The 52,562-nt window shown below is 74.8% G+C and carries 62 protein-coding genes, 2 tRNA genes and 1 riboswitch (2 of these 65 cut by a window edge); of the genes, 27 read left to right on the forward strand and 37 right to left on the reverse strand.

The features are described 5' to 3' along the window. Nucleotides 1-449 carry the 5' end (the start) of a PAS domain-containing protein gene (locus EAH89_RS10980; RefSeq protein ID WP_206667512.1) on the reverse strand. It extends 1,255 nt beyond the left edge of the window, so 449 of the gene's 1,704 nt are visible here — the first part of the coding sequence; its start codon is at nt 447-449; its stop codon lies off the left edge, out of view. Between the two features lie 196 nt (nt 450-645). Here EAH89_RS10980 and EAH89_RS10985 point away from each other — a divergent pair, with 196 nt between their 5' ends. The 3 genes from EAH89_RS10985 (at nt 646) to EAH89_RS10995 (ending at nt 3,991) form a co-directional block, all read left to right on the forward strand. Continuing rightward, nucleotides 646-1,452: an IclR family transcriptional regulator gene (locus tag EAH89_RS10985; protein ID WP_140882899.1), complete on the forward strand. Its 807-nt coding sequence runs from the start codon at nt 646-648 to the stop codon at nt 1,450-1,452. Between the two features lie 87 nt (nt 1,453-1,539). After that, nucleotides 1,540-2,370 (forward strand): VOC family protein, encoded by an 831-nt coding sequence (locus EAH89_RS10990; RefSeq protein ID WP_140882901.1) that lies wholly within the window; start codon nt 1,540-1,542, stop codon nt 2,368-2,370. Between the two features lie 13 nt (nt 2,371-2,383). Beyond that, nucleotides 2,384-3,991 (forward strand): bifunctional 3-(3-hydroxy-phenyl)propionate/3-hydroxycinnamic acid hydroxylase, encoded by a 1,608-nt coding sequence (locus EAH89_RS10995; protein WP_140882903.1) that lies wholly within the window; start codon nt 2,384-2,386, stop codon nt 3,989-3,991. Between the two features lie 3 nt (nt 3,992-3,994). Here EAH89_RS10995 and EAH89_RS11000 read toward each other — a convergent pair whose 3' ends face one another. Continuing rightward, entirely contained in the window at nt 3,995-4,987 is a 993-nt protein-coding gene (locus EAH89_RS11000; RefSeq protein WP_140882905.1) for a tripartite tricarboxylate transporter substrate binding protein, read from the reverse strand. Then, entirely contained in the window at nt 4,987-5,520 is a 534-nt protein-coding gene (locus EAH89_RS11005) for a hypothetical protein (protein WP_140882907.1), read from the reverse strand. Before EAH89_RS11005 ends, EAH89_RS11000 begins: the two co-directional genes overlap by 1 nt. Before the next feature lie 186 nt (nt 5,521-5,706). Here EAH89_RS11005 and EAH89_RS11010 point away from each other — a divergent pair, with 186 nt between their 5' ends. Together EAH89_RS11010 and EAH89_RS11015 are read left to right on the forward strand one after the other, a co-directional pair. After that, nucleotides 5,707-6,600 (forward strand): YihY/virulence factor BrkB family protein, encoded by an 894-nt coding sequence (locus EAH89_RS11010; protein WP_140882909.1) that lies wholly within the window; start codon nt 5,707-5,709, stop codon nt 6,598-6,600. 46 nt (nt 6,601-6,646) lie between these two features. Further along, nucleotides 6,647-7,030 (forward strand): thioredoxin family protein, encoded by a 384-nt coding sequence (locus EAH89_RS11015; protein WP_140882911.1) that lies wholly within the window; start codon nt 6,647-6,649, stop codon nt 7,028-7,030. 13 nt (nt 7,031-7,043) lie between these two features. Here the strand turns inward: EAH89_RS11015 and EAH89_RS11020 are convergent, their stop codons facing one another. From EAH89_RS11020 to EAH89_RS11035, 4 genes are all read right to left on the reverse strand, one after another. Continuing rightward, nucleotides 7,044-7,958 (reverse strand): NAD(P)-dependent oxidoreductase, encoded by a 915-nt coding sequence (locus EAH89_RS11020; RefSeq protein WP_140882912.1) that lies wholly within the window; start codon nt 7,956-7,958, stop codon nt 7,044-7,046. Between the two features lie 90 nt (nt 7,959-8,048). After that, complete coding sequence (locus tag EAH89_RS11025) at nt 8,049-8,522, reverse strand: EF-hand domain-containing protein (RefSeq protein ID WP_140882913.1); 474 nt, start codon at nt 8,520-8,522, stop codon at nt 8,049-8,051. Between the two features lie 98 nt (nt 8,523-8,620). Next, nucleotides 8,621-9,559, reverse strand: coding sequence for an SAM-dependent methyltransferase (locus EAH89_RS11030; protein WP_140882915.1), 939 nt, complete (start codon nt 9,557-9,559; stop codon nt 8,621-8,623). 3 nt (nt 9,560-9,562) lie between these two features. Beyond that, on the reverse strand, nt 9,563-9,925 hold the full coding sequence (locus EAH89_RS11035) for a DUF423 domain-containing protein (RefSeq protein ID WP_140882917.1): 363 nt from the start codon (nt 9,923-9,925) through the stop codon (nt 9,563-9,565). A 97-nt stretch (nt 9,926-10,022) separates the two neighbouring features. On the opposite strand from EAH89_RS11035, the gene EAH89_RS11040 reads away from it, so the two are divergent. Both EAH89_RS11040 and EAH89_RS11045 read left to right on the forward strand, forming a co-directional pair. After that, nucleotides 10,023-11,225 (forward strand): pyridoxal phosphate-dependent aminotransferase, encoded by a 1,203-nt coding sequence (locus tag EAH89_RS11040; RefSeq protein WP_140882920.1) that lies wholly within the window; start codon nt 10,023-10,025, stop codon nt 11,223-11,225. An 89-nt stretch (nt 11,226-11,314) separates the two neighbouring features. Continuing rightward, nucleotides 11,315-12,355 carry an amino acid ABC transporter substrate-binding protein gene (locus EAH89_RS11045; protein WP_140882922.1) on the forward strand — a complete coding sequence of 347 codons (1,041 nt, stop codon included), beginning with the start codon at nt 11,315-11,317 and terminating at the stop codon, nt 12,353-12,355. Between the two features lie 7 nt (nt 12,356-12,362). Here EAH89_RS11045 and EAH89_RS31185 read toward each other — a convergent pair whose 3' ends face one another. The 4 genes from EAH89_RS31185 to EAH89_RS11060 form a co-directional block, all read right to left on the reverse strand. Then, entirely contained in the window at nt 12,363-12,530 is a 168-nt protein-coding gene (locus EAH89_RS31185; RefSeq protein WP_161993548.1) for a hypothetical protein, read from the reverse strand. A 187-nt stretch (nt 12,531-12,717) separates the two neighbouring features. Beyond that, a complete protein-coding gene (locus tag EAH89_RS11050; RefSeq protein ID WP_140882924.1) occupies nt 12,718-13,935 on the reverse strand; it encodes a hypothetical protein in 1,218 nt (405 codons plus the stop codon). Continuing rightward, nucleotides 13,935-14,897, reverse strand: a complete 963-nt coding sequence (locus EAH89_RS11055) for a metal ABC transporter solute-binding protein, Zn/Mn family (protein ID WP_140882926.1) — start codon at nt 14,895-14,897, stop codon at nt 13,935-13,937. Before EAH89_RS11055 ends, EAH89_RS11050 begins: the two co-directional genes overlap by 1 nt. 77 nt (nt 14,898-14,974) lie before the next feature. Beyond that, complete coding sequence (locus tag EAH89_RS11060) at nt 14,975-15,772, reverse strand: hypothetical protein (protein WP_194152319.1); 798 nt, start codon at nt 15,770-15,772, stop codon at nt 14,975-14,977. Between the two features lie 119 nt (nt 15,773-15,891). Here EAH89_RS11060 and pip point away from each other — a divergent pair, with 119 nt between their 5' ends. After that, nucleotides 15,892-16,866, forward strand: a complete 975-nt coding sequence (pip, locus tag EAH89_RS11065) for a prolyl aminopeptidase (protein ID WP_140882928.1) — start codon at nt 15,892-15,894, stop codon at nt 16,864-16,866. A 10-nt stretch (nt 16,867-16,876) separates the two neighbouring features. Here pip and EAH89_RS11070 read toward each other — a convergent pair whose 3' ends face one another. Further along, nucleotides 16,877-17,827, reverse strand: coding sequence for an alpha/beta hydrolase fold domain-containing protein (locus tag EAH89_RS11070; RefSeq protein WP_140882930.1), 951 nt, complete (start codon nt 17,825-17,827; stop codon nt 16,877-16,879). 97 nt (nt 17,828-17,924) lie between these two features. Between EAH89_RS11070 and EAH89_RS11075 the strand changes: the two genes are divergently transcribed. Continuing rightward, nucleotides 17,925-18,001: transfer RNA gene (locus tag EAH89_RS11075), tRNA-Arg, on the forward strand. A 12-nt stretch (nt 18,002-18,013) separates the two neighbouring features. Here EAH89_RS11075 and EAH89_RS11080 read toward each other — a convergent pair. Next, nucleotides 18,014-18,769, reverse strand: coding sequence for a sulfite exporter TauE/SafE family protein (locus EAH89_RS11080; RefSeq protein WP_194152320.1), 756 nt, complete (start codon nt 18,767-18,769; stop codon nt 18,014-18,016). Nucleotides 18,770-19,069: 300 nt separating this feature from the next. Here EAH89_RS11080 and EAH89_RS11085 point away from each other — a divergent pair, with 300 nt between their 5' ends. Both EAH89_RS11085 and EAH89_RS31190 read left to right on the forward strand, forming a co-directional pair. Beyond that, complete coding sequence (locus EAH89_RS11085; protein WP_140882932.1) at nt 19,070-19,447, forward strand: response regulator; 378 nt, start codon at nt 19,070-19,072, stop codon at nt 19,445-19,447. 371 nt (nt 19,448-19,818) lie between these two features. Further along, nucleotides 19,819-19,965, forward strand: a complete 147-nt coding sequence (locus EAH89_RS31190) for a hypothetical protein (RefSeq protein WP_161993549.1) — start codon at nt 19,819-19,821, stop codon at nt 19,963-19,965. 55 nt (nt 19,966-20,020) lie between these two features. Here the strand turns inward: EAH89_RS31190 and EAH89_RS11090 are convergent, their stop codons facing one another. Then, a complete protein-coding gene (locus EAH89_RS11090; RefSeq protein WP_140882934.1) occupies nt 20,021-20,476 on the reverse strand; it encodes a sugar transferase in 456 nt (151 codons plus the stop codon). 190 nt (nt 20,477-20,666) lie between these two features. Beyond that, entirely contained in the window at nt 20,667-20,834 is a 168-nt protein-coding gene (locus EAH89_RS31195) for a hypothetical protein (protein ID WP_161993550.1), read from the reverse strand. Between the two features lie 174 nt (nt 20,835-21,008). On the opposite strand from EAH89_RS31195, the gene modA reads away from it, so the two are divergent. Genes modA through modC form a run of 3 tightly spaced genes read left to right on the forward strand, consistent with a single transcriptional unit; the run spans nt 21,009 to nt 23,609 of the window. Continuing rightward, entirely contained in the window at nt 21,009-21,794 is a 786-nt protein-coding gene (modA, locus tag EAH89_RS11095) for a molybdate ABC transporter substrate-binding protein (protein WP_140882936.1), read from the forward strand. A 5-nt stretch (nt 21,795-21,799) separates the two neighbouring features. Further along, nucleotides 21,800-22,498: a molybdate ABC transporter permease subunit gene (modB, locus tag EAH89_RS11100; RefSeq protein ID WP_140882938.1), complete on the forward strand. Its 699-nt coding sequence runs from the start codon at nt 21,800-21,802 to the stop codon at nt 22,496-22,498. A 13-nt stretch (nt 22,499-22,511) separates the two neighbouring features. Then, complete coding sequence (modC, locus tag EAH89_RS11105; protein WP_140882940.1) at nt 22,512-23,609, forward strand: molybdenum ABC transporter ATP-binding protein; 1,098 nt, start codon at nt 22,512-22,514, stop codon at nt 23,607-23,609. A 5-nt stretch (nt 23,610-23,614) separates the two neighbouring features. On the opposite strand, the gene EAH89_RS11110 is transcribed toward modC, so the two are convergent. Both EAH89_RS11110 and EAH89_RS11115 read right to left on the reverse strand, forming a co-directional pair. After that, nucleotides 23,615-23,689: transfer RNA gene (locus EAH89_RS11110), tRNA-Gly, on the reverse strand. A gap of 101 nt (nt 23,690-23,790) precedes the next feature. After that, complete coding sequence (locus EAH89_RS11115) at nt 23,791-24,582, reverse strand: PEP-CTERM sorting domain-containing protein (RefSeq protein ID WP_140882942.1); 792 nt, start codon at nt 24,580-24,582, stop codon at nt 23,791-23,793. Between the two features lie 171 nt (nt 24,583-24,753). Beyond that, nucleotides 24,754-24,831: riboswitch (SAM riboswitch) on the forward strand. 67 nt (nt 24,832-24,898) lie between these two features. Between EAH89_RS11115 and metZ the strand changes: the two genes are divergently transcribed. The 3 genes from metZ to folE all read left to right on the forward strand — a co-directional run bounded on the left by metZ (nt 24,899) and on the right by folE (nt 27,402). Continuing rightward, the gene (gene metZ / locus EAH89_RS11120) at nt 24,899-26,170 is read left to right on the forward strand and encodes an O-succinylhomoserine sulfhydrylase (RefSeq protein ID WP_140882944.1); all 1,272 of its coding nucleotides are present in this window, start codon (nt 24,899-24,901) and stop codon (nt 26,168-26,170) included. Between the two features lie 46 nt (nt 26,171-26,216). Then, nucleotides 26,217-26,627, forward strand: a complete 411-nt coding sequence (gene apaG, locus EAH89_RS11125; RefSeq protein WP_140882946.1) for a Co2+/Mg2+ efflux protein ApaG — start codon at nt 26,217-26,219, stop codon at nt 26,625-26,627. Between the two features lie 172 nt (nt 26,628-26,799). After that, the gene (folE, locus tag EAH89_RS11130) at nt 26,800-27,402 is read left to right on the forward strand and encodes a GTP cyclohydrolase I FolE (protein ID WP_241666975.1); all 603 of its coding nucleotides are present in this window, start codon (nt 26,800-26,802) and stop codon (nt 27,400-27,402) included. A gap of 20 nt (nt 27,403-27,422) precedes the next feature. Here the strand turns inward: folE and EAH89_RS11135 are convergent, their stop codons facing one another. The 8 genes from EAH89_RS11135 to EAH89_RS32160 form a co-directional block, all read right to left on the reverse strand. Beyond that, nucleotides 27,423-27,803 (reverse strand): hypothetical protein, encoded by a 381-nt coding sequence (locus EAH89_RS11135; RefSeq protein ID WP_140882950.1) that lies wholly within the window; start codon nt 27,801-27,803, stop codon nt 27,423-27,425. 89 nt (nt 27,804-27,892) lie between these two features. Next, nucleotides 27,893-28,555: a hypothetical protein gene (locus EAH89_RS11140; RefSeq protein ID WP_140882952.1), complete on the reverse strand. Its 663-nt coding sequence runs from the start codon at nt 28,553-28,555 to the stop codon at nt 27,893-27,895. A 42-nt stretch (nt 28,556-28,597) separates the two neighbouring features. Then, the gene (gene hslO / locus EAH89_RS11145) at nt 28,598-29,551 is read right to left on the reverse strand and encodes an Hsp33 family molecular chaperone HslO (protein WP_140882954.1); all 954 of its coding nucleotides are present in this window, start codon (nt 29,549-29,551) and stop codon (nt 28,598-28,600) included. A 72-nt stretch (nt 29,552-29,623) separates the two neighbouring features. Further along, nucleotides 29,624-30,340: a CBS domain-containing protein gene (locus EAH89_RS11150; RefSeq protein ID WP_140882956.1), complete on the reverse strand. Its 717-nt coding sequence runs from the start codon at nt 30,338-30,340 to the stop codon at nt 29,624-29,626. Nucleotides 30,341-30,437: 97 nt separating this feature from the next. Then, entirely contained in the window at nt 30,438-31,391 is a 954-nt protein-coding gene (argF, locus tag EAH89_RS11155; protein WP_140882958.1) for an ornithine carbamoyltransferase, read from the reverse strand. Beyond that, a complete protein-coding gene (locus tag EAH89_RS11160) occupies nt 31,388-32,593 on the reverse strand; it encodes an aspartate aminotransferase family protein (RefSeq protein WP_194152321.1) in 1,206 nt (401 codons plus the stop codon). Before EAH89_RS11160 ends, argF begins: the two co-directional genes overlap by 4 nt. A gap of 244 nt (nt 32,594-32,837) precedes the next feature. Then, the gene (locus tag EAH89_RS11165; RefSeq protein WP_140882960.1) at nt 32,838-33,341 is read right to left on the reverse strand and encodes a hypothetical protein; all 504 of its coding nucleotides are present in this window, start codon (nt 33,339-33,341) and stop codon (nt 32,838-32,840) included. 225 nt (nt 33,342-33,566) lie between these two features. After that, a complete protein-coding gene (locus tag EAH89_RS32160) occupies nt 33,567-34,721 on the reverse strand; it encodes a PRC-barrel domain-containing protein (protein ID WP_206667513.1) in 1,155 nt (384 codons plus the stop codon). A 215-nt stretch (nt 34,722-34,936) separates the two neighbouring features. Here EAH89_RS32160 and EAH89_RS11175 point away from each other — a divergent pair, with 215 nt between their 5' ends. The 5 genes from EAH89_RS11175 to EAH89_RS11195 all read left to right on the forward strand — a co-directional run bounded on the left by EAH89_RS11175 (nt 34,937) and on the right by EAH89_RS11195 (nt 38,076). Further along, complete coding sequence (locus tag EAH89_RS11175; protein ID WP_140882962.1) at nt 34,937-35,608, forward strand: RecX family transcriptional regulator; 672 nt, start codon at nt 34,937-34,939, stop codon at nt 35,606-35,608. Between the two features lie 109 nt (nt 35,609-35,717). Continuing rightward, on the forward strand, nt 35,718-35,900 hold the full coding sequence (locus tag EAH89_RS11180; protein ID WP_140882964.1) for a KGG domain-containing protein: 183 nt from the start codon (nt 35,718-35,720) through the stop codon (nt 35,898-35,900). Between the two features lie 28 nt (nt 35,901-35,928). Next, nucleotides 35,929-36,693: an AzlC family ABC transporter permease gene (locus EAH89_RS11185; RefSeq protein ID WP_241666962.1), complete on the forward strand. Its 765-nt coding sequence runs from the start codon at nt 35,929-35,931 to the stop codon at nt 36,691-36,693. After that, nucleotides 36,690-36,995: an AzlD family protein gene (locus EAH89_RS11190; protein WP_241666963.1), complete on the forward strand. Its 306-nt coding sequence runs from the start codon at nt 36,690-36,692 to the stop codon at nt 36,993-36,995. Before EAH89_RS11185 ends, EAH89_RS11190 begins: the two co-directional genes overlap by 4 nt. Nucleotides 36,996-37,083: 88 nt before the next feature. Next, nucleotides 37,084-38,076: an ATP-grasp domain-containing protein gene (locus EAH89_RS11195; RefSeq protein ID WP_140882966.1), complete on the forward strand. Its 993-nt coding sequence runs from the start codon at nt 37,084-37,086 to the stop codon at nt 38,074-38,076. Nucleotides 38,077-38,086: 10 nt separating this feature from the next. Here the strand turns inward: EAH89_RS11195 and cysK are convergent, their stop codons facing one another. Next, the gene (gene cysK / locus EAH89_RS11200; RefSeq protein ID WP_140882968.1) at nt 38,087-39,052 is read right to left on the reverse strand and encodes a cysteine synthase A; all 966 of its coding nucleotides are present in this window, start codon (nt 39,050-39,052) and stop codon (nt 38,087-38,089) included. Between the two features lie 268 nt (nt 39,053-39,320). Here cysK and EAH89_RS31200 point away from each other — a divergent pair, with 268 nt between their 5' ends. Together EAH89_RS31200 and EAH89_RS11205 are read left to right on the forward strand one after the other, a co-directional pair. Next, nucleotides 39,321-39,458 (forward strand): hypothetical protein, encoded by a 138-nt coding sequence (locus EAH89_RS31200; RefSeq protein ID WP_161993551.1) that lies wholly within the window; start codon nt 39,321-39,323, stop codon nt 39,456-39,458. 2 nt (nt 39,459-39,460) lie between these two features. Next, a complete protein-coding gene (locus EAH89_RS11205; protein ID WP_140882970.1) occupies nt 39,461-39,655 on the forward strand; it encodes a hypothetical protein in 195 nt (64 codons plus the stop codon). A 37-nt stretch (nt 39,656-39,692) separates the two neighbouring features. On the opposite strand, the gene EAH89_RS11210 is transcribed toward EAH89_RS11205, so the two are convergent. Then, nucleotides 39,693-40,322: a pyridoxamine 5'-phosphate oxidase family protein gene (locus tag EAH89_RS11210; protein WP_140882972.1), complete on the reverse strand. Its 630-nt coding sequence runs from the start codon at nt 40,320-40,322 to the stop codon at nt 39,693-39,695. 133 nt (nt 40,323-40,455) lie between these two features. On the opposite strand from EAH89_RS11210, the gene EAH89_RS11215 reads away from it, so the two are divergent. Both EAH89_RS11215 and EAH89_RS11220 read left to right on the forward strand, forming a co-directional pair. Next, a complete protein-coding gene (locus EAH89_RS11215; RefSeq protein WP_140882974.1) occupies nt 40,456-41,358 on the forward strand; it encodes a dihydrodipicolinate synthase family protein in 903 nt (300 codons plus the stop codon). Between the two features lie 9 nt (nt 41,359-41,367). Beyond that, nucleotides 41,368-41,838, forward strand: a complete 471-nt coding sequence (locus EAH89_RS11220) for an RrF2 family transcriptional regulator (protein ID WP_140882976.1) — start codon at nt 41,368-41,370, stop codon at nt 41,836-41,838. Here EAH89_RS11220 and EAH89_RS11225 read toward each other — a convergent pair. Then, a complete protein-coding gene (locus tag EAH89_RS11225) occupies nt 41,799-42,590 on the reverse strand; it encodes a phosphatase PAP2 family protein (protein ID WP_140882978.1) in 792 nt (263 codons plus the stop codon). The two genes, EAH89_RS11220 and EAH89_RS11225, sit on opposite strands and share 40 nt — an antisense overlap. Nucleotides 42,591-42,615: 25 nt before the next feature. After that, complete coding sequence (locus EAH89_RS11230; protein ID WP_140882980.1) at nt 42,616-43,470, reverse strand: transglutaminase domain-containing protein; 855 nt, start codon at nt 43,468-43,470, stop codon at nt 42,616-42,618. A gap of 126 nt (nt 43,471-43,596) precedes the next feature. On the opposite strand from EAH89_RS11230, the gene EAH89_RS11235 reads away from it, so the two are divergent. Then, on the forward strand, nt 43,597-44,484 hold the full coding sequence (locus EAH89_RS11235) for a dienelactone hydrolase family protein (RefSeq protein WP_206667514.1): 888 nt from the start codon (nt 43,597-43,599) through the stop codon (nt 44,482-44,484). A 12-nt stretch (nt 44,485-44,496) separates the two neighbouring features. Here the strand turns inward: EAH89_RS11235 and EAH89_RS11240 are convergent, their stop codons facing one another. The 8 genes from EAH89_RS11240 to EAH89_RS31815 form a co-directional block, all read right to left on the reverse strand. Beyond that, nucleotides 44,497-45,783: a methyl-accepting chemotaxis protein gene (locus EAH89_RS11240; protein WP_161993552.1), complete on the reverse strand. Its 1,287-nt coding sequence runs from the start codon at nt 45,781-45,783 to the stop codon at nt 44,497-44,499. 58 nt (nt 45,784-45,841) lie between these two features. Then, nucleotides 45,842-47,053, reverse strand: coding sequence for a TIGR03862 family flavoprotein (locus EAH89_RS11245; protein ID WP_140882984.1), 1,212 nt, complete (start codon nt 47,051-47,053; stop codon nt 45,842-45,844). Further along, nucleotides 47,046-47,828, reverse strand: a complete 783-nt coding sequence (locus EAH89_RS11250) for a succinate dehydrogenase iron-sulfur subunit (RefSeq protein WP_140882986.1) — start codon at nt 47,826-47,828, stop codon at nt 47,046-47,048. Before EAH89_RS11250 ends, EAH89_RS11245 begins: the two co-directional genes overlap by 8 nt. A 14-nt stretch (nt 47,829-47,842) precedes the next feature. Then, nucleotides 47,843-49,669: a succinate dehydrogenase flavoprotein subunit gene (gene sdhA, locus EAH89_RS11255; protein WP_140882988.1), complete on the reverse strand. Its 1,827-nt coding sequence runs from the start codon at nt 49,667-49,669 to the stop codon at nt 47,843-47,845. A 186-nt stretch (nt 49,670-49,855) separates the two neighbouring features. Further along, nucleotides 49,856-50,272: a succinate dehydrogenase, hydrophobic membrane anchor protein gene (gene sdhD / locus EAH89_RS11260; RefSeq protein ID WP_140882990.1), complete on the reverse strand. Its 417-nt coding sequence runs from the start codon at nt 50,270-50,272 to the stop codon at nt 49,856-49,858. 13 nt (nt 50,273-50,285) lie between these two features. Continuing rightward, a complete protein-coding gene (sdhC, locus tag EAH89_RS11265; protein WP_140882992.1) occupies nt 50,286-50,738 on the reverse strand; it encodes a succinate dehydrogenase, cytochrome b556 subunit in 453 nt (150 codons plus the stop codon). Between the two features lie 145 nt (nt 50,739-50,883). Next, the gene (locus EAH89_RS11270; protein ID WP_140882994.1) at nt 50,884-51,891 is read right to left on the reverse strand and encodes an aspartate-semialdehyde dehydrogenase; all 1,008 of its coding nucleotides are present in this window, start codon (nt 51,889-51,891) and stop codon (nt 50,884-50,886) included. Nucleotides 51,892-51,988: 97 nt separating this feature from the next. Beyond that, nucleotides 51,989-52,562, reverse strand: partial view of a methyl-accepting chemotaxis protein gene (locus EAH89_RS31815; RefSeq protein WP_162861312.1) — the final stretch only. The gene runs 1,742 nt beyond the window's last position; 574 of the gene's 2,316 nt are visible here — the last part of the coding sequence; its start codon lies off the right edge, out of view; it ends in the stop codon at nt 51,989-51,991.

The following is a 52,562-nucleotide window of genomic DNA, read 5'->3' on the forward strand; positions in this document are numbered from 1 at the left end:
TCGCCGTCATGCACCGGCGCGAGATAGACGGCGTTCCAGAACGGCGTGCCGTCGCGCTTGTAGTTGAGCAGCTCGACGGAGACCGCGAGGTGCTGCTCGATGGCCTGTCGGAGCTCCGCCACCCCCTCGCGGCTCGTGCGCGGCCCCTGCAGGAAGCGGCAGTTCCGGCCGATGACCTCCGCCTCCGCGTAGCCCGTGAGCTCGAGGAAGGCGTGGTTCGCGAACACGATGGGGTTGTCCGGCTGCCGGGGGTCCGTGAGCACCATGGGCATCCGCGTCATCTCGACCGCGGCGAAGAAGACGCTGCCGCGGCTGTCGAGCCCCGGCCGCGACACGGTCGCCTCCAGCCGTTGCGGCCGGGCGGGCACGAGGGGCGGTGATTCGGAAGGGGAACAGGTCTCGGGGGATTCGTCCGGCGGCTCCGGGCTGAAGCGGTTGTCTTGGCTCACGGGGGGTCCTGATGGCGGCACGAATAGTAACGTATGATTACATACGTGGCAGGGCCATTGGCCGATCGATCACGAAACGCAACCGTGATGAAAGGCCGCGCGGCCGCGCCCAGGGGGCTTTGCGCCGCCCCGCCACCCTGCCAAGGAACACGGAACGGCGGGCGTGGCGCGCCCGGCACCGGCAGGAGAGGTCCCGATGGCGGGTCCGGACCGCACCACGAGCGTCCTGAAGCTCTTCACGCTCGACCGCCCGGCCTGGACGGTCGAGCAGGCGGCCGCCGCGCTCGGGGTCTCGGCCAGCAGCGCCTACCGCTACGTCGCCGTGCTGACCGAGGCCGGGCTGCTGACCCCGGCCGGCGGCGGCGCCTACGTCCTCGGGCCCGCCTTCACCCAGTACGACCGCCAGATCCAGCTCACCGACCCGCTCCTCCAGGCCGCGCGCCCGGCCATGGAGGGAATCCTCCCCCTCGCGCCGCCCGGCAGCGCCGTCCTCCTCTGCCGCCTCTTCGGCGAGACGGTGCTCTGCATCCACCAGGAAGTCGGGCAGGAGGTCGGGCCCTCCTTCGGGCGCCTCGGCGCTCCCGTCAGCTACGAGCGCGGCCGGCCCATGCCCCTGTTCCGCGGGGCGACGTCGAAGGTCATCCTCGCCTGGCTGCCGCCGCGGGAGCTGCGGCGGCTCTTCGAGGCGCATCGCGGGGAGATCGCGGCCAGCGGCCTCGGCGAGGACTGGCCCGCCTTCCGCACCGCCCTCGCGCGCACCCGGCGGGCCGGCCACCAGGTCAGCCACGCGGAGCTCGACGCCGGGCGGATCGGCATCGCCGTCCCCGTCCTCGGCACGGTCCTCGGCGAGACGCGGCGGGTGCTGGGGAGCCTCAGCTACGTCATCCCGGAGGACGCCGCCGACGCCGTGCCGCGCCTCGCGCCCGCGCTCGCCGCCGCCGCGCGAGGGATCGAGGCGGTCCTGGACAGCCCGGCCACGGCGGAGCCCGCCATCCCCGCCTAAATACCGTTTTTCGCAAATAGTGAGAATTTTGCTTTACTCGCGGCGGCACGCGCCCTCATCCTGACCCCGACGAGAGGGAAAGCCCGCATGTCCACGGCCGTCGCCGCCGGCGCCTACCTGCACCACCTGCAGCTCCTCAGCGCCGATCCCGGGCGCCTCGCCGCCTTCTACGCCGACGCGATGGACATGGCGGCCCGCCCCGCCGGGGAGGGCTGGATGGCCGAGGGTCCCGGCCGCCGCCTCCTCTTCGCGAGCGGGCCGGACCGGGCCCTTGGCTACGCCGCCTTCGCCTGCCGCGACGCCGAGGGGCTGGCCGCGATCCGGGCCCGCGCCGCGGCGCGCGGCGCCGCCCTCCTCCCCTCCCCCAGCCCCCTCTTCGGAGCCGAGGCCTTCGGCCTGCGCGACCCCGACGGCAACCTCGTCCTCTTCGGGCTGAGCGCGGGCGAGGTGCCGCGGCGCGGCCTCCGGGCGCCGTTGCAGCACCTGACGCTCGCCACCCTCGACCCCGGGGCGATCGAGGCCTTCTACACCGGCACGCTCGGCTTCCTGACAAGCGACTACGTCCGCGACGGGACGGGCGCCGTGCAGACCTGCTGGATGCGCTCCAACCACGAGCACCACACCCTCGCCTGCTTCCGCCACGGCCGCCGGGGCATCGACCACCACAGCTACGAGGCCGGCGACTGGTCCCTCATCAAGGACTGGTGCGACCGCCTGGGCGAGCGCCGCATCCCCCTCCTCTGGGGCCCCGGCCGCCACGGCCCCGGCAACAACCTCTTCGCCTTCCTGGAGGACCCCGACGGCAACTGGATCGAGATCAGCGCGGAGCTCGAAGTGGTGCGCGACCGCGCGCCGATGGACTGGCCGCACGAGGAGCACACGCTCAACGCCTGGGGCCGCGGCATCCTGCGAAGCTGAGCCGGGGGCCACGATGCCAGAGGCAGCCCACTACCCCGTCGCGGTGATCGGCGCCGGCCCGGTCGGGCTGACGCTGGCGAACCTGCTCGGCCGGCTCGGCGTCGCCGTGCTGCTGGTGGAGCGCAACCCGACGACCGTTCAGGAGCCCCGCGCCGTCTCCATCGACGACGAATCCCTCCGCACCATGCAGTCCGCCGGCGTCGCGGAGGCGGTGCTGGCGGGCGTCGTCCCCGGCTACGGCTCGCACTACTACACGCGCCGCCGCCGCCGCTTCGCCCGCGTGGAGCCGACCGGCCAGCCCTACGGCTACCCCCGCCGCAACGCCTTCCGCCAGCCCGTGCTGGAGGCGCAGCTCCGCGACGCGCTGGCTCGCTTCCCCGGCGTGGAGACCCGCTTCGGCTGGACCCTGCTCGACCACGCCCAGGACGACCGGGGGGTCACCCTCTCCCTCGAGGGCCCGGACGGCGCCCGGCGGCGCGTCACCTGCGACTACCTCGTCGGCTGCGACGGCGCCTCCAGCCGCGTGCGGGAGATCCTCGGCATCGCGCTGGAGGGCACGACCTTCGACGAGCGCTGGCTCATCCTCGACCTCGAGAACAACGAGAACACGACCCGCCACACCGAGGTCTTCTGCGACCGCCGCCGCCCCTGCATCACCCTGCCCGGCCCCGACCGCACGCGCCGCTTCGAGTTCAAGCTCCTCCCCGGCGAGACCGACGCCGACCTGCTGGACCCCGCCATGGTGGATCGCCTTCTCCGCACCCACGGCGCCGACCCGCGGGCGACGCTGCGCCGCAAGGTCGTCTACCGCTTCCACGCCCGCGTCGCGCCCCGCTGGTCCGCCGGCCGCGTCTTCCTCGCGGGCGACGCCGCCCACCTCACGCCCCCCTTCGCTGGCCAGGGCATGAACAGCGGCATCCGCGACGCCCAGAACCTCGCCTGGAAGCTCGCGGCCGTGCTCGAGGGGCGCCTCGGCCCCGGCCTGCTGAGCAGCTACGAGCGGGAGCGGCGCGACCACATCTGGCAGATGGTGCGCCTCGCGCTCCGGATGGGCGGGATCATGGCGCCGCGGAGCTGGCTGCACGGGGCGCTGACCCAGGCGGGCTTCCTCGCCCTCAACATCTGGCCGCCCGCGCGCGACTACGTCGCCCAGATGCGCTACAAGCCACCGCCGCGCTTCCACGAGGGCTTCCTCCTGCCGGACGGCCGAGGGCGCGCCTCGCTCATCGGCCGCCTGCTGCCGCAGCCGCGGGTGCGCGCGCCCGGCGGGGAGACGGTGCGGCTGGACGAGGTGCTCGGCAACCGCTTCGCCCTCCTGACCCGCGGCGATGACCCGGCCGCCCTGGACCGCCTCTCGCATCCTGTCTGGCAACGCCTCGACGCCGCGCGGGTGGTCGTCCTGCCGCCGGGCGCCGCACCCGCCGCGGGCGCGGTGGCGGAACCGCCCGGCGAGGCCGGCGACGGCTTCCGCGCGGCGCTGGCGCCCTATGCCGGCCAGGCCCTGCTGCTCCGCCCCGACCACTACGTCGCCGCCGGCTTCCCGCTGGCCGATCCCGACGCCGCCGCGCGGGCCGTGGAGGCGCTGCTGGCGGGCTGCGAAAGCCCCGCCGTCCCCGCGTGAGGGCTAGCCCTCCAGCCGGACGTTCGCCCCCTCCGCGACGGCACGCCACTTCGCGATCTCGTCGCGCACGAAGGCCGCTGCCTCGGCCGTGGTCTGCGGCGCCGGGTTGCCGCCCATGAGGATCACGCGGGCGGCGAAGTCGGGCTCGCGCAGCAGGGCGGTGACGTCGGCGTTGATGCGCTCGACCACCGGCGCCGGCGTGCCCGCGGGGGCGCAGAGCCCCGCCCAGCCGATCGCCTCGTAGCCGGGCAGGGTCTCGGCGATGGCCGGCACCTCCGGCAGTTGCGCGGCGCGCCCGGCCGAGGTGACGCCGATCGCCTTGATCCGCCCCGCGCGGAGATGCGGCAGGGCGCTGGCCACGCTGTCGAACATGATCGGGATGTTCCCGCCCAGCAGGTCCGCCATGGCCGGCCCGCTGCCACGGTAGGGCACGTGCGTCAGCCGCACGCCCGCGCGGCTCGCGAAGAGCTCGGCCGACATGTGCTGGGAGGTGCCCGGCCCGCCGCTGCCGTAGTTGATCCCCCCCGGGTCGGCCCGCGCGGCCGCGACCAGCGCCGGCACGTCGCCCGGCGCGAAGGAGGGGTGGGCGACGATCACCAGCGGCACGGTGAAGACGAGGGTGGCGTAGGCGAAGTCCCGCTCGGCGTCGTAGGGCAGGGATCGGATCACGCTCGGGTTGATGCCGTGCGTGCCGCTCGTGAAGACGAGCAGCGTGTGCCCGTCGGGCGCGGCCCGGGCGCCGGCCTCGCTGCCCACCGCCCCGGCCCCGCCCGCCCGGTTCTCCACCACCACGCGCTGCGGCCAGCGCGCCGAGAGGGCCTCGGCGAGGAGCCGCGTGATGGTGTCGCTCGCCTGCCCCGGCGGGAAGGGCACGATGACGCGCACGGGCCGCGAGGGCCAGGCCTCCTGCGCCCGCGCCGCCGAGGCCGCCAGCGCCGGCGCGGCCAGCGCGGCGGCGAGCACGACGCGGCGCCCGGAAGGGCGGGCTATCCCCATCAGGGCGACCGCCGCGTGGCGGAGGCCGGGGCCTGCGCCATCCCGCCGCGGTCGGGCAGCCAGGCATCGGTCCAGCCGGTCTCGGCCCCGGGCGTCCCGAGCTGGACCTGCGTCGCGCCCGGCCCGACCCGGCTCACCACGGTGATCGGCACCGAGCTCGGCACCGTCCGGCAGTCCGGCCGCGGCCCGGCCGCCGCGGCGGGGTTGGCCTGCAGCGCCGCGCGCCGGCGGAGATCCTCGAGCGAGCGGCAGAGCAGCGCCCCGGCGTCGAGGCGCGGCCCGGTGTCCGGCCGGAGGCGCGGCGGCGGCGGCGCGAGCGCCCGGGACTGGCCCCCGGAGCCGCCCATGGGGCCCCTCATGCCGCCCGGGCCGCCGATGCCCCCCGAGCCGCCCATCGCCCCCATGCTGCTCATGGCGCCCACGCCGCCTATCCCGCCCATCCCGCCGTACTGGGCCGCGGCGGGATGGGCGAAGGGCAGCGAGCCGCCCAGCAGAAGGGCGGCGCAGAGCATCGCGCGTGAACCTGGACGCATCATCGGATCCCCAACTCCGGCGCCAGGCTAGCCGGTTCCCGGCCGGCGCGGCAGGGGCCTCGTCGCCCCGGGGCGGTTGATCCCGGGCCACACCCCCGGACTGCTTGCGTCTCGCCCCGCCGCCGCCGGAAACCCCCCGCCCCGCGCCGCCTTGTAGCGGCAGCGCAGCCAGCGCAGGGCGGATGCATGTTCGGCAGGGCTTGGAAGCTGATCAAGGACGCGGTCTCGGGCTTCGTCGAGCACGAGGCGATGACGCGGGGGGCGGCGATCGCCTGCTACACCCTTTTCTCCATCGCGCCGCTGCTCGTCGTCGCGGTCGCCATCGCCGGCTTCTTCTTCGGCCGCGACATGGTCAGCGAGGCCGTCTCCGGGCAGCTCACCGGCCTGGTCGGCGTCCAGGGCGGGCAGGCGATCGAGGCGATGATGAAGGGCAGCTCGCACGAGGCGGGCAGCAAGGGCGTCGCCGCCCTGGTCGGCGCGGTCATCCTGCTGATCACGGCCTCGGGCGTCTTCGCGGAGCTGCAGGCGGCGCTGAACGTCATCTGGCAGGCCGAGCAGAAGCCCGTCTCGGTCGGCGCGCTGGTGCGGGCGCGGGCCCTCTCGATCGGGCTGGTGGGCGCCACGGGCTTCCTGCTGCTCGTCTCCCTTCTCGTCAGCGCCGTGCTCTCGGCCTTCGGGGGCTGGATCACCGGCTTCCTGCCGATGCTCGAGATCGTGCTGAAGGCCGTCAACTTCCTCGTCAGCGTCGTGCTCGTCGCGGTGCTCTTCGGGGCGATCTACAAGATCCTGCCCGACCGCACCCTCACCTGGCGGGACGTCGCGGTGGGCGCGCTGATCACCGCCTTCCTCTTCACCCTCGGGAAGACGGTCATCGGGTGGTACATTGGCGGCAGCGGCATGGCCGAGAGCTACGGCGCGGCCGGCGCGCTCGTGGTCGTGCTCATCTGGGTCTACTACTCCGCCCAGGTCTTCCTCCTCGGCGCCGAGTTCACCCGCGCCTGGGCCGCGCGGGAGGGCGGCTGGCGCGGGGCGCTGCCGCTGCGCAGCGCCACCACGCCGATCGGGGCCGACGCGCCCTGACGCGCCCCGCTTGAGGATCGCCGCCGCCCACCTGACATGACCGGTCATGTCCGAAAGCACGGTTCCCGACTTCTTCGCCCGCTTCCCCATGGCCGCCGTCCGCAGCGAGGCGCTGGACGCGGCGCTGGCCGACCCGCTGGCGCCGCCGCTCACCCTCCTGTTCCTCTGGGGCCTGAACTGCCCGAACTGCGACGTCGCGAAGCGGGCGATCCTCGTCTCGCCGTCCCGCTTCGCCTGGCCGGACGTCCGCTGGCTGCACGCCAACGTCTACGACGACCCCGACATGGCCAGCCGCTTCGGCCTGCACGGCGTCCCCGCCTTCTTCGTCTTCCGGGGCGCGCGGCGCCTGGGCCGCATCACGGGCTGGCCGGGGGCCGAGGCCTTCGCGCGGGCCGTGGAGGCGCAGCGCGCGGAGAGCCCCCCGGCCTGACGCCTCCGCCCCCTCACGCCCCCCGCGCGATCCGGCGGCAGTGCTCGAGCGAGGCCTCGATGAGGTTGTCGCTCGCCTCCGGGGTGCGGAAGGCCGAGTGGGCCGAGAGGGTCGCGTTCTCCACCGTGGAGAGAAAATGCCCCGCCGGCAGCGGCTCCTCGGCGTAGACGTCGAGGGCGAGGCGGATGGCGCCCGCCTCCGCCGCGCGGGCGAGCGCGGCCTCGTCGGCGATGGCGCCGCGGGCGGTGTTCACGAAGATCGCGCCCGGCCGCATCTTCGCGATGAGGTCCGCCGAGAGGAAGCCGCGCGTCTCGTCGTTCAGCAGCAGGTGCAGCGAGACGACGTGGCTCTCGGCGAGGAGGGTGTCGAGGGCGGTGAACTCCACCCCCTTCGCCTCCCGCGGCGTGCGGTTCCAGGCCAGCACCCGCATCCCCGCGCCGTTGCAGAGCCGCGCCATCTCCGCCCCGATGCCGCCGAAGCCGATCAGCCCGACCGTCTTGCGGGTGAGCTCGATCCCGTCCGTGCGCGGCCAGGCGCCCGCGCGGACGCCGCGGTCCATGCCCGCGAGCCCCTTCGCCGCGGCCCACATGAGGGCGAAGGCCATCTCCGCCACCGCGGTGTCGCCGTAGCCCTTGATGATGTGGACCTGGATGCCGCAGGCGGCCTGCAGCTCCTCCGGGTTCATGTAGCTGCGCGCGCCGGTGCCGAGGAAGACGACGTGCTTCAGCCCGGGGATCGCCTTCGCGACCTCGGTCGGCAGATGGGTGTGGTCGATGATGGCGATCTCGTGCCCGGCGAGCACGGCGGGAAGCCCGGCCAGGGTGATGTCGGGGTCGCGGTTCACCGTGACCGGCATGTCGCCGGGGCGGCGGAGCCGCTCCATGACATCCGCCAGGGCGCCCCCGGCATCGACGAAACAGGCGCGCATCCGACGTCATCCCCCCTTGAGAGAGGGGATGGTAGCGGCTGGCGGCGGGGTCTCCAACGGCGGGGCGGGCTTTTGCCCGCGCCGCGCCCGTCAGCCGGCCGGGACCGAAGCCGACGCCGGGGCCGGCGCCTCGCCCGCGGCGACGCGGTGGTACTCGTCCAGCGCCCGGGTGAGCCGGACCGCCGGGGCGGCGGGGCCGGGCGCCGGGCCGCCCCCTGCCCCGGCCGGCACCTCCTGGCCGGTGAGCAACGCGGCCATGGTGGCCGACGAGATGGACACCGCGGGCGCCGGGCCGGCGGCCTGGATGGCCTCCATCTCCGCCTCGGTCACGAGGCCGTCGCCGTTCGCGTCCACCCGGGCGAAGACCGCGGCCGAGAGGCTCGCGGCCGCCTTCACCTGGGACGGGTCCGCCGCGGGGTTGCCGGGCTTGCCAGGGCCGATGGCGGCGAACTCGGCGAGGCTCAGGCCTCCGTTGCCGTCTCGGTCAGCGCGGGCGAAGCTTCGCTCCCGCAACTGCCTGGCCATGTCCGCCGCCGACGCGACAGGGGCCGCTGAGACCTGCACGACACGCTTCCCTCTCTGGGGTGACGCACCCGGACTCGCCGGGCGCGGTCCTGCGAAGGCAGTACAAATATTGATACGCCACAGGAATGGCTAACACTTCACGAAGATCGCGGCGGGTTTTCCGCGGGCCAGGCGAACATCAGCTCGTGCTTGTTGTGCGCCCCGTGGAAGAGCGCGCCGCCCGGGATGGCCGCGAAGGCGGCGGCGGTCTCGTGGTCGGTCTCGGCCTGGAACTTGACCGTGACGACGATGTTCCGCGCCGCCCCCGCCTCCATCCAGCGGCGCACGAGGCCGAGGAGCCGCGCGGGGTAGCAGATGATGTCCGAGAACAGCCAGTCCACGGGATAGGGGTCGAGGCCGAAGGCGCTCTCCCGCCGCACGGTCACGTTGGGCAGGGCGGCGACGAGGGGGTCCATCTCCGCCTTGTCCACGGCGGTGACCGACGCGCCCAGTTCCGCCAGCGCCCAGCTCCAGCCGCCGGGCACGGCGCCGAGGTCGAGGCAGGCCTCGCCCGGGGAGGGCCAGCGGCCGATCCGGGTCAGCGCCTCCCACAGCTTGAGGTAGGCGCGGCTGGGCGGCCCCTCGCGGTCCTCGACGAAGGCCGGGGCGCCGTTGACGAAGGGGCTCGTCTTCGTCGGGCTGGCCAGCAGCCGGTCCGGTGCCAGCAGCGTCCAGGCGCCGAGATGGGAGGTGGGGCGCGGCTGCGGGAAGGCGATCGGCTTGGGCCGCAGCGGCGGCAGCGCGTCGCGGATGAGGGCGGCGCGGCGGTGATGCGCCACGTCCAGCAGCGCCCAGTTGCGCTGGATCGCCCGCAGCGCGTTGGCGGCCGACTTGATGGAGGGCACGGGTATCTCCGCCGGCGCCGTCCAGGTGTCGAGGGACCAGGGCGTGGCGTTCGGCCCCTCCGGCGGCGGGTCCGGGGAGAGGGCGAGCGGCCCGTGCCAGCCCGCGACCCGGCGGCCGGCGCGGCGGAGGTCCTCGGCCAGCTCGGCCTCGAAGCCCTCCGCAGCCAGGTAGGCGGCGCGGATCGCGGCCACGGGTCAGGCCCGGTGGGTGAGGGCGGCGACGGCGAGGAGGAGCCAGCCGAGCATCAGCAGCATCCCCCCCGCCGGCGCCACGCCGAGGCTCCGCCCCGTCAGGGCCACGACCCAGACGGCGCCGCAGAAGAGGATCATGCCCAGGATGAAGGATAGCCCGGCGCCGTGGATCGCCCAGCCGCCCCAGCGCTCCGCCAGGATGCCGGCGGCGACGAGGGCCAGCGCGTGCCAGCCCTGCTGCGTCAGCGCGTTGTCGATCATCCGCGTGCGCGCCGGGTCCAGCGAGAGGCCGTGCGCGGCCCAGGCCGAGAGGGCGACGGCGAGAAGGCCGGCGAGGGCGCCGACCGCGATCAGGATGCGCGACATGGGCCGGGGTTAGCAGACCTGGGGCCCGGTTGGGAGGTTGCGCCGGGCGTGCGCGCGGAATCCTATGGCGCCTTCGCCACGGAGGCCCCCTTCCCCGATGATCACGCTCGCCCGCCGCCTGGACGGGGTCGCCCCCTCGGCCTCCGCCACCATGACGCAGCGCGCGCGGGAGCTGGCGGCGACGGGGGAGCGGGTGATCTCCCTCTCCCAGGGCCAGCCGGACTTCCCGACGCCGCCGCACGCGATCGAGGCCGCGCACCGGGCCGCGCTGGAGGGGCAGACGAAGTACCCGCCCATCGCCGGCACGCCCGCGCTGAAGGAGGCGATCCGGCGGAAGTTCCTCCGCGAGAACGGGCTCGACTACGCGCTCGACGAGATCCTCGTCGGCAACGGCGGCAAGCAGGTCCTCTACAACGCCATGATGGCGACGCTGAACCCGGGGGACGAGGTGGTGATCCCCCGCCCCTTCTGGATCAGCTACGCCGACATGGCGACCCTCGCCGGCGGCGTGCCCGTGCCGGTGGACTGCCCGGCGGAGGGCGGCTTCAAGCTGCGCCCGGAGGCGCTGGACGCCGCCATCACGCCCCGCACCCGCTGGGTGATGCTCAACTTCCCGAACAACCCGACGGGCGCCGCCTGCTCGCGCGCCGAGATGCGGGCCATCGCCGACGTCATCCTGCGCCACCCGGGGGTGATGGTGCTGACCGACGACATGTACGAGCACCTCCTCTACGACGGCGCCGCCTTCTGCACGATCGCCGAGGTGGAGCCCGCGCTGCGCGAGCGGGTGCTGACGGTGAACGGCGTCTCCAAGACCTACGCGATGACGGGCTGGCGCATCGGCTACTGCGGCGGGCCGCGGGCGCTGATCCGGGGCATGGCGAACATGCAGGGCCAGTCCACCAGCGGCGCCTCGGCCATCAGCCAGGCCGCGGCGGCGGCGGCGCTGGACGGGCCGCAGGGGCTGGTGGCCGAGCGGACCGAGGAGTTCCGCCAGCGCCGCGACCTCGCGGTGGCGATGCTGAACGAGGCGCCGGGCATCCGCTGCCACAAGCCGGAGGGCGCCTTCTACCTCTTCCCCGACGTCTCCGGCCTCATCGGCCGCACCAGCGGGGGCGGGCGGGCGATCGGGAACGACGCGGAGCTCGCCCTGGCCCTGCTGGAGGAGGCGAAGGTCGGCACGGTGCAGGGCGCGGCCTACGGCATGAGCCCGCACCTGCGCGTCTCCTACGCGCTGGACCGCGAGACGCTCCGCGAGGGCCTCGCGCGCATCGGGGAGTTCTGCCGGGCCATGCGCTGAGGCGCCCTGGCCTGGGGCTTGCTAATTTCGGGATCACGCGTCGGGGCACGCTCCAGTGCCCGGCACCGACGCAGAGGGGGATCGGCGGCATGGCGATCGTTGGAAGGCGCCTCGGTTGGCTCGGGGCCGCGCTGGCGGCGGCGATGCTGCCAGGAATCGCGCGGGCGCAGGTCGCGGCCGGCCCGACCATCGCGAACATCCGGGCCAAGGGCTTCCTCGACTGCGGCGCCAACCCGGGCTCCCCCGGCTTCGGCGTGCCGGACAGCCGGGGCGAGCACCGGGGGATGGACCCCGATTTCTGCCGCGCCATCGCGGCGGCGGTGCTGGGCGACCCCGCGAAGGTCCGCTTCACCGTGCTGACGAGCCAGTCGCGCATTCCCTCGCTGCAATCGGGGCAGGTCGACGTCGTCGCCCGCACCTTCACCTGGACGATGGGGCGCGAGGCCGGGTCGGGCCTGCAGTTCGGCCCCATCACCTTCCACGACGGCCAGGGCTTCATCGTCCGCCGCGCGACGGGGGTGGAGCGGGCGAACCAGCTCGACGGCGCCACCATCTGCGTCACCGCGGGCTCCACCAACGAGCTCAACCTCGCGGACTGGGCGCGCACGAACCGCCTCTCGATCCGTCCCCTCGTCTTCGAGAGCAACGAGGACACGCGCAAGGCCTACGCCTCCGGCCGCTGCGACAGCTACACCCTCGACGCGAGCCAGCTCGCGGGCTTCCGCAGTTCCTTCGCCGATCCGGCGGAGCACGTCATCCTGCCGGACATCATCAGCAAGGAACCCCTCGCCCCCGCGGTGCGGAAGGGCGACCCGCAATGGTACGACGCCATGCGCTGGACGATCCACGCGCTGATCCTCGCGGAGGAGCTGGGCGTCACCGCCGCCAACGCGGAGGCGATGCTGGAGAGCCCCAACCCCGACATCCGGCGCCTCCTGGGCGTCACCGGGGACTTCGGCCCCTCGATGAGCCTCGACCGGCGCTGGGCCTACAACGCCATCCGCGCGGTCGGGAACTACGGCGAGATCTTCGAGCGGCACGTCGGCGCGAACACGCCGGTCGGGCTCCGCCGCGGGCTGAACGACCTCTGGAGCCGGGGCGGGATCCTCTACGCGCCGCCCATCCGCTGAGCGCCCCTCAGCGGGGCTCCTTCGCCTCGGCCACGCGCTTGCCGATCATCGCCGCGACCGCGGCGACGCCGAGGGCGCCGAGCACCGCCCCGGCCATCACGTGGGTGGCCACCACGCCCGCCGCGTGAAGCCCGAGCAGCGCGGTGCGGCCGGGCCGGAAGGGGTTGGGGAACATCAGCGCATCCCCCCGAGCGCGCGGCGGCCGATGAGGAAGCCGGCGGCGATGGCGGTGCCGAGCGGGATCCCGATGCTGAGGCCCGTGAGAGAGAGGGCGAAGGAGGCGACGATCGGCATGGCGAGAACTCCCCTGGCTGCCTCCCCTCACCTGGGGCGGCGGGCGCCGCCTGAAAGTGGGGCGCCCCTCAGAACGCCGAGCGCCAGCCGAGCACGGCGATGACCGCGTCCTGCCGATCGTTCTTGGATTCGCCGCCGACGCTGCGCTGGTAGCCGACGTCGAGGCGGAACTTGAGCGGCAGGTCGCGGCCGACCGACACCTCCGCGTAGGTGGCGCGGGGAACCGGGTTCTCGCTCCGCTTCCGCTCGTCCCGCTGCAGGCCGAGGGTGGCGCGCCAGGGACCGGAGCGGGTCTGGGCGCCGACGGTGGTGAAGCGGCGGCGCTCGCCGACGGTCATGTCCTCGAAGCGGCCGGTGCCCCCGCCGAGCTCGTCCAGGATCTCCGGCCCGGCCTCGCGCGGGTTGCCGCCGGCGCCGCGGAACTGGACGAACTCCGCGAAGAGAAGGGTGCGGAGGTCGCGGCTCCAGGTGATCTCGTGCCGCAGGCCGGCGGCGAGGCCCGTCTCCCGCTTGGTGCCGTCCACCCCCGCGCCGCGCGAGAGCAGGGACAGGTGATAGGAGGTGTTGGGCAGGAAGGGCATCCGGTCGCCGTCGAGGGCGACGACGAAACTGTCCATCTGGCCGGTGTTGCCGGGCCCGCCCTGGCGGCGGGTGTTGCGGGCGTAGCGCTCGAAATCCCGCTCGCAGCAGCGCTCGCGCGTGAGGGCGGTCTCGCTCAAGACGCTCGTGTCGAAGCCGAAGACGGCGGCGGAGACGTCGTGCTCGCCGAAGCGGGCGTCGGAGACGACGGTCGCGGTGCCGCCGAAGCCCAGGCTCTCGCGGATGAGGTAGACCTCGTGCGCGCGCACGTCGAGCAGCAGGCCCGGGAAGTCGTGGTGGCCGCGGCCGAAGGGGGCCGAGAACTTGCCGCCGTAGAGGACGAGCCGCGACGTCGGGCGCCAGTCGAGGCGGAGCTCCTCGAGATAGGCGGCCTGGGTGCGGAAGGCCGCGGTGCCGCCGTTCGGCTCGGTCTCGCCGACGGGCTCGATATGGACGACGCCCTGCACCGACCATTCCCGCGACAGGAAGAGGCCCGCCGCGATCTCGCCGCGGGCGAAGAGGGTCGTGCCGCGCTGCCGGCGGTCGGTCGCGGAGGTGGTGGAGAGGGAGAAGAGCCGCAGGTCCGCCTCCCCCGCCACCTGGGGGTAGAGGTTGAGGCCGGGCGGGGGCGCGGGCGCCGTGACCTGGGCGGCCGCGGGCGCCGCCGCCAGGAGGAGCGCGCCGAGAAGCGTGGGAAGGCGCCGCATCAGGCCGCCCCCCGCAGCGCCGCGACGATGAGGCGCGCGTTGTGCCGGACCAGCGCCTCGTAGCTCGGCGCGGGGCCGCCCGGCGCCGAGAGCGCGTCGGAGTAGAGGCGCCCGCCGACCCGCGCCCCGGCCTCGCGCGCCAGGCGGTCCATCATCGTCGGGTTGGCCATGTTCTCGACGAAGACGGCCGTGATGCCCTGGGCGCGGACCTGCCGGATGAGGTCCGCGATGTCGGAGGCGGAGGGCTCCGAATGGGTGTTGATGCCCTGGGGCGAGAGGAAGGTGATCCCGTAGGCGTCGCCGAAGTAGCCGAAGGCGTCGTGGCTGGTCAGGACCTTGCGGCGCTCCTCCGGGATGGGGGCGAAGGCGGCGCGGACCTCGGCGTCTAGCGCCGCGAGGCGGGCGGCGTAGGCCTCGGCGTTGCGGGCGTAGAGGGCGGCGTTGGCGGGGTCCGCGGCGGAAAGGCCGGCCGCGATGTTGCGGGCGTAGACCATCGCGTTCCGCGGGCTGCCCCAGGCATGGGGGTCCGGCGTGCGCGCGGGCTCGACCGCGTGGGGCCGCCGGCGGCCGGCGCCGCCGCCGTGGCTGTGGGCGTGCCCGTCCTGCGAGGCGCGGAGCGGGACGCCCTCGCTCGCGACGACCGTGGTGCCGGCGAAGCCGGCGGCGCCCGTCAGGCGGCCGATCCAGTCGTCGAAGCCGAGGCTGTTGCGCACCAGCAGGGCGGCGCCGCGCAGCTTCTCCGCGTCGGAGGGGCGGGGCTGGAAGTCGTGCGCGTCGGCGTCCGTGCCGACGAGGGTGGCGAGGGCCAGCGGCCGTCGGCCGGCCACCTCGCGGAGGAAGTCGGCCAGGATGGTGAAGGTCGCCGTGGCCGGTAGGGTGGTAGCCTGGGCCTGGGCCTGGGCCTGCGCGCCGCGCAGGGCGGGAGTGGAGAGGGCAGCGGCGAGGAGGGCGCGGCGGCGCATCGCGGAGGCTTCCGAATTACGTTATAACATAACGTAGCCCGGCCCAGGAGGGAGGGGCAAGCCCCGCGCGATGGCGGCTAGCGGTCCTTCCGCCAGAGGCGGCGCAGGCGCTCCCAGAGCCCGGGGCCCGTGCTGCGGCGCGCGATGCTGCCGTGGCTCGCGTGCGGCCGGCGCGAGGGCGGCGGCAGGGCGCTGGCGACCGTGTGGCGGCCGGAATCCTCGAGGCCGATCAGCCGCTGCTCGAGCGCGGCCACCCCCGCCACGGCATCCGGCGGGTGGGTGGCGGCGAGCTGGTCGGCGGTGGCGCGGGCGTCGTCGAAGGCCTCGGCGCGGCGGAGGGCGTCGACGACGCGTATTGTCTGCTCGGCGTCGAGCGGCGGGCCGGCGCGCCAGAGGGCCACCGCCTCCCCCCGCCAGGCGCGGGCGAGGTCGGGCTTGCGCGCGTCGTCCGCGGCCCAGGCGGCCTGGAGGGTGGCCTCGGCCGCCGCGTGCAGCGCGCCCGTCTCCTCCAGCACGTAGGCGTAGGCGAGGAAGCGGCGGGAGAGCGGCGGGTGGGTGGTGTCGGCGATCAGCGCGCGGAAGGGCGCGGTGCCCACCGCCTCGATCGCGGCGGGGTGGGCGTGGGCGATCTCGGGCGCGACGTAGCCGCAATGGGGGCACTGCTGCAGCCAGGCGGCCATGGTGCTGCGGAGCGGCTCGCCCGGGCGGAGGTCCAGGTCCGGCGCGCTCTCGGGCGGCATGGCGCGGAAGCGCGTCTGCCGGCTGGCGGTGCCGCAGACGGCGCAGCGAACCTCGGCCGCGCGCGTGCCACCGCGGGGCCCGGGCTGGGGGCCGTTGCGCGCCGCGTGGAACGGGCCGGGGGTGGGACGGTTCATCGCCCTCTAGTTAGTGGCATCGGGCGCTCAAGCGAAGGGGCGGCGTTGCCCGGAATTCGCGGCGGGGGGCGCGGCCGGCCTGTTGCGCGGAGGCCACCGGCCCTGGCAAAGAGGGCGCCATGCCGCGCGGCGACCTCTTCCCCGACATTGCGCCCTACGAGACCGGCCTCCTGCCGCTCTCCCATTCCGGCCATGGCACGCCCGGCGGGCCCTCGCACGTCATGTACTGGGAGCAGGTGGGGAACCCGCGCGGGCAGCCCGTGCTGTTCCTGCACGGCGGCCCGGGGGCTGGGGCTGGGGCGGTCCACCGCCGCTTCTTCGACCCGCTGCACTGGCGCGTCGTGATCTTCGACCAGCGCGGCGCCGGCCGCTCCCGCCCGCTCGGTGAGCTGCGGGAGAACACGACGCCGCACCTCGTGCAGGACATCGAGACGCTGCGGCGCTTCCTCGGGATCGACCGCTGGCTGCTCTTCGGGGGGTCCTGGGGCTCCACCCTCGCGCTGGCCTACGCCCAGGCGCACCCGGAGCGGGTGGCGGGCTGCGTGCTGCGCGGGGTCTTCCTCGGGCGGGACGACGAGGTGGAGTGGTTCCTCTACGGGCTGAAGCGCGTCTTCCCCGACGCCTGGGCCTCCTTCGCCGAGCACGTCCCCCCGGCCGAGCGCGGCGACCTGCTGGGCGCCTATCTCCGCCGGCTGACCGACCCCGAGCCCGCCGTGCACATGGCGGCCGCGCGCGCCTGGAGCAACTACGAGGGTCTGTGCAGCACCCTCCTGCCCAGCCCGGAGACCGTCGCCTCCTTCGCGCAGGACCGCTCCGCCCTCGGCCTCGCCCGGATCGAGGCGCACTACTTCGCGCACAACCTCTTCTTGCCGCCGGAGGGGTTGCTGGCGGGCATGCACCGGCTGGCCCATGTCGGCGCCGAGATCGTGCAGGGCCGCTACGACATGGTCTGCCCGCCCACCTCCGCCTTCGAGCTGGCGGAGGCCTGGCCGATGGCCCGGCTGACGGTCGTGCCGGACGCCGGGCACTCGGCGCTGGAGCCGGGGGTGCGGACGGCGCTCGTCTCGGCGGTGGAGCGCTTCCGGCGCCGCTAGCGGCGCTCCCTCACACGACGCGGGCGAGCCAGGCCGCGCCGGCCTCGGCCGCGCGCCGGGCCGCGGCGACGTGGTCGATGGCCCGCAGGAAGCCGTGGAGCAGGCCGGGGAAGACCTCCTCCTCCACGGCCACGCCGGCCTCGCGCAGGGCGCGCGCCATGGCCCGGTTCTCGTCCGCCAGCACGTCGAGCTCGGCCACCTGTATCAGGCAGGGCGGCAGGCCCCGCAGGTCGGCCCGGAGCGGCGCGGCGAAGGGGGAGAGGCGGTCGGCGGGATTCGGGGCGTAGCAGTCCCAATAGAAGCGCATCCGCTCCGCCGTCAGGCCGTAGCCCTCGGCGAAGGCGGCGTAGCTCGGGGTTGCCATCCGGTCGTCGAAGACGCCGTACTCGAGCAGGAGGCCGCGCAACCGGAGCCCGGGGTCGGACTGGCGGAGCAGCAGCGCGGCGCCGAGGGCGAGGTTGGCCCCCGCGGAATCGCCCCCGAGCACGATCCGGCCGGGATCGAGCCCCCATTCCGCCCCGTGCGACGCGACCCAGCGCGTGACGGCCGCGACCTCCTCCAGCGCCTGCGGGAAGGCGGCCTCGGGGCTCAGCGCGTAGTCGGGGGCGAGGACCGCGAGGCCGGAGCCGGCGGCGAGGTTCCGCGCGAGGGCGTCGTGCGTGTCGATGCTGTTCCAGACCCACCCGCCGCCGTGGAGATGGATGAGGACCGCCAGCGGCCCGTCCGTCGTCGGCCGGTGCAGCCGGCAGAGGAGGCGCCGGCCGCGGACGGGCAGCCAGCGGTCCGCGCTCTCGGCCATGCGGGGCTCGGGGTTGGCCAGGGTGAGGTTCAGCGCGTCGTTGGCGGCGCGTGAGGTATCGAGCGGGCGCTCCAGCCGCGCCGGCGGGAAGGCGGCGGCGCGCGTGGCCATCATCTCGGCGAAGGCGGCCATCTGGGGGTCGAGGCGGGGGTCGTGCGGCATGGGCGAAGTGAGGGCCGGTTCCGGCCGCCGTTCAAGGGGCCGGGCGAGGGAGCGGGCCTTTCCGGGGGGCGGACGCGGCGCTAGGATGAGGGCGCGTGTCTCCGTAGCTCAGCAGGATAGAGCACGGGATTCCTAATCCCGGGGCCGTGGGTTCGAATCCCGCCGGGGACACCATCGCCCCTGCCCCTACCGCCAGGCGCGCCAGAAGAACACCGCCGTCATCACCGCGCTGAACAGGATGACGAAGCCGCGCAGCACGCGGTCCGGCACCCGCCGGGCGAGCCGCGCGCCGGCGTAGCCGCCGACGATCGCCGAGACGAGCATCACCAGCGTCTCCGGCCAGTGGACCGACCCCGCGACGACGAAGCAGGCGACGGCCACGAGGTTGGCGACGCTGACGAGGACGGTGCGCAGCGCGCTCATGGCCTTGATGTCGATATCGCCGAGCAGGCCCCAGGTCGCCATCATCATGATGCCGACCCCGCCGCCGAAGTAGCCGGCGTAGACCGAGAGCACGACCTGCGCGGCGAGCACCGCCCCGCGCCCGATCCGCACCCGCTGGCGCAGCGCCGCGCCGAGGGGACGTCCGAAGGCGAAGGCGAGGGTGCCGACCAGGAGCAGCCAGGGCAGCGCCCCGTCGAAGGCGCGCTGGGTGGTCGCGAGCAGCAGCAGCGCGCCGGCCAGCCCGCCGGCGAGGCTGATGAGCAGAAGCACCGGGAGGCGGATGCCGTGCAGGGTCTGGAAGTCGTGCCGCCAGGCCCAGGCGCTGGCCAGCGTGCCCGGCACGAGGGCGACGGTGCTCGAGGCGTTCGCGGTGACCGACGGAAGGCCGACGAAGATCATGGCGGGAATGCTGACGAAGGAGCCGCCGCCCGCCGCGGCGTTGAGCGTTCCCGCGAAGAAGCCGGCCGCCAGCATGACGAGAGCTGTTTCAAGGGTCATCCGAGGGCCTTGGCAGGGAGGGGCGGACGGCCCCCGCGCCGGTCCCGCGCGGGGCCGCCCCGCGCGAGGGCTCGCCGGGCGGCGACCCTAGCGCCCGGAGCCCGCGGCGGGAAACCGGGCCGGCCGCGCCCGTCCGCGGCGCCCAGGAATGAACGGCACTCCGCCCGGGCGGGCTGGCCGCGCGGCGGGGACCGGAGTAAGCGCGCGGGGCGGGCCGGGCGGCACCAGCGAGGCCGGCGGCTCTCCCCGGGCGCGGCGAGCCCCGGCGCCGGCGCCCCGCCCGCCCCGGGAGGCCTCACCATGTGCGACGTTCTCTTGCTGGAGGACCACCCCGAGGTCCTCGACCTCGTCCAGGCGGCGCTGGAGCTCCGCGGCTTCACGGTCCAGGTCTGCGGGACCGCCGAGGCCGCGCTCGCCTATCTCCGCTCCGGCGCGCCCTGCCAGGTCATCCTGTCGGACATCGACCTCGGGCGCGGGATGGACGGCTTCGCGGTGGTCGACGAGGCGCGCCGCGCGCGGCCGGGGCTGCGGGCGCTCTACTACAGCGGCCACGCGCGGCCCCCGGCCGGGCGCGGGCTGGGGGAGAACGAGCGCTTCCTCGAGAAGCCTTTCAGCCGCCTGGCGCTCTTCGAGCTGCTCGCCGAGCTGGGGGTCTGGCCGGGCGGCGCGGCGCCGTAAGATCCTGTCGGCGTTCTTTACGCCGCGGGCGAACGGCGGGGGGAGGCGGTCGGCAGCGCCATGTGATTGCTCGCTTCGCGCGCTTGGCACGTCGGATGCACTTCCGGGAGAAGTTGCGGATTGTTGCTTCGCGACGCCGGCGGCGGGTTGCCGCGGAACGGGAATGGCCCTGGAAAGGGATGGTTCCGCCGGAGGGAGGCCTTCAGGGCCGCGGGGCGAGGCGCCCCGCCAGGGGTGAGGCGGCACGGTCCGCCGAGGGAGGGGTTGATGACGATCGGGCAACGCGCAGGCAGACAGGGGCTTTCCCGAACCCGCCCTTTCCAGCCCCCCTTCCCCCAGGCGACGGAGGCGCGCCCTGCGACGGCGTCGCGTTGCCGGGGATGAGGGAGTTCGGCGCCGTCCGCGCGGGAATGATCAACCAGCGCTGGTCCTGGCCGCTCTGCGGCACGGTGCTGCTGACGGGCTCGATGCTCGTCTGGCTCCTTATCGCGCGCGCCCTGGCCCATTGCCTGAGCTGAGGCGTCGCGCCCGGGCTGCCCGAGCCCCGGCCGCCCGCGCCCAATCCGCCCGCACTCAGTCCGCCCGCGCCCAGCCGGTGACGCCGGGACGCGGGAGCGGCCCCTCCGCCGCGCTGTCCCATGCCTCCGCGGGCGCCGGGCCGACGAGCGTCATGTCGCCGCGCAGGAGGTTCAGCAGCACGGGAAGCTGGTCGATCCGCACCGGCCGCATCCACCGGCCCAGGCGGGTCGGCGCGCGCGAGGCCTCCTCGGTGCTCCGGAAGGCGAGGAGCTGGAAGCGGCGCCCCGCGTGGCCGATGCGGTACTCGCGCTGCAGGACGGGTCCCGGGCCGTCCAGGCGGACGGCCAGGGCGACCAGCAGCAGGAGCGGCAGGGCGAGCGCGAGCAGGAGAAGCGCGACCGTCACGTCGACGGCGCGGAGGCCCAGAGAGACGGCCGCCGCCTCGGGCGGCGGGTCGGCGAGGCGGAGGATCTCGGCGTTGTTCCGATCCCGCAGGAGAGAGTCGGGCACTGGTCGGGTCCGTCATCGGCTGTGACAGGCTTAGCGCGGTTGCGGCCTGTGCGATGCAGCATATGACATCGTCCCGCCAAAACGGTGTGACGGTTGTCCGACTTGAGCGGTTCGTGAATCCCCTTGCGCGCCCGTCATTCCGGCAAGCCGAACAAGGGCAGCAAAGACCCTTCCCCTGTGGCGGATCGGGTCAGGACAGGACGGAGACGAGGCCGACGATTCCGGCCCAGAGAAGGGCCGAGAGGGATCCTATGACGAGGATCGCCGTCCGCAGCGGGAGGCGCCCCTCCTCGTCGCCCGGGAGCGCGAGGTCATAGGAAGGGTTGGAGGGCGCGAGGGGGGCGGTGTTGGCCTGCACGACTGCTCTCGATCCGAAACGTTGCCCTGTTCTAGGGCTCGGCATGGATCCGGCGCCAAGCAGCTTTTGTCAGTTTTGGTAACGAATATCTAACGAAAGCTGGTGGCCCGCTCGCTTGCTGCCGCCGGCGAGGGCCCACTAGACCACCGGGGATCGCGGAGGGAGAAAGACACGATGCGCCGCCGCCTCCTGCCCGCCCTCGCGGCCGCCGGCCTCGCGGGCTCCTGCCTCGCGCCACGGGCCGCCCGCGCGCAGGAGGCCCTGACCGTCTTTGCTGCGGCGAGCCTCACCGACGCGATGCGCGCCCTCGGCGAGGCTTGGCGGGCGGCGGGCCACCCCCCTCCCCGCCTTTCCTTCGCCGCGTCCTCCGCCCTCGCGCGGCAGATCGAGCAGGGGGCGCCGGCGGACCTCTTCGCCTCGGCGGACGAGGCCTGGATGGACTATCTCGAGGAGCGCCGCCTCCTCCTGGAAGGCACGCGGGTCAGCCCGCTCGCCAACAGCCTCGTCCTCGTGGCCCCCGCCGACCGGGCGGCGCCCGTGGCGCTCGCGCGGGGCACGGACCTCCTCGCCCTGCTCGGCCCGCGCGGGCGTCTCGCGGTGGGCGATCCGTCCAACGTGCCGGCGGGCCGCTACGCCCGGGCGGCGCTGACCTGGATGGGCGCCTGGGACGCGCTGGAGCCGCGCCTCGCGCGGGCGGACAACGTGCGCTCCGCCCTGCTGCTGGTGGAGCGCGGGGAGGCGCCGCTCGGGATCGTCTACGCGACCGACGCGGCGGCCTCCCCCGGCGTGCGCGCGGTGGGCACCTTCCCCCCGGAGAGCCACCCGCCGGTCACCTACCCCTTCGCCCTCACCCGCCGCGCCGCGGGGAACGCGGCCGCGCGCGCCTTCCTCGCCTTCGCCACGGGGCCGGAGGCCGCGGCGACCTACGGGCGGCTCGGCTTCGTGCTGCGGGCGCCCTAGCGGCCATGGTCCTCGCGCCCGAGGAATGGGAGGCGGTCCGGCTCAGCCTCGCCGTGGCGCTGCGCTCCGTCGCCTTCGGGCTGCCGCCGGCGGTGCTGGCGGCCTGGCTCCTGGCGCGGGGGCGCTTCCCCGGGCGGGCGCTGCTCGACGCGCTGGTGCACCTGCCTCTGGTGATGCCGCCGGTCGTCGTGGGCTGGCTGCTGCTCGTGACCTTCGGGCTGCGCGGGCCAGTGGGCTCGCTCTTGGACGCCTGGTTCGGGGTGCGCCTCGTCTTCACCACCGCCGGCGCGTCGCTCGCCACCGCCGTTATGTCCTTCCCGCTGATCGTGCGGGCGGTGCGGCTGAGCCTGGACGCCGTCGACCCCGGGCTGGAGGCGGCGGCGCGCACGCTCGGCGCCGGGTCGCTCGACCGCTTCGCGACGGTCACGCTGCCGCTGATCGCGCCCGGCATCCTCTCGGGCGCGATCACCGCCTTCGCGGCGGGGCTCGGGGAGTTCGGGGCGGTGATCACCTTCGCCTCCAACATCCCCGGCGAGACCCAGACCCTGCCGCTGGCGATCTACGCCGCGACGCAGACCCCGGGCGGCGAGGCGACGGCGGCCCGGCTGGCCGCGGTGTCGCTCGCCCTCGCGGTGGCGGGGCTGCTGCTCGCGGACCTCGCGGGGCGGCGGCTCGCGGTCGCGCTCGGCCGGCCCCTGCGATGATCGTGGGACGCTGATGCTGGAGGTCTCGCTGTCCCACCGCTTCGGCGGGCGGGAGGGCTTCCGGCTCGACGCGGGCTTCACGGCCCCGGCGCCGGGCGTCACCGCGATCTTCGGGCCGTCCGGCTGCGGGAAGTCGACGCTGCTCCTCGCCGTGGCGGGGCTGCTCCGGCCGGACGAGGGGCGGGTCGCGCTGGACGGGGCGGTGCTGCTGGACAGCGCCTCGGGCGTCGCGGTGCCGCCGGAGCGGCGGCGCTGCGGGGTGGTGTTCCAGGACGCGCGGCTCTTCCCGCACCTCTCGGTCGAGACGAACCTCCGCTACGGCGCCCGCCGCGCGCCGCAGGACGCGACCGGGCCGGAATTCGGGGAGGTGGTGGAGCTTCTCGGCATCGGCGCCCTGCTCGGCCGGCGGCCGGGCGCGCTCTCGGGCGGGGAGCGGCAGCGGGTGGCGCTCGGCCGCGCCCTGCTGTCGCGGCCGCGGCTGCTGCTGATGGACGAGCCGCTCGCCGCCCTCGACGCCCCCCGCCGGGCGGAGGTGCTGCCCTTCCTCGCCCGCGTCCGCGACCGCTTCCGCCTGCCCATGCTCCTCGTCACCCACGCGCTGGACGAGGTGGACCGGCTGGCCGACCACCTCGTGCTGATGGAGGCCGGGCGCGTGCTGGCGGCGGGCACGGTGGAGGCGCTCTCGGCCCGGACCGATCTGCCGCTGCTGGTGGGGCGGCGGGACGCGGGGGCGGCGCTCGCCTGCCGGGTGCTCGGGCACGAGCCCGCCCGCGAGCTGACGCGCCTCGGCTTCGCGGGCGGCGAGCTGCGCGTGCCGCTCCGCGCGGGCGTGGCGGGCGAGGCGATCCGGGTGCGTGTGCGGGCGCGGGACGTGTCGGTCGCGCTCGAGGAGCCGCGCGGGCTGTCGGTGCAGAACGTCCTGCCCGCGACCCTTCTCTCGGTCGAGGCGGCGGGGCCGCACGAGGCGATGCTGCGACTGGCGGTCGGGGAGGCGGTGCTGCTGTCCCGCGTGACGCGGGACGCGGTGCGGCGGCTGGGCTTGCGGCCGGGGCTGCCGGTCTGGGCCCTCGTGAAGTCCGCCGCCTTCGGGCCGGATGGCGAGGGCGGCTGAGGGCGTGGAGCGGGCGATGGGAATCGAACCCACGACATTCAGCTTGGGAAGCTGACGTTCTACCTCTGAACTACGCCCGCGCTCGGTGATCCGCGCCCGCGACAACTAGCGCAGGGCGCGGCCCCGCGCAATCGGCCGCACGATGGCGGCGGTGCGGGCCCGCCCGGTCAGCCGCGCGCCGTCAGACCCGCGCCGTCGCGGGGCGCGGCCGGGCCGCCGCGAGGCCGAGCAGGCCGAGGAGCACGAGGCCGAGGGAGGCGGGCTCGGGCACCGCGACCGCCCGGATCTCGGCCGTGTTGAGCGGGCCGAGCCGCGCGCCCGGGGCGTCGATGGTCAGGTAGTCCGCCAGGTAGTCGCCGAGCGTGAGATTGTAGGCCTGCCCCGCGGCGTCGCGCAGGATCCAGGGCGTGACGACCTTCGGGCAGACCGGCGGCGTGCCGGAGGAGCAGGGGCCGGGGCTGTGGCCGGCGCCGAAGAACGCCTCGAAGACGGTCGGCACGACGGAGGCGGCCGTGAAGGCGGGCGAGGCCGCGCCGAAGTCGCCGACGATGCCCGCGCCGTCGCTGGCGGGGTCGACGATGAAGCCCACCGCGTAGCGGCCGGGCGTGAAGCTGTTGTTGTCGAAGATGGCGACGGTGACCCCCGTCTGCGGGTTCTCCAGCGCGCTCTGGATGCTGTAGCTGGTGCCGCCGACGGTGATCGTGGCGGCGGTGGGCGCGTAGGCGCGGAAGCCGTTGAAGGGCCCGCCGAGCGCCGGGGCTAGGTTGGGGCTGGCCGTGTCGAAGAGCGCGCGGATGGTGAAGGGGGTCGGGCTGGTGAAGAAGCTCGGGCTGGCGGCGGAGGCGGGGTTCAGGGCCTCGTCCGTGTCGAAGCCGCCGGTGTAGACGAGCTCGAACGGGGCCGCGCGTGCGCCCGTCCCAACGAGGGCGCCGAGGGCCAGCCCGGCCGCGACGACATACCCGATGCTTTTCATGAGCCTTCCTCCTTGCGCGGGAAAAGGATCATGACCTTGCGGCGCCAAAATTAACCTATGTGGCAAGGCCCGCCGCGCGTTCTGCGGGATAGAGCCGGGACGGACCGGAACCGGCCCTTGCCAGGCGGGGCGGCCGGGGACTATCTCTGCGGGCCTGCCGCGCGTTACCGCCGGCCGGGCGCTCGCGATTTGTCGGCCAGCTTGCGGCGAGCTTAAAGAAACGCGCTAAACGGCTGTGGCGGGGCTCATCCCTCGCCCAACCGGGCCATCCGTGCCCGGCCCGGTCGGGCCGTTCTTGATCGATGGAATGCCCGTCATGCCCAGGACCCTCCCGAACGCCCTGCTCCGCCCCGCGACCCTCCTCGTGCGCGGCGGCCAGAACCGGTCCTCCTTCGACGAGATGTCGGAGCCGGTGCACCTGACCTCGGGCTTCATGTACGAGAGCGCGGAGCAGGCGGAGGAGACCTTCCTCGGCACGGTGCAGCACTTCCAGTATTCCCGCTTCGGCAACCCCACGATCGAGGCCCTGCAGAACAAGCTCGCGGCGCTGGAGGAGGCGGAGGCCTGCCGCGTCACGGCCTCGGGCATGGCGGCGGTGCACGGGGCGATGCTCGCGCACCTCAAGACCGGGGACCGGGTGGTGGCGTCGCGCGCGCTGTTCGGCTCCTGCCACTGGATCGTCTCCACCCTGCTGCCGCGCTACGGCATCGAGACCGTCTTCGTGGACGGCACGGACCTCGACCAGTGGCGCGACGCCTTCCGCAAGCCCGCCGCGATGGTGCTGCTGGAGACGCCGTCCAACCCGATGCTGGAGCTGGTGGACCTGCCGGCCGTCGCCGCGCTCGCGCACGCGGCGGGCGCCGTGGTGGTGGTGGACAACGTCTTCGCGACCCCGCTCCTGCAGAAGCCGCTCACCCTCGGCGCGGACGTGGTGGTCTATTCGGCCACCAAGCACTTCGACGGCCAGGGCCGCGTGCTGGGCGGGGCCGTGCTGGGCAGCCGCAAGTGGGTGGACGAGGTGCTGCAGCCCTTCATCCGCAACACCGGGCCGAGCATCTCCCCCTTCAACGCCTGGGTGATCCTCAAGGGGCTGGAGACGCTGCACCTGCGCGTGCCCGCCATGTGCGCCAACGCGGCGCGGGTCGCGGACTTCCTGGCCACGCGGGCGGAGGTGTCGCGCACGCTCTACCCCTTCCTCGACAGCCACCCGCAGCAGGCGCTGGCGCGCGCGCAGATGTCGGCGGGCGGCACGCTGGTCACCTTCGACGTGGCGGACCAGGGGGACGGCGCGAAGGCCGCCGCCTTCCGGGTGCTGAACGCGCTGAAGCTGGTCGACATCTCCAACAACCTCGGCGACGCCCGCAGCATGGTGACCCACCCCGCCACCACCACCCACATGAAGGTGGGGCCGGAGGAGCGGGCGCGGCTCGGCATCAACGACGGCACGGTGCGCCTCTCGGTCGGGCTGGAGGACGTGGACGACGTGATCGAGGACCTCGCCCAGGCGCTCGACGCCGCGCGCGACGGGCGGCGCGCGGGCGGCGGGGCGGCCGCGGCGGTGCCGCGCGCCGCGGGCCCGACACGCTGAGCGGGCGGGCCCCGGCGATGGCGCTTCCGCACGAGGGCCGGGCCGCATGAGCGAGCCCGGCGCCTTCACGGCCGTGACGCGGGGCCTGCGCGTCACGGTCCGCAGCTTCTACCTCGTCGACCAGTCGGACCTGGAGGAGGGGCGCCACGTCTGGGCCTACCGCGTGCGGATCGCCAACGAGGGGCGGGACACGGTGCAGCTCCTCAAGCGGAGCTGGACCATCACGGACGCGCTCGGCCGCACGCAGCACGTCCACGGCGACGGCGTGGTGGGGGAGCAGCCCGTGCTCGAGCCCGGGGAGGTCTTCGAATACACCTCGGGCACGCCGCTCGCGACCCCCTCGGGCTTCATGCGCGGGACCTACCACATGGTCGTCGCCGCCAGCGGCGAGCCCTTCGACGCGGAGATCCCCGCCTTCAGCCTCGACAGCCCGCACGGGCGCGGGGCGCTGAACTAGCGTTCCGCCCGCCGGCCCCGCGGCCGAGAACCTCGGCGCCCCCGGCTTTCACAAACGCGATACCGCGCCCATCTTCGGGGCGCGGCGCGCCGCCGAACGACGCGCCCTAAGGAATGCCGACGTGACCGAGCAGAACCCCCCCTCCCCCGACCGCACCAGCGCCCGCTCCCGGCTGCGCGCGGAGCTGGTGCGGCCCAGCCAAGCCGAGGCGGAGGCGGCGGTCCGCACCCTTCTCCTCTGGGCCGGCGACGACCCGGACCGCGAGGGGCTGGTCGACACGCCCGCCCGCGTCGCGCGCTCCTACCGGGAGCTCTTCGCGGGCTACGACGTCGACCCCGTGCAGCTCCTGCAGCGCTCCTTCGAGGAGGTGGCCGGCTACGACGAGATGGTGGTGCTGCGCGACATCCGCCTCGAGAGCCACTGCGAGCACCACATGGTGCCGATCATCGGCCGGGCGCATATCGGCTACCTGCCCCGCGGCCGCGTGGTCGGCATCAGCAAGCTCGCGCGCGTGGTGGACGCCTTCGCCAAGCGCCTGCAGATCCAGGAGAAGCTGACGGCGCAGATCGCCAACGCCATCCAGGACGTGCTGGACCCGGTCGGCGTGGCCGTGGTGCTCGAGGGCTCGCACCAGTGCATGACGACGCGGGGCGTCCACAAGACCGGCGTCGCGATGGTGACGAGCACGATGCTCGGCGCCTTCCGCGAGGATCACGCGACGCGGCGGGAGTTCCTGTCGATCATCAACGGCCGGGCCAACACCTTCGAGGGCTGAGGCGCGGCCCCCCCCCGCCGTCAGCAGTCGCGGCGGAAGAAGCCGGCGGAGCGGTTCGCGCGCGCGGCATCGGCCGGGGAGCCGGTGGCGGCGGCCCGCTGCTCGGTGCCCACCGCGTTGGCGTAGGCCTCCTGGCAGTAGGGATCGGCCGCGGCGGGCGCGGCGGCGTAGCCCTGCTGCACCGGCACCGGCCGGCCGTAGGCGTCGCCCCCGCCGACATAGGCCGGCATCGGCGTGGCATAGGGGGTCGCTGCGTTGTAGGGCGTCGCGTAGCCCTGCTGCACCACGGTGGGCGCGTAGCCGGGGTTGGTGGCGTAGTAGGGGTCGCTCGGCGCGCAGGCCGCGAGGCCGGCCCCGAGGGCGAGGGCGGGAAGCAGGATCGAGAGGCGCGTGCGGGTCATCTGGGGGCTCTCCTTCGTCAGGAAGGAGAGCGCGCGGGGGCTGTTGGGGTTTCGATCCGGCCCCGGGCGCCAGCCCTCGGGCCCAGGCGCTAGCCCTCGGGAAGGTCCTGGCGCTGGATGCCGTCGGGGGAGTCGATCGGCGCCACCGGGGCGGTGGGCGTGGTCTCGAGCAGCCAGTCGCGGAGGTTGCGGCGGACCTGGACCTCGAACTCCACGTTCAGGTCCTCCATGGCGCGGCTGACCAGCGTCTCGGCCACGCGCGCCCGGGCGGCGGCGCCTCCGCCCGCGCCGATGATCCCGCGCCTTGCCTCCGCCTCGGCGTAGGCAAGGCGGCGGTCGTTGTCGAGCACCTCCACCCGCGCGCGGAGGAGGACGGCCACGGCGTCGCCCGAGCGGATGAGGTTGGCCGTCTCCACGACGAAGCGCGCGCGCCCGGCGGTGCCCGAGGGGATGATGCGGTCCCGCCCCATGCGCGCCACCTCGGCCGAGGGCAGCAGCGGCGCGGGCGGGTCGACGCGCGCGTCCGGCGGGTTGTCCAGCACCTCGAGCTCCGCGACGTTCAGGCGGAGCGGCGTGAGGTAGGCGTAGCCCTCGATGCGCGGCAGCCCCGGCGACGGCTCCTCCCGCCCGCCGCAGCCCGGGAGGGCCGCCAGCAGGAGCAGCGGGGCCGCGATCACGAGGCGGCGCCCCAACGCGGGGGGCGCGGCGGGGCCGGGGTTCTGGCCAAGGTTCTGGTCGGTGGTGCCCTTCATGGAGCGGCGGATTCCCGGGTGGCTGAGCCCCGCGTTACCCGATCAGGCCCGGCCGGCGCCACCCCTCACCTCGCCGCGGTCGAAACGGAAGGCCAGGTTGCAGAACTCGCAGTTCATGGTGATCTGCCCGTCCTCGGCCATGTCGTCTAGGTCGCTCTCGGGGAAGCCCTGCAGCACCCCGGCCAGGCGCGCGCGCGAGCAGCGGCATCCGTAGGAGAGCGGGCGGGCCTCATCCACCAGCAGGCCCTCGGCGTGGAAGAGGCGGTGCAGCAGGGTCTCGGAGGGGAGGGCGTCGTCGAGCATCTCCTCGTCCTTGAGGGTGCCGGCGAGGATCGTGGCCGTCCGCCAGGCCTCGTCGGCCTCCTCGTCCTCCTGCCCGTCGATGCCGCCCTCGGCCGCCACGCGCTCGAGGATGAGGGCGGTGGCGCGCCAGCCCTGGGGCGTGCGTTGGCAGGCGAGGCGGACGAAGGCCTGGAGCTGCTCGGAGGTGCGGAAGTAGGAATCCGTCATGTCCGCCAGCGTGTCCCCTGCGATGGAGACGATGCCCTGGTAGCGGTCCATGTCCGGGCCCTGGTCGCAGGTGAAGGCGAGGTAGCCCTTCCCGAGAAGCTGGCTCGCCTCCCCCCGGGGGGCGCTGCCCTCGGCCGGGCGGGCGTAGCCGCGGAGGTCGCCGGCGTCGGTGCAGTCGGCGAGCAGCATCGGCACCGGGCCGTCGCCCTTCGCCTGAAGCGAGAAGGAGCCCTGGAACTTCAGCGCGGCGGCGAGGCCGGCGGTGAGCGCCAGCGCCTGGCCGAGCAGGCGCGCGACGTCCACGGGCAGGTCGTGCCGGCCGATCAGCGCCTCGGCCAGGGTGCCCAGGCGCACGAGGCGGCCGCGGACCGGCCGGCCCTGCAGGTGGAAGGGCAGGATGGCGCGGGGCACCACCGTGTCCGGCACCGGCGGGCGCTCGTGGTTGAACAGGGCGGGGGTGTCGGAGGGGAGGGTCGCGTCTTGCACCCGCCCTACATAGGCAGCGAAGGGGGGCGGTGACAGGTCCCGCCCCTCTCGCCGGTCGGTCCAGGGCGCCGGTCAGTAGAGGGCGGTGGGCGGCAGCCCGTCCCGCATCTCGTCCAACACGCCGCGCACGCCCTCGGTCCGGTGGGCGATGGCGAGCAGCCCGCGGCGCACGGCCGCGGAGCGGGCGAAGCCCTGGAGGGACACGACGCCGTCCCGCACGGAGACGTAGGTGTAGAAGGTGTCGGCCCAGGGCTGCTCGCGGATCTCCCGCCCGATGGCCTCGCGCAGGCGCTGGTCCTCGGCGGTGCCGGCCGCGAGGGGGGCCGGCGGCACCAGTAGCGCCTTGAGGAGGTCCGAGCGAGAGACGAGGCCGACGAGCTGGCCGTCCCGCAGCACGGGCACGCGGCGGATGGCGCGCTCCTCCATGAGATGGGCGACGTGCTCGACCGAGGTTTCCTCGGTCACGGTGATGACGTTGCGGGTCATCACGTCCTCGGCGAGCATGCCGTTGACCTGGGCGTAGCGCTCCGCGTCGCGGTCGCGGTTGCCGAAGAGGCGGCGGAGCCAGCCCGACTTCCCGTCCTCGGCGCCGCTCAGGCGGCGGATGAGATCCAGCTCGGTCACGATGCCCAGCAGGGCGCCGGCCGGGGAGATCACGGGCACGGCGGAGATGCCGCGCTCGGACAGCAGCTGCGCGACGGCGTAGACGGGCATGGAGGGGGCGATGCTCACCACCTCGCGCGTCATGAGGTCGCGGGCGGTGAGGGATTCCATGACGAGGGCGGACATCGGGGCCTCCTGGGCTGTGCCTGGAGGCGACGCTAGGCGCCTGCGGCGGGCCCGGCCTTGATCGGGATCAAGCCCGGGCCCGCCGCGGGCCGGGCGCTCAGCCCAGGCCGAGCGCCCAGAGCAGCACGCCCTTCTGCGCGTGCAGCCGGTTCTCGGCCTCGTCGAAGACCACGCTCTGCGGGCCGTCGATCACCTCCTGCGTGATCTCCTCGCCCCGGTGGGCGGGCAGGCAGTGCATCACCACGGCGTCCGCCGCCGCGTGGCGCATCAGCGCGGCGTTGAGCTGGTAGGGCGCCAGCAGGTTGTGGCGGTTCACCGCGGCCGCGTCCGGCTTCTCGTCCGACATGGAGACCCAGGTGTCCGTCACCACGCAGCGCGCGCCGCGCACGGCCGCGGCGGGGTCGTCCGTCTCCTCGATCCGCGCGCCCTCGCGCCGGGCCCAGGCGACGAGCTCCGGCGGCGCGCGGAGGCTGTCGGGGGTGGCCAGGCGCAGCGTGAAGTCGAAGCGCGCCGCGGCCTGGATGAAGGACTGCGCGACGTTGTTGCCGTCGCCGGTCCAGGCCACCGTCTGCCCGGCGATCGGGCCGCGGTGCTCCTCGAAGGTGAGGACGTCGGCCATGATCTGGCAGGGGTGGGAGACGTCGGTCAGGCCGTTGATCACCGGCACCGTCGCGTGCTCCGCCAGGCCCCGCAGCTTCGCGACGTCGTCGGTGCGGAGCATGATGGCGTCGACGTAGCGGGACAGCACCCGCGCCGTGTCGGCCGGCGTCTCGCCGCGCCCGAGCTGCATGTCGCGCCCCGAGAGCACCACGGCGTGGCCGCCGAGCTGGGTAATGCCCACCTCGAAGGAGACGCGGGTGCGGGTGGAGGGCTTCTCGAAGATGAGCGCGATGCTCTTCCCCGCCAGCGGCTTGCCCGCGACGCGCCCGGACTTCGCGTCGCGCGCGAGGTCGAGCATGCGGCGCAGCGTCGCCGTGTCGAAGTCCATCACCTCCAGGAAGTGGCGGGGGGCCACCGGTCCCCCGTCCACGGTCTTGAGCGCCGCACTCACTTCGCGGCCGCCTTCGCCTCGCTCGGCGTCAGCCGCAGGCAGGTGCGGTCGAGCAGGCGCAGCGCCTCGTCCACCTCGGCCTCGGTGACCACGAGCGGGGGCGCGACGCGCAGCACGTTCATGCCGGCGGCGACCGTCAGCAGGCCCTCGGACAGGGCCGCGCCCTGCATCTCGCCGTTGGAGACGGCGTCGGTCAGGCGAAGGCCCAGCAGCAGCCCCGCCCCCTGCACGCCCGCGACCACCTTCGGGTGGCGCGCGGCGAGGTCGAGCAAGCCGCGCCAGAGGTGGCGCGCCACGCGGTCGACGTTGTCGAGGAAGCCGGGCGCGAGGATCACGTCCAGCACGGCGTTGCCGGCCGCGCAGGCCAGCGGCCCGCCGCCGTAGGTGCTGCCGTGGGTGCCGGGCTTGAGGTGCACCGCCACCTTCTCCCGCGCGAGCGTCGCGGCCAGCGGGAAGCCGCCGCCGATGCCCTTGGCGGAGGACATGATGTCCGGCTCGATCCCGGCCCACTGGTGGGCCCAGAGCTTGCCGGAGCGGCCCATGCCGGTCTGCACCTCGTCCAGCGCCAGCAGCAGGCCGAACTCGTCGCAGGTGGCGCGGAGCTCCTGCAGGAAGCGGAGGTCCGCCGGGCGCACGCCGCCCTCGCCCTGCACGGGCTCGATCATGATCGCGGCCGTCTCCTTCGTGATCGCCTGTCGCACGGCGTTCATGTTGCCGAAGGGGACGTGGTCGAAGCCGTCCACCGGCGGGCCGAAGCCCTCGAGGTACTTCTTGTTGCCGGTGGCCGAGATCATCGCGAGCGTGCGGCCGTGGAAGGCGCCCTCGAAGCAGATCGTGCGGAAGCGCTCGGGATGGCCGGCGTCGGCGTGGTACTTGCGCACCGCCTTCACCATGGCCTCGTTCGCCTCGGCGCCCGAGTTGGAGAAGTAGACGCTGTCCGCAAAGGGCGTCGCCTCCACGAGGCGGGCGGCGAGCCGCTCGGCCTGGGGGATGCGGTAGAGGTTGGAGCTGTGCATCACGCGCCCCGCCTGCTCCGCGATGGCGGCGACGAGGTGCGGGTGAGCGTGGCCGAGGCTGCTGGTCGCGATCCCCGAGCCGAAGTCGAGGTATCGTCGCCCCTGCCCGTCCCACAGCCAGGCGCCCTCACCCCGCTCGAAGGCGAGGTCGGCACGGTTGTAGTTCGGCATCAGGGCGGGGATCACGCGGCGTGGCCCTCCGGTAAGGCCCGCGGGCGGTGCGGGTGTCGCGTCGCCGGGCGGGGAAGCGCGGGAGGATGGCGGAAAGGGCCCGCGCGGTCAAAGGATGCAGGGGGTGGCCCGATCACGGGCCAGGGACGCGGCCGCCGCATGGCCGGCGCCGCAACCCCGGCGGCGGGGCTTGCGCGGGGCGGGCACGGAAAAGGGGGCCGCCGGAGCGGCCCCCCTTCCGTTACGCGGGAACCAGGGTTCAGCGGCCCTGGGTGGTGAAGGCGGGCTCGCCACCGGGGCCGGTTGCGCCCGTGCCGGTCGTGGTCGTGCCCGTCGCGCTGCTCGGCGTCACGGCGCGGCGCGGCGCGGAGGCGGCGGCGCGGTGGGTGCCGCGGTGCGCGCGGCGGGCGGCCGGGCGGCAATCGGCCGGGTCGGTCGTGCCGAGCGCGCGGGAGACGGCGGTGCCGGGCGGGTTGCCGGGGGTGCAGTCCGGGCGGTTGTCGACGTTCAGCGGGTCGCCGATGCGCTCGTTGGTGCGCTCGGCGGCGCGGCCGACCGCGGTGCCGGGCGGGTTACCGGGGCGGCCGTCGGCCGGGGTGCGGTCGCCGGTCACGCTGTCGGCGGCGCGCTGCGTCATGGTCGAGGGCGGGTTGCCGGGCGTGCCGTCGCGGCGGTTGGCCGTGTTCAGCGGGTCGCTGCTGCAGGCGGCCAAGCCGATGACGGCCAGGGCAAGGGTGGTAGCGCGGAGCGTGACGGATGACATCAGGTCTCTCCCGGATCGGGTTGTTGCGGCCTCGCGATTGAAGCGGGACCTGTCGGGGCAACGCGTCAGTTGTGCCGCGGTTCCTTCTCGGTATCGAACCGTTTCGCCCAATAGGCCGGAATGTCACAATCGGACGCGGCGCGCCCCGCCTCCCCGCGGGGCGGCCGGGCACGAAAAAGGCCCGGGCGGGAAGCCCGGGCCTCGTCGTCGCGCCGCTAAGAGGGGTCAGCCGCGGCGGGCGGCGTCGTAGGAATAGGCGGGGAGCGAGGTCAGGCTCTCCCGCGTCGCGCCGGTGATGGTCCAGCGGTTGTCCGCGGCGGACCAGCGGAGGTCAGACATCGGCACGGCCACGAGCTTGGCGCCGATCCCGAGGAAGCCGCCGACCGACACGACCGCCATGGGCGAGGAGCCGCCATGGGCGAGGATGAGGTCGTCGATCGAGCCGATGGACTCGTTCCGCTCGTTGAACACGCTCGAGCCGATGATGCGGCTCGCCCGCTCGGTCTGCGCGGTGGGGGCCGCCGCGGCGGTGCCGGCCGCGGCGCGCGCGCCGGTGCCCGCATTGCCGCCCGCCGTGTTCCCCCCCTGGGCGTTGCCCGCCGCCTCGTTCTGCAGCGGCACGGACATGGTGCCGGGGCGGGCCTGGCCGCCGTCAGGGGTGGCGTTCACCCGCCCGGGCATACCGGTGGAGGCGCTGCCGCCCTGGGCGTTCGTGCGGGCGTCGCCGCGGTCGCTCGTGCTGCCCATGATGGCGGGGTTGGCGCTCGTGGCGGCGGACTCGTTGTCGCGCCGGCCGCCCTGCGCGGCCTCGCCGCGGCCGGTGACGGTGGCGCGGTCGCCCTCGGTGGCGGAGGGGGAGGTGCCGCCCTGCTCGTTCTGCGGGAAGGCGCCGGACATGTTCGTGCCGAGGGCGCGGTCGACGCCGCGGGTCACGACCGTGCCGGGCGGGTTGCCGGGCGCGCCGTCCGGGCGGTTCTGGGTGTTGACGGGGTCGCCCGCGCGCCCGTTCGCGTCGGCGGCGTTGCCCAGCGCGCGGTCGGCGGCGCGGCCGAGGGCGGTGCCGGGCGGGTTGCCGGGGGTGCCGTCCGGGCGGTTCTGCGTGTTCAGCGGGTCGCCCGCGCGCTGGTTGGCGCCGGAGACGGCCTCGCCGGCGCGGTCCGCCGCGCGGCCGGCCGCAGTGCCCGGGGGGTTGCCCGGCGTGCCGTCGGCGGGGGTCGCGTTGCCCGTGGCGGCGTCGGCCGCGCGCTGGGTGGCGGTGGAGGGCGGGTTGCCAGGGGTGCCGTCGCGCGGCGCCTGGGCCTGGGCGGCGGCGCCCATCGCGAGCAGCGCGGCGGCGGCGGTGACGCCGAGCAGGCCGGACTTGGTGGAACGGACGGTCATGCGTCGTCTCCTCTGGGGATGGATCACGGGGCGGGCCGTGCCGCGGCGGGGAAACAGCGGGCGCGGGCGCGGCGGAAGGCGGCGCCCCGTGGCGGGATCGATGGGTTGGGATCGAGCTAGCAACGCCGCCCGGGGGGGAGGGGTTTCGCCCCAAGGACCGGCGCGAAGGCCGGCCGCCCCTCCCCCCGCCCCCTCCGCCATGGCAAGCTCGGCGCATGGCAGAGAGCGGGACGGGCGAGGGCGGGAAGCGGGCGGGCGGTCCCGCCGGGGGGCGCGGGCGGCGGGAGCGACGCCCCGTCACCGCCGGCCCCGCCCCCACGGAGGCGCGGCTGCACGAGGCCGCGCTGAACCACCTCGCGCGCTTCGCGGCCACCGAGGCCGGGCTCGCCCGGGTCCTGGCGCGCCGCGTGGCGCGCTGGGCGCAGCGCGCGGCGGCGGAGGGGATGGCGCCCGAGGCGATCGCGCCCGTCGTGGCCGCGGGGCGGGCGGCCGCGGTCGCCGTCGCGCGGCGGATGGTCGCGGCGGGCACGGTGGACGACGCCGCCTTCGCCGCCGCCCGCGCCCGGCGCCTCTCCCGCGCCGGCCGCTCGCGACGGGCGATCGCGGCGCATCTCGCGGCCAAGGGGGTGGGCGGGGAGACCGCGTCGGAGACGATCGAGGAGGCGGGGACGGACGAGGTGACGGCGGCCCTGGCCCATCTCCGCCGCCGCCGCCAGGGCCCCTTCGACCGCGCGCCGCCCGAGGAGGCCGAGGCCGCCCGCGCGGCCCGGCTGAAGGCGATGGGCTCCCTCGCCCGCGCCGGCTTCCCGCGGGAGGTGGCGGAGGCTGCGCTGGACACGGACCCGGCCGAGGCCGAGGCGCGCCTCATCGCCGCCCGGCGCGAGTAGGGCGCGCGCGGACGATACGCGCCCGGCGCGGCAAACCTGGGCGGAGGCCGGCGTTCTCCGGGCGGGGGCGGGTCAGGCGCCCCCGCCACGCAGCCAGCGGAGGAACAACATGGCCACCACCCACTCGCAGGGCGACAAGGGCAAGGGCGACGCGGCGTCCGGCAAGAAGGGCGTCTCCTCGGAGACGGTCGCCAGCGGCAAGGACAAGGACCCCAACAACTTCGCCAACAACCCGGAGCGCGCCTCGGCGGCGGGCACCAAGGGCGGGCACAACAGCCACAAGAACGACTGATCCCACGCCGCGGCGGGCGGGACGGCCGATGGCGCCCTCCCCGCCCGCCGACTATACCCGGGGGATGCGAGTGATCTTCACCCGGGCCGGCGTGATGCGCGGCGTGGGGCGCAGCGTGCCCCTTCTCCTCGGGATCGCGCCCTTCGGGCTGGTGGTGGGCGTCATCTCGCTCGGCAAGGGGCTGAGCCTTGCCGAGACGATCCTGATGAGCGGCCTCGTCTTCGCCGGCGCCTCGCAGCTTCTGGCGCTGGAGCTCTGGTCGGACCCGCCGGACATCCTCGCGGTCGCCATCGCCGCCTTCGTCGTGAACATCCGCCTCGTGCCGCTCGGCGCCGCGCTCTCCTTCTGGCTGGACCACCTGCGGGGCTGGCGGCTCTGGGGATCCCTCTTCTTCGCGGTGGACCACTCCTTCGCCCTCTCCGTCGCCGCGCACCGGGGCGGGGAGAGGGACGCGGGCTTCCTCTTCGGGCTCGGCCTGCTGAGTTGGGTGGGTTGGGCCGCGGCCACCGCGGCCGGGCACCTGCTGGGCGCGGCGGTCGCGCTGCCGCCGACCCATCCCCTCTTCTTCGCGGCGACCGCGACCTTCGTGGCCATCCTCGTCGCCCTCTGGCGCGGGCCGCGGCAGGACGTGCCGCCCTGGCTGGCGGCGGCGGGCACGGCGGTCGCGGCCCAGGCGCTGCGGCTGCCCGCGCCGGTGCCGCTGCTCGCCGGGGCCTTCGCCGGCGCGGCCCTCGCCACCCTCACGGAAGGGCGGCGGGCCCGCGCGCGGGCGGACCGGGAGGACCGGGCGTGACGCTCCGCTGGGACGTGACGCTGGCCATCCTCGCCATGGCCGCCGTCACCTACCTGTGCCGTGCGGGCGGCTACGCGGTGCTGCGGGCGGTGCGGACGCCGCCCTTCGTGGACGCGCTGCTGCGCAACCTGCCGGCGCCGCTCTTCGCCGCCTATGTCGCCCTCGCCCTGTCTCGCCAGGACCTGTCCGCGGTGTTGGCGGCCATCGCCTGCGGGCTGGCCCAGGCGCGCTGGCGGAACCTCGGCGTCTCCATCGTGGCGGGGGTCGGCGCCATGGCGGCGCTACGCTGGGCGGGAATGTAGCGGGGCGGGGCGTGAAATCGGGTTTTGCACGCGGCTTGACCGGGTTTGCCGGCGACGCCACATCGCAGCCCGTCACGGAGGCGCCCGCATGTCCAAGATCCACGTCATCCACGAGAACCCCGAATGGCTGCCGCCGCTCGCGCGCGCCTTCGACCAGCGAGGGCTTCCCTGGACGGAGTGGAACCTCGCCTCCGGCAGCTTCGACCTCTCCTCCCCGCCGCCGGAGGGGGTCTTCTACAACCGCATGTCCGCCTCCTCTCACACGCGCGGGCACCGCTACTCCGCGGAGCTGACGGCCGGCGTGCTCGCCTGGCTGGAGCGCTACGGGCGGCGGGTGGTGAACGGCCCGCGGGCGCTCGACCTCGAGATCAGCAAGGTCAGGCAATACGCGGCGCTGGAGGCCGCGGAGGTCGCGGTGCCGGGGACGGTGCTCGTGCGCGGCGAGGCCGAGGACGTGGTGGCCGCTGCCCGCCGCCGCTTCGGCGCGGGGCCGCTCATCCTCAAGCCCAACCGCGGCGGCAAGGGGCTGGGCGTGCGCCTCTTCGCCGATCCCGACGCGCTCGCGGCCTTCCTCGCCGACGCGCCGGAGGACGAGCAGCCGGCGGACGGCCTCTGGCTGCTGCAGGACTACGTGCGCGCCGCGCGGCCCTTCATCACCCGCGCCGAGTTCGTCGGCGGGCGCTTCCTCTACGCGGTGGAGGTGGACACCTCCTCGGGCTTCGAGCTCTGCCCGGCGGATGTCTGCGAGGTGCCCGCCCCCTCCGCCGCCATCGGCGACGCGGCCTGCCCGGTCGGCACCGCCCCCGGCCCACGCTTTCGGGTCATCCCCGAGGGGATCGAGGCCGCGCAGCGCGAGCGGCTGGAGGGCTTCCTGTCCGCCAACGGCGTGGAGGTCGCGGGGATCGAGTTCATCCGCACGCCGGAGGGCCGCGTGCTGACCTACGACGTCAACACGAACACGAACTACAACCCCGACGCCGAGGCGGCCGCGGGCCTGGCGGGGACCGACCGCAGCGGCCCCGGCGCCATCGCGGCCTTCCTCGGCGCGGAGCTGGGGCGGACGCAGCGCGCCGCGGCCTGAGCGGCGCCGCTCAGAGGCCGGTGAAGAGCTCCGTCGAGAGGTAGCGCTCGGCGAAGCTGGCGGCGATGGCGACGACGAGCCCTCCCGCCATCGCCGGGTCCCGCGCGACCTCGAGCGCCGCGTGCAGCACGGCGCCGGACGAGATGCCGATGGGGATGCCCTCCTCCCGCGCGCAGCGCCGGGCGGCGGCGAGGGCGTCCCGCTCGGACACGCGCAGCACGGCGTCCATCAGCCCGAGCTCCAGCACGGCGGGGTGGAAGCCCGCGCCGATGCCCTGGATGTCGTGCGGCCCCGGCTCGTCGCCGGAGAGGACGGCGGACTCCGCGGGCTCGACCGCGACGACGCGCATCGAGGGGCGGCGCGGCTTGAGGGCGCGCGCGATGCCCGTCAGCGTGCCGCCGGTGCCGACGCCGCCGACGACGGCGTCCACCTCGCCCCCCGTGTCCGCCCAGATCTCCTCGGCCGTGGTGGCCGCGTGGATCGCGGGGTTGGCGGGATTGTCGAACTGCCGGGGCATCCAGGCGCCCGGCGTCTCCGCGACGATCGCCTCGGCGCGCGCGATCGCGCCCGCCATGCCGCGCGCGGCGGGGGTGAGCACGAGCTCCGCGCCCAGCAGCGCCATCATCTTGCGCCGCTCCTCGCTGGCGCCGTCGGGCATGGTGACGACCAGCCGGTAGCCCTTGGCGGCGGCGACGAAGGCGAGGGCGATTCCGGTGTTGCCCGAGGTCGGCTCGACCAGGATGGAGGCGCCGGGACGGATGAGGCCGGCGCGCTCCGCCTCCTCCACCATCGCGAGGCCGATGCGGTCCTTCACGGAGCCGAGCGGGTTGAAGAACTCGAGCTTGAGGGCGAGCCGCGCCGGCAGGGCCTCCGCCGCCTCCAGCCGCGGCAGGCGGACGAGGGGCGTCGCGCCGACGGCGTCGAGGACGCTCGCGTAGAGGCGGCCGCGCGGCGGGTTGGCGGGGGGGGTGGGCATCAGCCGCGCTTATCCCGCGGCGCCGGGTCCGCGTCCATCGCCGGGGCGCGATCCACGCGTGATCCATGCTGCGGACCGGCCGAAAATCGACCGTTTCATTTCGTTGACCAACGGCCCCGCCGCGCCGAATTCTCGGGCATCGCCAACCCGTCCCGAGAGGGGGCTTCCGATGCGAGAGACCCGGCCGTACCGGGGGTGTCGGCGCGGAGCGCGCCGGCCTTCCACCCCCTCCCCTTCCCCATCCGGGCCCTGCCCGAACGGACGCCCCATGAACCGCCCTTCGTCCCGCCGCGGCCCTTTCGCCGCCCTGCGCGCCCTCCTCGCCCGCGCCTTCGCGCCGACCCCGCGCCCGCCCCGCCAGTCCGAGATCGAGAGCGCGCTGCTGCGCGTCCTGGGCAGCCCGTGAGCATGCGCGGCTCCCGGCCCATCAGCGTCGACGGGCGCTTCGTCGGCGTCGCCGTGGCGCGCGAGGCGGACTGGCTGTTCCTCGCCACCGATCCCGGCCTCGAGGACCTGGAGGGCATGGCCTTCCCCGACCCGGCCGAGGCCGCCCGGGTCGCGAGGCTCGTGTTCCTGCGCGGGCGCGGGCGCGTCCCCGCCTAGCGTCGCGCGGCGGCGCGTCCGGCCGGGGCGCGCGCGCCTACCACATCGTCTCCCTCGCCCGCGCCGCCCAGGCGGCGTCGTAGGGCTCGCCGCCCACCGCGCCCTCGCTCAGGGCGGCGAGGATGCGGCCCGGCGTCGGCAGGCGGCCCGGCCCGACCCGCGCCTCCGGCTCCCACAGCCGGGCGCGGAGGACGGCGCGGGCGCACTGGAAGTAGACGCTCTCCACCGCGACGACGATGACGCTGCGCGGCGCCTTCCCCTCCACGACGAAGCTCTCGAGCAGGTCGGGCGCGACGGAGAGATGCGCCCGGCCGTTCACGCGCAGCGCGTTGCCGTGACCGGGGATGAGGAACATCAGCCCGACGCGCGGGTCGCGCAGGATGTTGCGCAGGCTGTCCACCCGGTTGTTGCCGCGCCGGTCGGGCAGCAGCAGCGTGCGGGGATCGGCCACCCGCACGAGCTCGCCGGGGCGGTCGCCGCGCGGCGAGCAGTCGAGCCCCTCGGGCCCGGCGGTGGCGAGGGCCGCGAAGGGCGAGGCCTCGATCATCGCGCGGTACTCGGCGGTGATGAAGGGCACCTCCTTCACCGTGGAGGCCTCGGCCGGCCGGCCGTAGAGGGCCTCGAGCTGCGCGAGGTCGGTGATGCGGTCGGTGGTCGCGTCGGGCATTCGGGCCTCCCCTCCGCCACGCCGTTGCACCCGCGCGCGGCGCGCCGCAAGGGGCTTGGCGCCGCGTCACGAAAGCGTCGCCGGCCGGGCGGGGCGGTTCCGGCGGCGGCGGGCGCGGCCTAGCCTTCGCGCCATGCAGGACCTCCACGGTGTCTTCCCCTACCTCGTCTCCCCCATCGGCCCGGACGGCGAGGTGCTCGAGACGGTGCTCGCGCGGCTGGTGGAGCACCTGGTGGCCGCGGGGGTGCACGGGCTGACGCCGCTCGGCAGCACCGGGGAGTTCGCCTACCTCAACGCCGCGCAGCGCCGGCGCATCATCGAGGTGGTGGTGGAGGCCGCGGCCGGGCGGGTTCCCGTCGTCGCCGGCGTCGCCGCCACCACGACCTCCGAGGCGGTGCGCCAGGCGCGGGAGGCGGAGGCGATCGGGGCGGACGGGATCCTCGCGATCCTCGAGGCCTATTTCCCGGTGCCGGAGGCGGGCGTGGTCGCCTATTTCACGGCGGTGGCGGACGCCGTGGGGCGGCCGGTCGTGCTCTACACCAACCCGCAGTTCCAGCGCTCCGACCTCTCGCTGCCGGCGCTCGAGGCGCTCTCGCGGCATCCCCGCATCGGCTACGTGAAGGACGCCTCCACCAACACCGGGCGGCTGCTGTCGATCATGGACCGGACAGAGGGGCGGATGCGGGTCTTCGCGGCCTCCGCCCATATCCCGGCGGCGGTGATGCTGATCGGCGGCGTGGGCTGGATGGCGGGGCCCGCCTGCGCCATCCCGCGGCAGAGCGTGCGGCTGTATGAGCTTTGCCGCGCGGGCGACTGGGGCGCGGCCATGGCGCTGCAGCGGCGGCTCTGGCGGATCAACGAGCTCTTCGCCCGCCACGCGCTGGCGGCCTGCATCAAGGGCGCGCTCGAGATCCAGGGCTTCGCCGTCGGCGCGCCCCTGCCGCCCCAGCCCGCCCTCTCGGCGGAGGGGCGGCGGGAGGTGGAGGCGGCGCTCGCGGGGGTGGAAGGCCTGGAAATGCACGCTCCCCATGCGTAGATTGGCGGGATGCAACCCACCCTTCGCCTCCTTCGCCAGGACCGCGCGCTGACCGCGGTTTCCGTGCTGCTCGACGTCGCCTTTCACGCGGGGCGCGGCGCGAACGGCGCGGTGGCCGGCGGCGGGGAGGTGGCGGACCGGCTGGGCGCCGCGCGGCGGGGGATCGAGCCGGTGTTCCAGGCGCTCTCGCGCGCCGGGCTGCTGGAGGGCGTGCGTGGGCCGCGCGGGGGCTACCGCCTGGCACGCCGCGCCCGCGACATCCGCCTCTCGGAGGCGGTCGCCGCGGTGGCGGACGGCGCGGAGGGCGGCGGCGACTTCGGGGGGCCGCTGCACCAGGCGGTGGTCGCCCCCCTCTGGGCCGAGCTGGACGAGGCGCTGCGCGAGCGGCTGGAGGGGCTGACGCTGGAGGACCTTCTTCGCCGGGCGGGGGCGGCCGGGCTTCAGCGACCCTCGGCGGAGCCGCTGAACTTCGCGATCTGAGGCGCCGGGGGCCTGTCCTCCGCCGCCTCGCCCTTCGGCTCCACCGCGCCGCGCCGCTGCAGCGCGTTCAGCACGAGCCAGCAGAGCAGCGCCCAGCCCGCGCCCCCGCACCAGCCCGCCAGCACGTCGGTCGGCCAGTGGACGCCGAGGTAGACGCGGCTGGCGCCCACCGCGAGGGTGGTGAAGACGGCGACCGCCAGGACGTAGAACTTCGTGCGGCCGAGCGGCGCGACCCGCATCAGCAGGGCGCCGAGCGTGAGGTAGGCCACCGCCGAGAGCATGGCGTGGCCGCTCGGGAAGCTCGCGGTGTAGACCTCCACCGCGTGGGGCACGAGGTCCGGCCGCGGGCGGGCGAAGCCGATCTTGAGGACGGCGCTGAGCAGCGCGCCGCCGCCGACCGAGAGCCCGACGAACAGCGCCGCCGCCCGGCGGCCCGAGAGCACGAGGAAGCCGACCACCGCGAGGGTGACGTAGGTGACGATGACGTGGCTGCCGAGCGCGGTCACGTCCCGCGCCGCCTCCTCCAGCCACCGCGGGCCGATCGGGTCGCTGAGGTCCGCGGGGTTGCGCAGGGCGAGCAGCACGGCGCGGTCGAAGGTGGCGGTGTCGCCCTCCAGCACCTCGCCGGCGAGCTTGGCGAAGGCGAAGAGCCCGGCCGCGGCGAGCAGCAGGGCCGCGAGCGCGCGCATCTCCCGCCGCGCCAGGAGGTCGCGGAAGCGGCGCGGCGCGCGGCGGGGGATCGCCCGGTCCATCATCCCCTCCGGAGCCCCGCGCGGCTCACGGCGCCTCCGCGGCGTCCGCGACGGCCAGCGTCGTGCGGGCGCCGCGCGCGACGTCCAGCCCTTCCAGCACCTCCGCCCGCACCGCCATGCCGGTGGGGGTCGCGGCGCCGTGGATCTCGGCGAAGGCGGCCTCGGCCGCGTCGCGCCCCTGGCCGATGCGGACCAGCGCGTCGAGCGGCGCCTGGCGGGTCGCGTCGAAGAGCCACCACTTGCCGCCGAGGAAGGCCTCGAACACCGCGTGGAAGTCGGGGGGCACGAGGCCCGGGGCATGGGCGGAGATGAAGCGCGCGGGGATGCCGAGCGCCCGGCAGAGCGCGACCGCAAGATGCGCGAAGTCCCGGCAGACGCCGGCGCCGGAGAGCAGCGTGTCGGTCGCGGTCGTCGTGGGCGCGGAGGCGCCGCGAAGATAGGTGATGCGGTCGTTCACCCAGTTGCAGACCGCGGTCACGCGGGCGTGCCCCTCGGGCGTGCCGCAGAACTCGCGCTGGGCGAGGCGCTCCAGCCGGTCGGACTCGCAGAAGCGGGAGGGCCAGAGATGGGGCAGCACCTCCGGCGGAAGCTCGGCGGGGGCGGTCTGGGAGACGCCGGCGGGGTCCACGACGTGTGGGGAGAGCTCCACCTCGGCCTCGTGGTGGATCGAGAGGGCGGTGCCGGCCTCCGCGTGGATGCGGAGGTAGCGGTTGCCGGTGCCGGGAACCGTCCAGCTCTCGGTTCGGGTGCCCTCGGGCGTGATCGCCAGCGTCTCGCGCAACACGCGCTGCCGCGGCGTCTCGGCGGGCTGGATGTTCAGGATGAGGGTGGCGGGGCCGCTGGCCTGGTAGCCGAGGTCGCAGCCGACGAGGATCTTCATGGTGGGCCTGGCACGATGCGGAGGGGGCTCGCGGGCACAACGGCGCCGGGCGTGCTGCGATGCGGCAGGGGTGACGATTTCCCGGCGCGTTGCTGTAGGCTCCCCCGCATGACGGAGGAACATCCCATGGAACGACCGCCCGAGGCCCCGCCGGCCGAGGAGATGATCTCGCCCCCGCTGTTCGAGCGGCTGGGGCGGCGCGGCTTCGTCGGCTCGGTCGGGGGCGCGGCCGGCTACACGCTGGCGGCGGGGCCGGTCATGGCCCAGACAATCGTGACGACGCCGGCCGACGGGCTGGTCGCCGGGGAGGTGAGCATCCCCGCCGGGGACCGCGCCCTGCCCGGCTACCGCGCCCGCCCCGCCAGCGGGCGCGACTGGCCGGTGGTGCTGGTGTGCCAGGAGATCTTCGGGCTGCACGAGTACGTCAAGGACGTCTGCCGCCGCCTCGCGCGCGAGGGCTACCTGGCCGTCGCGCCCGACTACTACGTGCGCCAGGGCGACGCGGCCGCCGCGCCGGACGTGGCGGGCGCGGCCGCGATCGCCGGGCGCAAGCCGGACGAGGAGCTGTTCCGCGACCTCGACGCGACGCTCGCCTGGGCCGGGCAGGACGGCGGCAGCGCGGAGAAGGTGGCGGTGATCGGCTTCTGCCGGGGCGGGCGCAACGTCTGGGCCTACGCGGCCCGGAACCCGCGGCTGAAGGCGGGGGTCGCCTGGTACGGGCCGGTGGCGGGCCAGGCGAGCGCGCTGACGCCGCGCGTGCCGCTGGACATGGCCGCCGACATCGGCTGCCCCATCCTCGGCCTCTACGGCGAGGCCGACACGGGCATCCCCGTGGACAGCCTGCGCGAGATGGAGAAGCGCATGCGCGAGGCCGGCAAGCGCTTCACGCTGGTGATCTACCCCGGCGCCCCGCACGGCTTCCACGCGGACTACCGGCCGAGCTACCGCGCGGAACAGGCCCAGGCCGGCTGGCGGCTGATGCTCGACTTCCTGCGCGGCAACGGCGTGGCCTGAGGCGCGGGCGGCTCAGGCGGCGCGGAGCTGGTCGAGGAAGCCGTCCAGCCGCCCGCGCAGCGTGCTCGCGTGGCCGGAGAGGCCGCGCGCCGCCTCGGTGATGCGGGCGGAGGCGGCGCCGGCCTCGGTGGCGAGGCCGTTCACGGCGCCGATGCCCTGCGTCACCTCGCCGCTGCGCTGGGCGGCGTACTGGATGCTGCGGGCGATCTCGCTGGTCGTGGCGCCCTGCTGCTCCACCGCGGCGGCGATGGCCGCGGCCACCTCGTTCAGGCGGCCGATGGTGGCGGCCACGCCGCCGATGGCGCGCTCCACCCCGTCGGTCGCGGCCTGGATGGCCTGGATGCGGCCGGTGATCTCGTCCGTGGCCTTGGCGGTCTGGGCGGCGAGGGTCTTCACCTCGCTGGCCACCACCGCGAAGCCGCGCCCGGCCTCCCCCGCGCGCGCCGCCTCGATCGTGGCGTTCAGCGCGAGGAGGTTGGTCTGCCCGGCCACCGTGCTGATCAGCCCCACGACGTCGCCGATGCGGCGCACGTCCTCCACCAGCCCGTGCACGGCGCCGGTCGCGGCCTCGATGCCGGCGGTGGCGCCGGCCGTCGCCTCGGTGGAGCGGGTCATCTGGCCCGTGATCTCGCGGATGGAGGCGGTCATCTCCTCGGTCGCGGCGGCGACGCTGGCCACGTTGGCGCTCGCCTCCCCGGAGGCGCCGGAGACGCTGCCTGCGCTCTCGGCCGTGCGGGCGGCGGCCCTGGCCATGCCCTCGGCGTCGGCCTGGAGGCGGGCGGTGGCGGCGGCGACCTCGGCCACCACGTCCTGCACCTCCGTGCGGAAGCGGTCCATCAGCGCGGCGGTGAGGGCGGCGCGCGCCGCCTCGGCCTCCCGCGCCTCGTGGATGTCGGTCAGCGAGCCGCAGGCGCGGCGGGCCACGCCCTTCTCGTCCTTCAGCACGCCGCCGGTCGCGCGGAACCAGCGGTAGGAGCCGTCCTTCGTCTGCAGACGGTAAGTGACGTCGTAGAGCTCGCCGGTCTCGAGCGCGCGGCCGAAGGCGGCGAAGGTGGCGGCGGCGTCCTCGGGGTGCAGCCGCTCGGACCAGGACTGCACCACGTCGGGGAACTCGGCGGCGTCGCGGAAGCCGAGGAGGCGGCGGAACTCGGAGGACCAGGTCCAGCGGGACTTCGCGTGCATGGCGTCGCCCTCGTGCAGGATGGCGTCCCACAGGCCGACGCCGCAGCGGCTGTCGAGCACGCTCAGCCACTCGGCCTTGGCGCGGGCGCCGTCGTCCCCTGATCCAAAGAAGCGCATGCCCGGTTCCTCCCTGCCCCCTGGCGGGGCCGTCGGGGGCACCATGCGGGCGGGAGGGTTAAGGGGAGCTTTCCAGGCCGGCGCCCAGCCGTGCCAGCACGCCCCGCGCGGCGGCCCGGCCCGTGGCCAGGCAGGCGGTGAGGAGGTGGCCGCCGGTCGGCGCCTCCCAGTCCAGCATCTCCCCCGCGGCGAAGAGGCCGGGGAGGCGGGGCAGCGCGAAATCCTCCGCCACCTCCTCCCAGCGCAGCCCGCCGGCGGAGGAGATCGCGCGGTCCAGCCCGGAGACGCCGGTCACGCGGAGCTCCAGCGCCTTGACGGCGGCCTCCGGTGGCACCCCGCCCTCCCGCAGCAGGGCGATGGCGGCGGGCGGCAGGGCGAGGGTGCGGCGCAGGTGGTTGGACAGCGACTGCCCCCGGCGCGGCGCGGCGAGGCGGCGCGCGACCTCCTCCGCCGGGAGGTCCGGGCGGAGGTCGAGCGTGACGGTCGCCGCGCTCTCGGCCGCCACGCGGTCCCGGATGGCGGCCGAGAGGGCGTAGACGGCGCCACCTTCCAGCCCACCCGCGGTGATCACGGCCTCCCCGCGCACGGTGCGGCCGTCGAAGCTCAGGGCGATCCGCTTGAGGGGGGTGCCCGCGAAGCGGTCCCGCAGGTGGTCGGTCCAGGGCACCAGCACGCCGCAATTGGCGGGGCGGAAGGGCGAGAGGCCCAGGCCCCGCGCGGCCAGGAGGGGCACCCAGGCCGCGTCCGACCCCAGCCGGGGCCAGGAGGCGCCGCCGAGCGCGAGCAACGCGGCGTCCGGGGCGAGGTGGAGGGGGGCCAGTCCGGGCAGGTCGAAGGCGAGCGCGCCCTCCGCCGACCAGCCGGTCCAGGCGTGTCGGCTGAGCAGCGTCACGCCCCGGGCCGCGAGGCGGGCGAGGAGGGCGCGCAGCAGCGGCGCCGCCTTCATCGCCGTCGGAAAGACCCGGCCGCTGGTGCCGGCGTAGGTCGTCTGGCCGAGCCCCTCGCACCAGGCGCGGACGGCCTCGGGCGGGAAGGCGCGCACCGCCGGCTCCAGCCGTCCGCGGGCGGCGCCGTAGCGAGAGAGGAAGGTCTCGAGGGGTTCGGTGTGGGTGAGGTTGAGGCCGCCGCGCCCGGCCATCAGCAGCTTGCGGGCGGGGCTGGGCATGCGGTCCAGCACGGTGACCGCGACGCCCGCTTCCGAGAGGACCTCCGCCGCCGCCAGCCCCGCGGGGCCGGCGCCGACGATGGCGACCTTCAGTGGATCAGCGATCGCGCTCGACCAGCAGGGTCTTGATGTGGCCGATCGCCTCCGCCGGGTTCAGCCCCTTCGGGCAGGTCCGGGCGCAGTTCATGATCGTGTGGCAGCGGTAGAGGCGGAACGGGTCCTGGAGCTGGTCCAGGCGCTCGCCCGTGTACTCGTCGCGCGAGTCGGCGATCCAGCGATAGGCCTGGAGCAGCACGGCCGGGCCGAGGTAGCGGTCGCCGTTCCACCAGTAGGAGGGGCAGGCGGTCGTGCAGCAGAAGCAGAGGATGCACTCCCAGAGCCCGTCGAGCTTGGCGCGCTCCTCCTTCGACTGCAGCCGCTCGCTGTCCGGCGGCGGCGCGGTGTCGGCCTTCAGCCAGGGCTGAATGGAGGTGAGCTGCGCGTAGATCTGGCTCAGGTCCGGCACCAGGTCCTTCACCACGGGCATGTGCGGCAGCGGGTTGATGCGGATCTCGCCCAGCACATCCTCGATCGGCTTGAGGCAGGCGAGGGTGTTCAGCCCGTCGATGTTCATCGAGCAGGAGCCGCAGATGCCCTCGCGGCAGGAGCGCCGGAAGGTGAGCGTGGTATCCACCTCGTTCTTGATCTTGATCAGCGCGTCCAGGACCATGGGCCCGCACTTGTCGAGATCGATCTCGTAGGTGTCCATCCGCGGGTTGTCGCCCGTGTCCGGGTCCCAGCGGTAGATCTTGAAGGAGCGCACGTTGGTGGCGTCGGCCTCGGCCTTGTAGGTCTGGCCGGTGCCAATCGTGCTGTTCTTCGGGAGGGTAAAGGTCGCCATGGGTTCCGGGCTTCCTAGTAAATGCGTGCCTTGGGCGGGAAGACCTGGACCTCGTTGGTGAGGGTCCGCATCTTCACGTCCCGGTAGTCGAGCCGCACCTTGTACTGGTCGTTCACCCAGGCAAGCGTGTGCTTCATCCAGTTCTGGTCGTCGCGCTCGGGGTAGTCCTCGTGCGCGTGAGCGCCGCGGGACTCGTGCCGAGCCTCGGCGCCGACGACCGTGGTCAGCGCGTTGCCGATGAGGTTGTCGAGCTCCAGCGCCTCCACGAGGTCGCTGTTCCAGATCAGGCTGCGGTCGGCGATGCGGATGTCCTCGTAGCCCTGGGCCACGCGGTCCATCTTCTCCACGCCCTCCTTCAGCAGCTCGGAGGTGCGGAACACCGCGGCGTGCTCCTGCATCGTGCGCTGCATCTCGCCCCGCAGGGCCGCGACCGTCGTGTCGCCCTTGGCGTTGCGCACGCGGTCAAGGCGCGCGAGCGACTTGTCGCCGGCGCCCTCGGGCAGCGGCGCCTGGGAGGCACCGGGGCGCACCGTCTCCCGCGCACGGTGCGCGGCCGCGCGGCCGAACACCACGAGGTCGAGCAGCGAGTTGGTGCCGAGCCGGTTGGCGCCGTGCACGGACACGCAGGCCGCCTCGCCCACCGCCATTAGGCCGGGCACGGTCGCGTCCGGGTCGGTCGCGGTCGGGCGCAGCACCTCGCAGTGAATGTTCGTGGGAATGCCGCCCATGTTGTAGTGCACGGTCGGCAGCATCGGCAGCGGCTCCTTCGTCACGTCCACGCCGGCGAAGATCTTCGCCGTCTCGGAGATGCCGGGGAGGCGCTCATGCAGCAGCTCGGCACCGAGGTGCTCGAGGTGCAGGTGGATGTGGTCCTTCTGCGGGCCGACGCCGCGGCCCTCGCGGATCTCCATCGACATGGCGCGCGAGACGACGTCGCGCGAGGCGAGGTCCTTCGCGGTCGGCGCGTAGCGCTCCATGAAGCGCTCGCCCTCGGAGTTCGTGAGGTAGCCGCCCTCGCCGCGGGCGCCCTCCGTCACGAGGCAGCCGGAGCCGTAGATGCCCGTCGGGTGGAACTGCACGAACTCATTGTCCTGCAGCGGCAGGCCCGCGCGCAGCACCATGCCGCCGCCGTCGCCGGTGCAGGTGTGGGCGGAGGTGCAGGAGAAGTAGGCGCGGCCGTAGCCGCCCGTCGCCATCACGGTCGTCTGGGCGCGGAAGCGGTGGATGGAGCCGTCCTCCAGGCACCAGGCCATGACGCCGCGGCAGGCGCCCTCCTCGTCCATGATGAGGTCAAGTGCGATGTACTCGACGAAGAACTCGCAGTTGTGCTTCAGCGACTGCTGGTAGAGCGTGTGCAGGATCGCGTGGCCCGTGCGGTCGGCCGCGGCGCAGGCGCGCATGGCCGGCGTCTTGCCGTAGTTCTGCATGTGCCCGCCGAAGGGCCGCTGGTAGATCTTGCCGTCCTCGGTGCGCGAGAAGGGCACGCCGTAGTGCTCGAGCTCGATGATCGCGGGCACGGCCTCGCGGCACATGTACTCGATGGCGTCCTGGTCGCCGAGCCAATCCGACCCCTTCACGGTGTCGTACATGTGCCAGCGCCAGTCGTCCTCGCCCATGTTGCCGAGCGCGGCGCCGACGCCGCCCTGGGCGGCGACCGTGTGGGAGCGGGTGGGGAAGACCTTCGTGATGCAGGCGGTCTTGAGGCCCGCCTCGCCCATGCCGAAGGTGGCGCGGAGGCCGGCGCCGCCGGCGCCGACCACCACCACGTCATAGGTGTGGTCCACGATGCGGTAGGCGGCCCCGTTGATCCCGGGGCGGGGCGGCTGGCTGATGGCGTTCATCGCTGGCTCTCGTGGGTCAGGGCGCCGTTGTCGGCGCGGGGTTCGGGTCGCCGTCCTAGGCGCAAGGTCGATCGCGCCGCGGGGCGCGGGGCCGGGCGGCGGAGCGTCCGGCTTCGTAACCGATATGGGGTGGATTCGCGCGGTGGGGAGAGCCCGATCGGACGGACCGGCACCACGCGGGGCGCATTAGTGGGCCACCGCCAGCCGCAGGACCGAGAGGGCGGCGAGGAGGCCGAGGACCCAGCAGGCGCCGCGGATGAGCAGCCCCGCCACCATCGCGCTCCGCTCGGGGCGGATGTAGTCCTCGATCACCACCTGGAGGCCGGAGGCGGTGTGGTAGAAGCCGATGCCCGTCAGCAGCAGCATCAGCACGGCGTTGAAGGGCTTGCCGACCCAGCGCGCGATCTCCTCGTAGGGAGCGCCGGCGAGGGTGGCCAGGCCGAAGACGAACCAGAGCATCAGCGGCAGCAGCGCGATCGAGGTCACGCGCTGCATCCACCAGTGGTGCGTGCCGCTCTTGGCGGAGCCGTTCTGGCGGACGCGGCCGAGCGGCGTCTGCAGCCGGGTCTGGTGCGCGGTGGTGGAGGGGAAGTTCTCGCTCATCGGGGCTGCCCTCTCACGACGCCCAGGCGATGACGGCGACGATCCAGGTGAGCACGGTCAGGACGCCCGTGCCGATGATCGCCGCCCAGCCCGTGCGGTAGGTGGTGGGGATGTCGTAGCCGTAGCCGGCATCCCAGTAGAGGTGACGGACGCCGGCCAGCGTGTGGTACCAGACCACCGCCGTGAGCCCGAAGAGCAGGATCACGCCGATGAAGCTGCCCATGAACCACTGCACGTTGGCGTAGGCCGCGGGGCCAGAGGCAAGCGCCACGATCCACCACACGAAGAAGGCCAAGCCCACCGACCAGGCGCTGCCGGTGATGCGGTGCATGATGGAGGTCGCGCTCGTCATCTGCAGCATGTCGTAGACCTGCAGGTGCGGCGAGAGGGGCCGGCGGACGAGGGTTCCGTCCGTGCGGCGGCCCACCATCGTGGCCTCGCGCGCGTCGTGGTGATTCTCTGCCATGCGCCGTCCTGCGTGAGTTGCGGCCGGGCCTGTGACAGTTCGGCAACCGGCTGCCGCTTTTATGGTGCGGCACGGCAAAGCGTCAATCGCGCGGAATAAGCGCCCGAATCAAGGCGTTGCGAAAGGATCGCAAGTGGCGCCGGGCTCAGGCGCCGAGATGGCCCCGGCGGCTCATCTCCTCGGCGATCTGGACCGCGTTCAGGGCGCCGCCCTTGCGCATGTTGTCGGCCGCGCACCATAGCGCGATCGCGTTGGGAACCGCGCCGTCCCGCCGGAGTCGCGAGACGAAGACCGGGTCCTCCCCCGCCGTCTCAAGGGGGGTAACGTAGCCGCCGTCGTCCCGGCGGTCGAGCAGGGTGAGGCCGGCGGCGGCGCGGATTGCCTCCCGCGCCTCGGCCTCGTCCACCGGGCGGTCGAAGACGGCCTGCACCGCGATCGCCTGGCCGATGAAGACCGGCACCCGCACGCAGGTGGCGGTCACCGCGAACTCCCCGCCCAGCAGCCGCGGCAGCTCCTCGGCGATCGCCTCCTCCTCCTCGGTCCGGCCGTCCTCGTTGAAGGCGCCGATGTGGGGGATGAGGTTGAAGGCGATGGGCTTGGTGAACTGCTCGGGGTTGGCCGTGTCGTTCACGAAGACGCCGCGGGTCTGGCTGAACAGCTCGTCCATCGCGTCCCGCCCGGCGCCCGAGACCGGCTGGAGCGAGGTCGCGACCACCCGCACGAGGCCGCCGATGGCCTGGAGCGGGTGCAGCGCCATGGCCATCAGGATGGACCCGGCCACCGGGTTGGCCACGATGCGCGGGTTGGCGGCGAGCGCGCCCGGGTTGACCTCGGGCACCACCACCGGCGCGTCGGGCCCGCCCAGGCCGGTCGCGTCGATCACGGCGCAGCCCGCCGCCGCGGCCCGGCGGGCGAGCATGACCGGCGCGGGCGTGCCGGGCGCGAGGAAGAGGAGGTCGGTCCCGCCCCAGTCGTGGCGCTCCACCGCCGCGACCGGCACGTCCCGCTCCCCGTGGGACATGGTGCCGCCCACCGCCCGGCCCGAGGCCAGGGCGGCGAGGGAGGCGGTGGGGAAGTCCCGCTCCGCCAGGGTCTTGACGATCTCGCGGCCCAACTGGCCGGTCGCGCCCGCGACGGCGATCCGATAGCTCATGCAGCAGCCCTCCGCCGGCACCCTCTGCCGGGAACGGCGGGCCGCAGATGGGCCGATCCGGCCCCCGGCGCAAGCCAGGGGCGACCGGCCGCCCGCCTCAGGCGGCGCGCACCGCCCGCAGGAAGCCCGCGGACTTCTCGCGGAGGATGGCGGTCTGCCCCGCCAGCGCCTGGGTGGCGCTGAGCATGGCGCCGGCGGCCACCCCCGTCTCGTCGGCGGCGGCGCGGACGCTCGTGATGGCGGCGTTCACCGTGTCCGTGCCGCCGGCCACCTGGGCCGCGCTGCGGGCGATCTCCCGCGTCGTCGCGCCCTGCTCCTCCACCGCGGCGGCGATGGCGGTGGCGATGCCGCTGGTGCGCTCCACCGTGGCGCCGATGCCGCGGATGGCCTCGACCGCGCTGGCGGTCGCCGCCTGCATCTGCTGGATCTGCTCGGAGATCTCCTGCGTCGCCTTGGCGGTCTGGGAGGCCAGCGTCTTGACCTCGCCCGCGACCACGGCGAAGCCCCGACCCGCCTCCCCCGCCCGCGCCGCCTCGATCGTCGCGTTCAGCGCCAGCAGGTTCGTCTGCCCGGCGATGTCGCCGATGAGCTTCACCACGTCCCCGATCCGGGCCGCGCTGTCGGAGAGGCCGCGCACCGTGCCGTCGGTCGCCCGCGCCTCGGACACGGCC

This window comes from Muricoccus nepalensis (genome assembly GCF_006438825.1).
In the GTDB taxonomy this organism is placed as follows: domain Bacteria; phylum Pseudomonadota; class Alphaproteobacteria; order Acetobacterales; family Acetobacteraceae; genus Roseomonas; species Roseomonas nepalensis.

Coding starts and splice junctions, on each gene's coding strand:
- EAH89_RS10985 (WP_140882899.1), top strand. CDS start 646: ATGGCGGGTCCGGACCGCACCACGAGCGTCCTGAAGCTCTTCACGCTC.
- EAH89_RS10990 (WP_140882901.1), top strand. CDS start 1,540: ATGTCCACGGCCGTCGCCGCCGGCGCCTACCTGCACCACCTGCAGCTC.
- EAH89_RS10995 (WP_140882903.1), top strand. CDS start 2,384: ATGCCAGAGGCAGCCCACTACCCCGTCGCGGTGATCGGCGCCGGCCCG.
- EAH89_RS11000 (WP_140882905.1), bottom strand. CDS start 4,987: ATGGGGATAGCCCGCCCTTCCGGGCGCCGCGTCGTGCTCGCCGCCGCG.
- EAH89_RS11005 (WP_140882907.1), bottom strand. CDS start 5,520: ATGCGTCCAGGTTCACGCGCGATGCTCTGCGCCGCCCTTCTGCTGGGC.
- EAH89_RS11010 (WP_140882909.1), top strand. CDS start 5,707: ATGTTCGGCAGGGCTTGGAAGCTGATCAAGGACGCGGTCTCGGGCTTC.
- EAH89_RS11015 (WP_140882911.1), top strand. CDS start 6,647: ATGTCCGAAAGCACGGTTCCCGACTTCTTCGCCCGCTTCCCCATGGCC.
- EAH89_RS11020 (WP_140882912.1), bottom strand. CDS start 7,958: ATGCGCGCCTGTTTCGTCGATGCCGGGGGCGCCCTGGCGGATGTCATG.
- EAH89_RS11035 (WP_140882917.1), bottom strand. CDS start 9,925: ATGTCGCGCATCCTGATCGCGGTCGGCGCCCTCGCCGGCCTTCTCGCC.
- EAH89_RS11040 (WP_140882920.1), top strand. CDS start 10,023: ATGATCACGCTCGCCCGCCGCCTGGACGGGGTCGCCCCCTCGGCCTCC.
- EAH89_RS11045 (WP_140882922.1), top strand. CDS start 11,315: ATGGCGATCGTTGGAAGGCGCCTCGGTTGGCTCGGGGCCGCGCTGGCG.
- EAH89_RS31185 (WP_161993548.1), bottom strand. CDS start 12,530: ATGTTCCCCAACCCCTTCCGGCCCGGCCGCACCGCGCTGCTCGGGCTT.
- EAH89_RS11050 (WP_140882924.1), bottom strand. CDS start 13,935: ATGCGGCGCCTTCCCACGCTTCTCGGCGCGCTCCTCCTGGCGGCGGCG.
- EAH89_RS11055 (WP_140882926.1), bottom strand. CDS start 14,897: ATGCGCCGCCGCGCCCTCCTCGCCGCTGCCCTCTCCACTCCCGCCCTG.
- EAH89_RS11060 (WP_194152319.1), bottom strand. CDS start 15,772: ATGAACCGTCCCACCCCCGGCCCGTTCCACGCGGCGCGCAACGGCCCC.
- pip (WP_140882928.1), top strand. CDS start 15,892: ATGCCGCGCGGCGACCTCTTCCCCGACATTGCGCCCTACGAGACCGGC.
- EAH89_RS11070 (WP_140882930.1), bottom strand. CDS start 17,827: ATGCCGCACGACCCCCGCCTCGACCCCCAGATGGCCGCCTTCGCCGAG.
- EAH89_RS11080 (WP_194152320.1), bottom strand. CDS start 18,769: ATGACCCTTGAAACAGCTCTCGTCATGCTGGCGGCCGGCTTCTTCGCG.
- EAH89_RS11085 (WP_140882932.1), top strand. CDS start 19,070: ATGTGCGACGTTCTCTTGCTGGAGGACCACCCCGAGGTCCTCGACCTC.
- modA (WP_140882936.1), top strand. CDS start 21,009: ATGCGCCGCCGCCTCCTGCCCGCCCTCGCGGCCGCCGGCCTCGCGGGC.
- modB (WP_140882938.1), top strand. CDS start 21,800: ATGGTCCTCGCGCCCGAGGAATGGGAGGCGGTCCGGCTCAGCCTCGCC.
- modC (WP_140882940.1), top strand. CDS start 22,512: ATGCTGGAGGTCTCGCTGTCCCACCGCTTCGGCGGGCGGGAGGGCTTC.
- EAH89_RS11115 (WP_140882942.1), bottom strand. CDS start 24,582: ATGAAAAGCATCGGGTATGTCGTCGCGGCCGGGCTGGCCCTCGGCGCC.
- metZ (WP_140882944.1), top strand. CDS start 24,899: ATGCCCAGGACCCTCCCGAACGCCCTGCTCCGCCCCGCGACCCTCCTC.
- apaG (WP_140882946.1), top strand. CDS start 26,217: ATGAGCGAGCCCGGCGCCTTCACGGCCGTGACGCGGGGCCTGCGCGTC.
- EAH89_RS11135 (WP_140882950.1), bottom strand. CDS start 27,803: ATGACCCGCACGCGCCTCTCGATCCTGCTTCCCGCCCTCGCCCTCGGG.
- EAH89_RS11140 (WP_140882952.1), bottom strand. CDS start 28,555: ATGAAGGGCACCACCGACCAGAACCTTGGCCAGAACCCCGGCCCCGCC.
- EAH89_RS11150 (WP_140882956.1), bottom strand. CDS start 30,340: ATGTCCGCCCTCGTCATGGAATCCCTCACCGCCCGCGACCTCATGACG.
- EAH89_RS11165 (WP_140882960.1), bottom strand. CDS start 33,341: ATGTCATCCGTCACGCTCCGCGCTACCACCCTTGCCCTGGCCGTCATC.
- EAH89_RS32160 (WP_206667513.1), bottom strand. CDS start 34,721: ATGACCGTCCGTTCCACCAAGTCCGGCCTGCTCGGCGTCACCGCCGCC.
- EAH89_RS11175 (WP_140882962.1), top strand. CDS start 34,937: ATGGCAGAGAGCGGGACGGGCGAGGGCGGGAAGCGGGCGGGCGGTCCC.
- EAH89_RS11180 (WP_140882964.1), top strand. CDS start 35,718: ATGGCCACCACCCACTCGCAGGGCGACAAGGGCAAGGGCGACGCGGCG.
- EAH89_RS11185 (WP_241666962.1), top strand. CDS start 35,929: ATGGCGCCCTCCCCGCCCGCCGACTATACCCGGGGGATGCGAGTGATC.
- EAH89_RS11195 (WP_140882966.1), top strand. CDS start 37,084: ATGTCCAAGATCCACGTCATCCACGAGAACCCCGAATGGCTGCCGCCG.
- cysK (WP_140882968.1), bottom strand. CDS start 39,052: ATGCCCACCCCCCCCGCCAACCCGCCGCGCGGCCGCCTCTACGCGAGC.
- EAH89_RS31200 (WP_161993551.1), top strand. CDS start 39,321: ATGAACCGCCCTTCGTCCCGCCGCGGCCCTTTCGCCGCCCTGCGCGCC.
- EAH89_RS11205 (WP_140882970.1), top strand. CDS start 39,461: ATGCGCGGCTCCCGGCCCATCAGCGTCGACGGGCGCTTCGTCGGCGTC.
- EAH89_RS11210 (WP_140882972.1), bottom strand. CDS start 40,322: ATGCCCGACGCGACCACCGACCGCATCACCGACCTCGCGCAGCTCGAG.
- EAH89_RS11215 (WP_140882974.1), top strand. CDS start 40,456: ATGCAGGACCTCCACGGTGTCTTCCCCTACCTCGTCTCCCCCATCGGC.
- EAH89_RS11220 (WP_140882976.1), top strand. CDS start 41,368: ATGCAACCCACCCTTCGCCTCCTTCGCCAGGACCGCGCGCTGACCGCG.
- EAH89_RS11225 (WP_140882978.1), bottom strand. CDS start 42,590: ATGGACCGGGCGATCCCCCGCCGCGCGCCGCGCCGCTTCCGCGACCTC.
- EAH89_RS11230 (WP_140882980.1), bottom strand. CDS start 43,470: ATGAAGATCCTCGTCGGCTGCGACCTCGGCTACCAGGCCAGCGGCCCC.
- EAH89_RS11235 (WP_206667514.1), top strand. CDS start 43,597: ATGGAACGACCGCCCGAGGCCCCGCCGGCCGAGGAGATGATCTCGCCC.
- EAH89_RS11240 (WP_161993552.1), bottom strand. CDS start 45,783: ATGCGCTTCTTTGGATCAGGGGACGACGGCGCCCGCGCCAAGGCCGAG.
- EAH89_RS11250 (WP_140882986.1), bottom strand. CDS start 47,828: ATGGCGACCTTTACCCTCCCGAAGAACAGCACGATTGGCACCGGCCAG.
- sdhA (WP_140882988.1), bottom strand. CDS start 49,669: ATGAACGCCATCAGCCAGCCGCCCCGCCCCGGGATCAACGGGGCCGCC.
- sdhD (WP_140882990.1), bottom strand. CDS start 50,272: ATGAGCGAGAACTTCCCCTCCACCACCGCGCACCAGACCCGGCTGCAG.
- sdhC (WP_140882992.1), bottom strand. CDS start 50,738: ATGGCAGAGAATCACCACGACGCGCGCGAGGCCACGATGGTGGGCCGC.
- EAH89_RS11270 (WP_140882994.1), bottom strand. CDS start 51,891: ATGAGCTATCGGATCGCCGTCGCGGGCGCGACCGGCCAGTTGGGCCGC.